The organism is Mesorhizobium sp. M7A.F.Ca.US.007.01.2.1, from assembly GCF_003998165.1.
GTDB classification, from domain to species: Bacteria; Pseudomonadota; Alphaproteobacteria; order Rhizobiales; family Rhizobiaceae; genus Mesorhizobium; species Mesorhizobium ciceri.
Genome location: NZ_RZQP01000012.1, coordinates 1 through 57036, shown reverse-complemented (window position 1 = coordinate 57036; position 57036 = coordinate 1). Strand labels below are relative to the sequence as shown.

Here is a 57036-nt window from a genome sequence, read left to right as displayed (position 1 = left end):
GCCGATCCTATCGCGCTATGTGCAAAGGGTGGCGGGAGAGTTGGGTGCGGCGCCAAGCTCCCCTCTTGTGGGGGAGAGCGATCGATTCCCCCGCCTGATGTTCATGATGTCGTCGGGCGGTCTCACCGCCGCCGACATGTTCCAGGGCAAGGACGCACTGCTGTCAGGACCAGCCGGCGGTGTCGTCGGCATGGTCGAGACGGCCAGGCTCGCCGGCTTCGACAAGGTCATCGGTTTCGACATGGGCGGCACCTCGACCGACGTCGCTCACTATGACGGCGAATATGAGCGCGCCTTCGACACCGAGGTCGCCGGCGTGCGCATCCGCGCGCCGATGATGCGCATCCATACCGTCGCCGCCGGCGGCGGCTCGATCCTGCATTACGAGGCCGGCCGCTTCCGGGCCGGGCCGGATTCGGCTGGCGCCAATCCCGGCCCGGCAGCCTACCGGCGCGGCGGCCCGCTCGCCGTCACCGACGCCAATGTGATGCTGGGCAAGCTGCAGCCCGATTTCTTCCCGGCCATTTTCGGACCCGGCCAGGACCAGACGCTCGACGTCGAGACGGTACGGGCAAAATTCGCCGCACTCGCCGCCGAAATCGGCGACGGCCGGTCGCCCGAGTCTGTCGCCGAGGGCTTCGTCACCATCGCCGTCGAAAACATGGCCAATGCCATCAAGAAGATCTCCGTGCAGCGCGGCTACGACGTCACCGAATATCTCTTGAACTGTTTTGGCGGCGCCGGCGGCCAGCACGCTTGCCTGGTCGCCGATGCGCTCGGCATGGAAGCGGTGCTGATCCATCCCTTCTCAGGTCTTCTGTCGGCCTATGGCATCGGCCTGTCCTCGGTCTTTGCCTCGCGCCAGCAGGCGCTGCTGAAACCGCTTGCCGAAGAGTCCAGAACGGAGATCGGCAACCTCATTGCCATCTTGAGGAAAGCCGTTGTCGCAGAACTCGCGGCGCAAGGCATCGGCGAGGATACGGTCGCCACGAAGCCGGTGCTGCACATTCGCTACGACGGCACCGACACGACACTGCCGGTGAATTTCGAGGCGGATTCGATTTTCCAGGCCAGGCGCGATTTTGAAATCGCCCACAAGGCGCAGTTCGGTTTCGTCTATGACGACAAGCCGATGATCGTCGAGACCGTCGGCGTCGAAGGCACCGACACCGGCGGCACTGGGCGCGACGAAACTGAATCGCGAACCGAAGACCTTGCCGTAAGCCCTTCACAGACCCGCGAAATCTTCACCGAGGGAGAGTGGCGCACTTCACCCATCTTCCGCCGCGAGGCGCTGAAGCCGGGAAACAGGGTTGCGGGACCTGCCTTGATTATCGAGCCGAACCAGACAATCGTCATCGAGCCGGGCTGGCTGGCCGAAATCACCGCCAGGAACCACGTGCTCCTGCACCGCGTCGAGAAAAAGCGCCGGCAGGCAGCGCTCGGCACCGAGGCCGATCCGGTCATGCTGGAGGTCTTCAACAACCTCTTCATGTCGATCGCCGAGCAGATGGGCGTCACGCTGCAGAACACCGCCTATTCCGTCAACATCAAGGAACGGCTGGATTTTTCCTGCGCCGTCTTCGACCGGACCGGCGCGCTGGTCGCCAATGCGCCGCACATGCCGGTGCATCTCGGCTCGATGGACCGCTCGGTCGAAACCATCATCCGGCTGAATTCCGGCGACATCCACCCCGGCGACGTCTTTGCCCTCAACGCACCCTACAATGGCGGCACGCATCTGCCGGACATCACTGTCGTGACGCCGGTCTTCGATGATGCCAAGGAAAGAATCCTGTTCTGGGCCGCCTCGCGCGGCCATCACGCCGATATCGGCGGCACGGCACCCGGCTCGATGACGCCGCTCGCCACCACGGTCGACGAGGAAGGCGTGCTGTTCGACAATTTCCGCATCGTCGACCGTGGCCGCTTCCGCGAGAAGGAGCTGGAAACGCTGCTCACCGATCACCGCTATCCGGCCCGCAATCCGCACCAGAACATCGCCGACCTCAAGGCGCAGATCGCCGCCAACGAAAAGGGCGTAGCCGAACTGCGCAAGATGGTCGCCCATTTCGGCCTCGATGTCGTCGAGGCCTATATGGGCCATGTCCAGGACAATGCCGCCGAAAGCGTGCGCCGCGTGCTGGAGCGGCTGCCGGATAGTTCTGAGTACGAATACCCGACCGACACCGGCCAGATCATCAAGGTGAAGATCACGGTCGACCGGCAAAAGCGCGAGGCGACGGTAGACTTCACCGGCACCTCGCCGGTGATGAAGAACAATTTCAACGCGCCCGAGCCGGTGGCCCGCGCCGCCGTGCTCTACGCCTTCCGCGTCATGGTCGAGGATATGATCCCGATGAATGCCGGGTGCCTGCGGCCCATCAACATCATCATTCCCGATGGCTGCATGCTGAAACCCGCCTACCCCGCCGCCGTCGTCGCCGGCAATGTCGAGACCTCGCAGCATGTCACCAACGCGCTGTTCGGCGCCATGGGCGCCATGGCCAACGCCCAAGGCACGATGAACAACCTGACCTTCGGCAACAAGACGTATCAATATTACGAGACGATCTGCTCCGGCTCGCCGGCCGGCCGGATGAACTCGGGCCGCGGCTTTGCCGGCACCTCCGGCGTCCACACCCACATGACCAATTCGCGCCTCACCGATCCCGAAGTGCTGGAGCTGCGCTTTCCCGTTCTGCTCGAGGATTTCCACATCCGGAAAGATTCCGGCGGCAAGGGCAGATGGAGCGCCGGCGACGGCACCAAACGCACCATCCGCTTCCTCGAAAAGATGGAATGCGCGATCCTGTCCTCGCACCGCAACCGGCCGCCGCAAGGGCTGGACGGAGGCGGCGACGGCGAGGTCGGCTCGACCAAGATCCGCCGCAAGGACGGCACGATCGACCTGCTGAAAGCCTGCGACCAGACCATGTTGCAGGCCGGCGACGCCGTCATCCTGACGACGCCGACGCCGGGGGGATTTGGCAAGGCCTGAAACCGCTTGACTGGCTCGCGCCTCCCGGCCGCATTTATCACCAGCTATTCGGCGGCGATGCTAGCCTAGTAGGCTATTGCGCAGATGATAGCGGCTGTGATCGCCACCTCCTACTTCCCCGCACCATCGGAGCATTCTGACATTCTAGGGCACGTGGGACCGCAACCATTCAGGATTCCGCTATACGCTACCATTCGACAATAGCGAGCCGTTCACACGGTAAGAAAAGGTTTCGAAAGGCATTTCTCTACAAGTCTCGCTTGCTTCAATGTTCACAGCGATGTTGTAATGGCTTCGACTCCGGGGGGTTGGATGCGGAAGATTTTTCATGGGTTTTACGAGCCCACCAAAAAGGAATTAGACAAGATCTGGAAGACGGGACTTCTGGTCCCGGATACAAATGTCTTATTACACCTATTCAGATTTATGCCCGCTAGACGGGCGGAAGTCCTTGCTGCATTTAGGTCATTTGGGGATAGACTGTGGTTGCCTCATCAGGCCGGTGCAGAGTTCCAGGCAGACGGGCGCGATGCTGATTCGACCAATAGAGCGGCATATCAGAAGCTAAAAGATGAGCTGCTAAAGAAACGCAATGAGGTCGAAGGGGCAATTGGCGCGTTCTCCAGATTCGATCCTTGGCCCCAAGGATCCTCTATGGACGAGATCGGCAAGTTCTTCGAGCGCCTGACCCTTGAAGTTGAAACTGCCGTAAAGCAGCTTCCTGAAGCTCTATCGGTTTTCAAGGACGTTACTGACATCTTCGATGGAAAGGTAGGGAAGCAACCAGTCGACATCGAACAGCGACGGAAAGAAGCGCTGCGACGTTTCGATGCGAAAATCCCCCCCGGTTATAAAGACAAAGGCCGTCCGGGCGATTATCTGATTTGGGCTGAAATGAAGGACAAGGCAAAGTCGGCTCAGCTTCCGGTCCTTTTTGTCACTGACGATAACAAAGAAGACTGGTGGGCACGACATGATGGCAAGACCCTGGGACCAAGGCCTGAACTCAGGCACGAGTTTTTCGAAGCGACTGGCCAGTTGTTCTACGCATATTCGCCATCGCGCTTTTTAGCCTTCGTATCCAGCGAGGACGAAGAACTGGTTTCCAAGGAAACAGTGAAAGAGATGGAGAGAGTTCAAGAAACAAGAGAAATTCCTAGACGTTCAATTTTGTTTAGACATAGCGAAATGCTGAATCTCGTGACCGTCCTTGCCCTTCATACGGCTAAAAGCGAAGATGAAATTATAAAAACTGCTATGAAAATCACTAAAGTGTCGGGGAGAATTTCGGAGGAACAATCTCTTAGAAGAACCGGTGATGGGAATTTAGATGACTGGGAATTCAATTCCCTGGAAGAGCATCTTGAAAAACTATCCATAGAAGCACAATCAATTTTCCAAAACAAAAATAAAGACGATCCGGAAAAAATAAACACGTGGTATGCGTTCAGTAAACTAATAGATTGCTTTTCTTACAGCGAATATTGGGACCAGATTCCAAAATTAATGGATGCAATCAAATCAAACCGTGGGATAAACGAAGTTTTTCGCAAAAAAGAGGGCTAGAAGGACGAACCATCTTCAGATAAAAAGATTGCCGATCTGGCGACAGACCTCTTCGTATATCGGCCCTCCGGCGGCATCGTCCCGCTGGCGGGGGTGAAATCGGGAAATGGCGACCCCCGGAATATTTCTGCCACGACAATGTCGCAGCCTGGATGCCGACTCGCCAAAAGACAAGCATGCGCGGCTTCCTGACTGTCGAGTATAGCTTGCTGCTGTCGTACATTCAGTTCACGGAATATAGCGTTGTGGCGACACAACTTCCAACCGGGCTTCGCAACTCTACCCCTTCATCGAGCGCACTGGTCCTGTTGGCCTGCTTGCCGAAGCCGGCCGACGTATGACTATTTGCAATCAGATTCGATGAAAAAGCGCGCGGTCCATGTCGAGACGCGCACCGCCGCACTTTCGAAGACATTATCGAGATCAGCAAGGATCGACCGGCGTCAACCGGCTGTCACCGGCCTGTCATGAGCCTGCGCTACCCGCTTGCGGCAAAGCAAATGGGGAATCATCTTGCCATGACGGACGTTTCCGCAGATCTGGTTTTTCGCCGCGGCAAGGAAGTTGGAAAGGCCGTCTATCAGAACCGCCCGCTGTCGAAGGCCGGCATTTCGGAGCGGCTGTTCGCCTTCCTGTTCTCCGGCCTCGTCTATCCGCAGATCTGGGAAGACCCCGATGTCGACATGGAGGCGATGCAGCTTGGCCAGGGCCACCGCGTCGTCACCATCGCCTCCGGCGGCTGCAACATCCTGGCCTACCTCACGCGCTCGCCGGCCCGGGTCGACGCCGTCGACCTCAACACCGCGCACATCGCGCTGAACCGCATGAAGCTGGAGGCGGTGCGCCATTTGCCATCGCAGGGCGATCTGTTCCGCTTCTTCGGCGCCGCCGACACCAGCCACAATTCGAAAGCGTATGACCGTTTCATCGCGCCGCATCTCGATCCTGTCAGCCGTCACTACTGGGAGCGCCGCAACTGGCGCGGGCGCCGTCGCATCACTGTGTTCGACCGCAATTTCTACCAGACCGGCCTGCTCGGCTTGTTCATCGCCATGGGCCATCGCACGGGAAAATTCTTCGGCGTCGACCCAGCCGGCATCATGCAGGCCAGGAACATCGGCGAGCAGCGCCGCTTCTTCAACGAGGAGTTGGCGCCGGTCTTCGACAACAAGCTTTTGAGATGGGCGACGTCGCGCAAGGCTTCGCTGTTCGGCCTCGGCATTCCACCGGCGCAGTACGATTCGCTGATCACTTCTGGCGACGGCACCATGGCCAGCGTGCTGAAAGCCCGGCTGGAAAAACTCGCTTGCGATTTTCCGCTGGAGAATAACTACTTCGCCTGGCAGGCCTTTGCCCGCCGCTATCCGAACCCCGGCGAGGCCGCCCTGCCCGCCTATCTCGAAAAGCAGAATTACGAGACCATCCGCGGCAATGTCGGCCGCGTCGCCATCCACCATGCCAATCTGATCGAGTTTCTCGCCGGCAAGGATGCAGGCGCGGTCGACCGCTTCGTCCTGCTCGACGCACAGGACTGGATGACCGACGATCAGCTCAACGCGCTGTGGGCGGAAATCACCCGCACGGCTTCGGCCGGCGCCCGCGTCATCTTCCGCACCGCCGCCGAGCCCAGCCTGCTGCCGGGTCGCGTCTCCAGTTCGCTGCTCGACCAATGGGACTATCAGGACCAGGCTTCGCGGGAATTTTCGGCCCGCGACCGCTCGGCCATCTATGGCAGCTTCCATCTCTACGTAAAGCGCGCGGCATGAGCAGCAGCGAGCTGCCGGCCAGCCCCGAATTCAAGGCCAATCATGCCGAACTGATGGACGGCGTCTACCGCTGGCAGCGCCACATCTACGACCTGACCCGCAAATACTACCTGCTCGGCCGCGACCCAATGATCTCGGGGCTCGACGTGCCTGCCGGTGGCACCGTGCTGGAACTCGGCTGCGGCACCGGCCGCAACGTCATCCTCGCCGCCCGTCACTATCCCGACGCGCGCTTTTTCGGCCTCGATATTTCGGCCGAAATGCTGGAGACGGCCGGAAAGGCGATCGACCGCGAGGGCCTGTCCGGTCGCGTCATATTGGCTAGGGGCGATGCCACCGATTTCGATGCCCGGGCACTCTTCGATGTCGAACGCTTCGACCGTGTCTTCGTGTCCTATTCGCTGTCGATGATCCCCGGCTGGGAAAAAACAGTATCGGCGGCACTTGCCGCCCTGTCGCCGAACGGTTCGCTGCACATCGTCGATTTCGGCCAGCAGGAAGGCCTGCCGCGCTGGTTTCGCACACTGCTGCGCGGCTGGCTGAAAAAATTCCACGTCGCGCCTCGTGAATCGCTGCGCGAAGTGCTGGAATCGGAATCTCGGCGAACCGGCGCAAGCTTCCGTTTCCGCACGCTTTATCGCGGCTACGCCTGGCTGGCGGTTATCGGGCCGCGCGGCTAGCCAAGGTGAAACTGCCATTTGCAGGCCGACCTCACCTGAATGTCAATGCACCTTAATGGAGTGCCTTCACCAACGCCCCCACCATCGTCTGCGGCCGATAGCCAAGCTTGGCAGGCGTCAGCCCCAGCCGCACCACCACCAACTGCTCCGAGGGAATGATGGCAACCGTCTGCCCGTCATGGCCTTCCATCCAGTACGTGTCCTTGGGCAGGCCTGCCGCGACACCGGCGCCGGGGTTTTCCTCATCGCCCGGGGCCTCGATCCACAATTGGCCCTTGCCGTAGACCTTCGAGGCGGATGCCGGCTCTCGCATCCAGTCGACGAAACCGGCCGGCAGGATCTGGTTGCCGTTCCACACCCCGCCTTGTAGCAGGAACTGGCCGAAGCGCGCCCAGTCATGCGCGGTTGCGTAGAGATAGGACGAGCCGACGAAGGTGCCCAGCTCGTCGGTCTCGAGCACCGCGCTGTGCATGCCGAGCGGCTCGAATAGCGCCGTGCGCGGCCACGTCAGCGCCCTGGCCTTGTCGCCGACCGCGTCCTGCCAGAGGCGCGACAGCATCACCGCCGTGCCGCTCGAATAGGAAAACTGTTCGCCGACCTCTGCAGCCAGCGGCTTGGATTCGGCAAAGCCCGCCATGTCAGGTTCGAGATAGAGCATGCGCGTGACGTCGGCGACGTCGCCATAATCCTCGTTGAACTCCAGCCCGCTCGACATCGCCATCATGTCGGCAAGGCTGATCGCGGCGCGGCCGTCCGCCTTCCACGGCGCGAACAGGTTTTTGTTGTCGAAAGCCATCTTGCCGTCCTTGACCAACGTACCGACGATGGCGGCATTCACCGTTTTGGTCATCGACCAGCCGAGCAGCGGCGTCCTGGCGGAAAAGCCATCGCCGTAGCGCTCGGCGACGACACGGCCATTCTTGACCACCACCACCGCGCGCATGCCGGTGCCGATCAGCGCCGCATCGTCCAGCAGCTTGGCAACAACCGGATCCTGTGATGCCTCGACCCGTTCGCCTTCCGGCCACAGGTCGCCCATGGTGACTGCGGACGGCTCCGCTTGGATCGCGGTCCGCCGCACCTTTCCTACGTCGCCGTCCGGAACCGAAGCGCAGCCAAGCCCGTCGCGGGCTACGGCGACGCTCTTGCCGAGGAAACCGAACAGGCCGGCAGACACCGTTCCCCTGTTCTTGTCCACCGAAACCCGCATTAACCGCAGCAGGGGATGCCCGGGTGCCTGCACGTCGACGGCCAGCACCTCATTGGGATCGCGGCCGGCGATAAAAACGTTCGAACAGACGATCTTGGCCGAGTAGCCCGAGCCAACCCTGATCAACTCCGGTGGCGCGATATAAAGCCAGGCAAAAAGTGCTGCGATCACCAGGACGATCAGGCCAAGCAGCCATTTGACGATCTTGACCACGATCCGCATTTATTTCCTCCGGGCCCTGCGCGACCCTTATGTCATCGATTTGCCGCCATTGCTTCCGCAAATCACAATGCTTGTCGAGCGTCATCAACGGATTATCAACCATGATCGGCGATCACAGGATATGCTGAGCGATGCTGTGGGGCGATCGTTCGGAGGGGGCCCGATCACAAAGCAGGCCATCAGTGTAGAGACCCATCAGCGACCGGCTGAATCCGGCTCGGGAATTGCGATGCGCCGTCTTGCGGGCCTGATCATGCTAGCGCTGCTTGGTGCTTGCTCGACCGTCGACGATCTCTCGCCGCTGTCGCCATCCGCTTCGAGCAGCCCGACGGTTGCCGTGCGCGCGCCGCGCTTTGCCGACTCCAAGCCGCATGAATGGGAGAGCGGCGCGCCGTGGAACTATGCCGTCCACGGCACCGATGTTTCCAAATACCAGACCTCGGTCGACTGGCCGGCTGCCAGGGCGAGCGGCATCTCCTTCGCCTTCATCAAGGCGACCGAGGGCGGCGACCGTTTCGACGAGTATTTCAGCGAGCATTGGGCGCGCACGAAGGCCAACGGGATTCCGCGAGCCGCCTATCATTTCTATTATTTCTGCACCCCGGCCGCCGTTCAGGCGCGCTGGTTCATCCGCAACGTCCCCGTCGATCGCTCGGCGATGCCGCCGGTCCTCGACATGGAATGGAACCCGCAATCGCCGACCTGCAGGCTGCGTCCCGACGCCGCCACGGTGCGCGCGGAGATGACCACCTTCCTCGAAATCGTCGAACGCCATTACGGCAAGAAGCCGATCATCTACACTTCCGTCGACTTCTTCGACGACAACGGGCTGTCGGGGTTCCGCGGCTATCCCTACTGGCTGCGTTCCGTCGCCGGCCATCCGCGTGAGAAATACGGCAGCCACCCCTTCACCTTCTGGCAGTACACCGGAACCGGCATCGTTCCCGGCATGACCGGCAAGTCCGACATCAACGTCTTCAACGGCAGCGAAGCCGCCTGGAACAAATGGCTGCGGCAGAACACCCGTTGACGTCAGGTTCAACGGCAGCACCGCCCTGGATCAAAAGCACTCCAGCAGAGCTTCCGTTGAACCGGTTTAACGGCAGCACCGCCCTGGATCAAATCACTCCAGCAGAGCTTCCGTTGAACCGGTGCAACGGCAGCACTGCCCTGCATCAAATCACTCCAGCAGAGAAGCTGCCGCAGAACACCGTTGACACCGGGCCTGCCGCCTGCTTTTCGACACAGCCAGCGGTAAAGAGTGCAACCGCCGGTAATTCAGGGCGTTGGGCTTCCCGGGGGGGAGCACAACAAATGACCCCCTGTTCGTTTCGAAAGGAAGCTGATGCGACTGCGTTCCAAAGTCCTCGCGGCTGCGCTGACCCTGTGCGCCACGGCCTTGCCGGCGATGGCGCAGGAATGCGGCGGCGACTTCGAATCCTGGAAGCAGGGCGTCGCCGCGGAAGCCAAGGCGGCCGGCGTAGGTACAGTGGGTCTCGACGCCCTTGAAGCGGCAACCTTAGATGACAAGGTGTTGGCGCGCGACCGCGCCCAAGGCGTCTTCACCCAAACCTTTGTCGAGTTTTCCAACCGGATGATCTCGGCCTATCGCCTGAAGCAAGGTGCGGCGAACATAAAGAAATACGCGGATGTCTTCGCCCGCGCCGACCAGCAGTTCGGCGTCCAGGCGCCGATCATCGCCGCCTTCTGGGCGCTGGAGACCGATTTCGGCGCCGTGCAGGGCGACTTCCACACGCTGAGCGCCCTGGTGACGCTTTCCCATGATTGCCGCCGGCCGCAGCTCTTCCGGCAACAGCTGGTGCCGCTTCTGGAACTGATCGATCGCGGCGTGCTGCCGGCTGATGTCAGGGGCGCCTGGGCCGGCGAGATCGGCCAGACGCAGATCCTGCCCTCCGACTATCTGGCACGCGGCGTCGACGGCGACGGCGACGGCAAGATCGACCTGCGCGGCAGCGTGCCTGATGTGATCATGACCACTGCCAACAAGGTGCTGTCGCGCGGCTGGAAACGCGACCAGCCCTGGATCCAGGAAGTCCGCGTGCCCGAAGACATGCCGTGGGATCAGACCGGTCGCACCAACAAGCTGCCGCTGTCGCAGTGGGCGCAATGGGGCGTCACCTACCCCAGCGGCGCGCCGCTGGTCGATAACGGCCTGAAAGCAGGCCTCGCGCTGCCGATGGGCCGCAAGGGGCCAGCCTTCCTCACCTACGACAATTTCGACGTTTATCTCGAATGGAATCAGTCCTTCACCTATGCGCTGACGGCAGCCAACCTTGCCGCACGGCTGGCAGGCGCGCCGCCGCTGGACCCGCGCAATCCCGAGACCGGTCTCAACAATGAGCAGATGAAGGCGTTGCAGACCAAGCTGGAAGCCAAGGGCTACGATGTCGGCACCGTCGACGGCATTTTGGGTACCAACACCCGCGAGGCGATCCGCAAGGAGCAGACGCGGCTAGGTTTGCCGGTGGATGGCTGGCCGACGCCGGAGCTTTTGGGAAAATTATAGGGCAGTAGGGCAAATTAGCCCGAAGCAGTGACTGCCGCCACCCCTATTCCCCTATTCCCCTACTGCCCTATTCCCCTCAATCCGCCATCGTCTCCAAACTGGCAAAACCCTGTGGCGCGTCGCCCTCGTCGAACGGCGTCGTCACCTCGACGAAGGTGTCGGGATAGAAGCCGTTGAAGCGGGTCCTCAGCGACAGCGAATACGCGCCGATATGGCCGATCTCGATCCAGTCGCCGGTATCGACCGTTTCCGGCAGCCAGAACGGCCGCGACAGGATGTCGACGGAATCGCAGGTCGCGCCGCAGACCTTGAACGGCACGATGTTCTTCTCCTCGCCATTGCGCGAGCGGATCGCCGGGTCGGGAATGAAGCGCGCCGGCAGCGTGATCTTGCCGGTCCATGAATCCGACAGCGATGCCCAGATGCCGTCATTGATGTAGAGCCGCTTGCCCTTGCGCAGCAGCACCCGCACGATCAACGACAGGCAGCGCGCCACGATCACCCGGCCGGGCTCAGCCACCAGCGGCATCTGGTCGAACTGATACTCCTTCAGATCGCCCGACAGCCGCGACATGATCTGGCCAAGCGACGGCATCTCGATCTGCTTGCGGTTAGGGTCGTGGCCGTATTCGGCGGGGAAACCGCCGCCGACATCGAGCCCGGCAATATCGAAGGTCAGCCGGTTGCGCACCCAGTCGGCGGAAGCCAGCGCCCGCTCATAGGTGTCGGGATCCTCGATCTGGCTGCCGACATGGAAGCACAGGCCGACCTTGTAGCCGGTGCGGTTCAGCCGCTCGGCGAGCTCGACGGCATAGGCCGGCCCGGCGCCGAACTTCTTCGACAGTTCGTAGGCGGCATGCCCCTTGGTCTGCACCCGCACGAACACGCTGATCGAGCCCGGATCGATGTCGAGAGCCCGCACCACACGCGTCAGCTTGGTGATCTCGTCCTCATGATCGAGCGAAATGACGCGGATGGCGTATTTCTCCAGCGCCAGCTTGATGTCCGACTGCGCCTTGACCGGGTGCATGTAGAGCATCTCGGCATCGGGGGAGACGGCACGCACGGCAGCGAATTCGCCCGGCGAAGCGACGTCGAAAGCCTTGACGCCGGCTTCGACCAGCGTCTTCAGCACGATCTGCTCGCCATTGGTCTTGACCGCATAGGCGGTCTTGCCGGGGAACATGCCCATGAACTGCCTGGCATCCGCCATCAGCACTTGCGGGCGGAAGCAATAGACCGGATCGTCCGGACGAAGCGCCAGTGCCGCCTCGCGGGCATTCTCGAATCGCTGCATGGACGAATCCTCACTTCGGCTGCGCACAATTAATCCAAGCTAGCGGCTAATGAAAACAATTCTGTGTCTCGTGCGGCTGACGCTGGGGCGCTGGGTCTTTGCCAGCAACGTTTGCCAGCGATCAGGTTTCGGGTGGCTCTTGTCACTGAGTCCGATATGGCTTCTGCCTGACTGACTGGCATTCAGGCCGTCTGGGAGGGCGACTCACATGGCAATAGCCGCGACATCAGCACCGCGCGGGCCGATGGTGCTCAAGGACTGGGGGCAGCTCCTGCTGCTCGGCGCGATCTGGGGCGGCTCGTTCTTTTTTGCCCGCATCGCGGTGGCGGAACTTCATCCGCTGGTGCTGGTGCTGTTTCGCGTCGCCATCGCGGCGATCGCGCTGCAGATCTATCTCGGTCTGCGTGGCCCGTCCTTCCGCCTCGCCCTTCCCCATGCCGGCCTGTTCTTCCTGCTGGCGCTCACCAACAATGTGGTGCCCTTTTCGCTGATCTTCGCCGGCCAGACGGAGCTTGGCGCCGGCGTCGCCTCGGTGCTCAACGCCACGACGCCGTTCTGGACATTGATTCTCGCCAATGCGCTGACATCGGACGAAAAGCTCTCCTGGAACAAGCTCGCCGGCATTGCGCTCGGCATCGCCGGTACGGCCGTCATGATCGGCCCCGGCCTGCTTGCCGGGCTCGGCGGCCCGGTCTGGGCCAAATTCGCGCTGATCGGCGCTTCACTGTCCTATGGCATTGCGCTGATGGTCGCCCGCCGCTTCAAGGGCGTGCCCTCGCCGGTCGTCGCCACCGGGCAGTTGACCGCATCGACCATCATCATGATCCCGATCGTGCTCTTCACCTACGGCCCATCCGGCCTGTTCTCGGCCTCGCCGCCGGTCTGGGCGGCGGTGCTGGCGCTGGCACTTCTGTCCACAGCCGTCGCCTACATCCTCTATTTCAACCTCGTCGCCTCGGCGGGCGCTACCAACGCCTCGCTGGTCACGCTTGTTGTGCCGGCCAGCGCCATGCTGCTCGGCTTCCTGTTCCTAGGCGAGCGGCTGGAGCTGTTCGAAATCGGCGGGGTGGTGCTGATCGCGCTCGGCCTCATCACCATCGACGGGCGCGTCCTTGGAAGACGTTAGCGCGTCCTTTGAACCCCCACATCGCCGCGAAAGTCGAATTCGACTTTCGCGGCGGTAGCGCTGCCATGACACGGCAGCGACACGAGCCGGCCACATTTTATTCACAGGTCTGAAGTCGGTATTTGCCTAGGAGTTTCAAAGCCTAACGGCAAAAGACATGTCGCGGATTTCACAATCACGTCGCAATGCAGCACATTTTCCGCTTGCCTGTGGCACAAATGAACCTAGACTCCATGACATAGCTCTTTAAGAGGAGGCTATGTCATGGGACTTACGAGGCCTATCAACGCATTGATGATCTGTGCTGCGTTCGCCTTTATCGGAGCCCTCATTATGGGCTTCCTTCCCTGACCGCCAAAGCGGGGAAGACCAGCACCCAAATAGTCCAACCAATTCAAAAGGCCGGGTTTTCCCGGCCTTTTGTTGTTGAGCCCGACCTCATGCCGCGGCTGATCCGGCGGCCGCCGCCTCGTGCGAGCGAATACCGATCATATGGCAGATGGCAAAGACCAGATCGGCGCGGTTCATGGTGTAGAAGTGGAAATCGCCGACACCGCGCTCGACCAGGTCCATGACCTGTTCGGCTGCCACCGCCGATGCCACCAGCGCATGCGTCTGCGGGTCCTTGTCGAGGCCTTCGAAACGCTCCGCCAGCCAGCCGGGCACATGCGCGCCCGCCCTCGCTGAAAAGTTCGCGACCTGCTTGAAACTGTGAACCGGCTGGATACCCGGCACGATCGGGATGTAGATGCCGGCGCGGCGGACGCGCTCGACATAGCGCTCGTAGAGATCGTTGTCGAAGAAGAACTGGGTGATCGCCCGCGTCGCGCCATTGTCGACCTTGCGCTTCAGCATCTCGATGTCGGTGGCGAAATCGGGGCTTTGCGGATGCTTTTCCGGGTAAGCCGCGACGGAGATGTCGAAATCCGCGATCGTCTTGAGCCCGGCGACCAGTTCCGCGCCATTCTCGTAGCCACCGGGATGCGGCCGGTAGGGCTCGCCGACGCCGGAGGCCGGGTCGCCGCGCAGCGCCACGAACCGGTTGATGCCGATCGATTTGTAATCCTGGATGACCGCATCGACCTCGTCGCGCGTTGCCCCGACGCAGGTCAGATGCGCCGCTGCAGGAATACCGGTTTCCGTCAGGATGCGCTTTACAGTGCGCGCGGTGCGCTCCCGTGTCGAGCCGCCGGCGCCGTAGGTCACCGAGACGAATTTCGGCTTCAGCGGCTCCAGCCTTGTGACCGTCTCCCACAGCCTCGCTTCCATCTCGTCCGTCTTCGGCGGGAAGAATTCGAAGGAAACCCTGACCTTGTCGCCGATGTCGGGGCGGCGGGAAAAGCGGAACTGGTTCATGCGATTTCCCCCATCGAGTTCGCTTTGGCCTGCCTTGTGTCGTTGGAAGGATCGGCAATCAGCAGGCGCCGATCGCGGCCGAGCCAGAGTTTCACGGTGAGCCTCGCCTCATTGCCACCGCGCGGCTCGAACTCCTGGGCATCTTCGAGATCGAGGCCGGCTTCCGAAAACCAGTCGGCGATCTGCCGGTCGGAAAAGCCGAGCCGCATATGCGCATGCTCCTCGCGCAGGAATTCCAGCGCATGCGGCGCGAAATCGACGATGACCAGGCGTCCTGCCGGACGCAAAAGCCGAGCCGCCTCGTGGATGGCGCGGGCGGGATCGTCGAGATAGTGCAGCACCTGATGGATGGTGACGAGATCGAAGGCATCGCGCTCGACCGGCGGCGCGAAGATGTCGCCCTGCCGAACCTGCGCGTTCGAAACGCCGGCCTTGTCGAGATTGGCGCGCGCCACGGTCAGCATCTCGCGCGACATGTCGATGCCGACACCGCGCCGATAGAGCGGCGAGAAGATTTCGAGCAGCCGCCCGGTGCCGGTGCCGAGATCGAGCATCGACTGAAACGGCCGCTTGCCGACCAGTTTCAGCATTGCGGCTTCGACGGCGCGGTCCGGCACATGAAGCGAGCGGATATGGTCCCAGCTTGCCGCATTCACGGAAAAATACTCGACCGCCCGGTCCTGCCGCTTGCGCTTGACCGAGGCCAGGCGCTCAAGATCGCGCTCGACCTGCGGATCGGCGCCGCGAATGCCGGAAACCAGGCCCATGACGAAGTCACGCGCGGAATCCGCATCCGACAGGCGGAAGAAGGCCCAGGACCCTTCCTGGTAGCGGCCGATCAGCCCTGCCTCCAGAAGCAGCTTCAGGTGCCGCGAAACGCGCGGCTGCGACTGGCCGAGAATTTCGGTAAGATCGGAAACGGTGAGGTCACCGCGCGACAGAAGTGCCAGTATGCGCAATCGGCTGGATTCGGCCGCCGCCTTTAACGTATCCACCATAGTGTCGAGCGAGACATGCATCAGCGTATTCTCTTTGAAAAGATATAAACATATGTTTATGTCAGTTTTCGAAACCTTGCAAGCGCTATGTCGCTTCCGGACAAGAAAATGCCGCTTGTGTGGCGTTTTAAGAGACATGGGCCATGACTGGACCGCGTGAGATGTTCGAGGCCCGCGAAGGCGAGCAGAGGCTGGAAAACGATCCCGCCCTGATGCCGCCGGATGACGGCATCGTCTTCATCGGCCGCATTGCCTCGCCGTGGACGACGCGCGAAACCTGCCCGAAGAACATGCGCGCCGCGCGCGAGACCGGGCAGAAGGCAGTGCTGACCATCGACGCGCCCTACCGAAATGGCTTACGGGGGCTGGAGCGCGCCAGCCACGTCATCATCCTGTCCTGGCTGCATCACGCGCCGCGGGACCTGATTGTGCAGAAACCACGCCATGCGGCCGAAGCAAAAGGCGTATTTTCGCTGCGCTCCCCTGCCCGCCCCAACCCAATCGGGCTGCATGTGGCCAGGCTCGTCGGGCTCGACCAGAACACCGGCCGCATCGATCTCGACGCCATCGACGTGCTCGACGGCACTCCGGTCATCGACATCAAACCTTATTTCGCCTCGACCGACGCCATTGCCGAGGCGACCATCGAAGGACGCGACGAGCCCAACGGGGTTCGGCGATGACGGCGCCCACCGGTCGCCGCCGCGCCATCGCCAAGGCGCTGACAGCACTTCTGCCGCTGGCACCCTATGCCGACATGGAGAAGATCCGCGGCGACGCCGGCGCGGTCCACATGAAGACCTTGCCACCAGGCATCGCCGTATGGCTGGCGACGATTGCCCATATCCGCCACATGCACACAGATTACGAGAAACTGCTGAGCGAAGGTTACGACCGCGACTCGGCGCGTTTCTTCGTCATCGAGCAGACCAACGTCGTGCTCACCCGCTGGCGCGCGACGCGCCTGCTCGACGCGGATGACGAGGAGGAATGACCACGGCTACTTCCGCTTAAGCACTGCGACCGCATTATAGGGCTGACCATCGGCCTGGCCGATCCAGGTCCAGGACAGATTTTCCTTGAAAAACCTGACGGTGATGTTGCCGCCGTCGATGCATTTGTCCTGACCGTAGGTGATGCTCTCGTGGTATTCCGCCGAAATGCCGTCCCTGGACGTCTGTGACAGCAATCCGCCGCAGCCGAGTGACGGATAGTCGATCGACGCGCTGCCATCGTTGATGGTCATGGCGATCGGCCAGTCGGCCCCGGCGTCACCCGCCGGGCTTTGATGGCCGCTGCCGACCCAGGTGCCGCTCAGCGACGGCACCGCGCAAGGCAGGTTCTGGAAGATCGGTGTCAATTCGCTGCCGGTTTTCTCGCAGCGATAGGTCTGCCCGCCCTGGCACAATTCATCGCCTTCGCGCGCGCACTGGGCGCTGGCTTCGCCCGCAGCGGCGAACATCGTCATGGCTGCTATGACGGCCCCAAGCCTGCCCATCTTCCCCCTCCCGTTCAGAGCGCGCAATCTAAGGCAATTCCGATCCAATGTATCGACGAGATCGTCATCGAGGCCGAACAGCACCGGGCGGGTGGCTCTATGCCTTCTGCCCAGCGCCGATAGCCTACTGATCTTGCCTTGCGTGACAGGAAGCCCCAATGAGCCACACGGCGACGACACAGGACGAGAAGCAACTGCCCGTGGTTGGCGACCGCCATGTCGACCCGCATTCCTACCCCGACGGCATCGCCTTTCTCGACGGCCAATACCTGCCGATGTCGCAGGCCAAGATCTCGGTGCTGGACTGGGGTTTTCTGCATTCCGACGCAACCTACGACACCGTGCATGTCTGGAACGGCCGCTTCTTCCGCCTCGATCTGCATCTCGACCGCTTCCTCGGCGGGCTGGAAAAGCTGCGCATGACCATTCCCTTCGACCGCGACGGCGTGACCGAAATCTTGCACAATTGCGTAGCGCTGTCCGGTCATCGCGCCGCCTATGTCGAAATGCTGTGCACGCGCGGCGCCTCTCCGACCTTCAGCCGCGACCCGCGCCAGGCGGTCAACCGCTTCATGGCCTTCGCCGTGCCGTTCGGCTCGGTCGCCAATGCCGAGCAGCTGCAGCGCGGCCTGCGCGTCGCCATCAGCGACAAGATGCGTATTCCGCCGGCCTCGATCGACCCGGCGATCAAGAATTACCACTGGCTCGATCTGGTGCGCGGCCTCTACGATGCCTATGACCGCGGTGCAGAGACCGCGTTGCTCCTCGACTTCAACGGCAATGTCGCCGAAGGCCCGGGCTTCAACGTCTTCTGCGTCAAGGACGGCAAACTGTCGACGCCGGCCACCGGCGTGCTGCCCGGCGTCACCCGCCGCACCGTCTTCGATCTCTGTGCAGAAGAAGGCCTTGCCGCCACGGCGACCGATCTCAGCGTCACCGCATTGCGCGAGGCCGACGAGGTATTCATCACCTCCACTGCGGGCGGCATCATGCCGGTGACGGAGATCGACGGCGCGGCGATCGCCAATGGCAAGGTCGGACCGATCACCAGCCGGCTGATGGCGCGCTACTGGCAAAAGCACGAGGACCCGGCCTGGTCGTCTCAGGTGAATTATCTCCGATAATTCAGGCGTCTTTGTCAAAAGATTCCCGTCGCCTCTGGAAAATCAGAGGATCGACCGTATATGCCCGAAAGCGGAGAAGCCTCCGCTTTCATCCAAAATCACGCCCGCAGGGGCAAGGACTCCAAGATCATGACAAACAAGGTTTGGTTCATCACCGGATCGTCGAAGGGCTTTGGCCGCGTCTGGGCCGAGGCTGCACTCGCCCGAGGCGACCGCGTCGCGGCAACCGCCCGCGATGCTGGCACCCTCGCCGATCTCGTCGAGAAATACGGCGACAGGATTGCCGCGATAAAGCTCGACGTCACCGACAAGAAAGCCGTCGATGCCGCTGTCGCCGAGGCGCACAAGCGTTTTGGCCGGCTCGACGTCGTCATCAACAATGCCGGCTACGGCCATTTCGGCGCCATCGAGGAGGTCAGCGAACAGGAAGCTCGCGACCAGATCGAAACCAATGTCTTCGGCGCTCTGTGGGTCACTCAGGCCGCACTGCCGATCATGCGGGCACAGCGTTCCGGCCACATCATCCAGATCTCGTCGATCGGCGGCGTCAATGCCTTTGCCTCGCTCGGCCTCTACCACGCCTCGAAATGGGCGCTGGAGGCCTTCAGCCAGTCGCTCAGCATCGAGGTCGCGGAATTCGGCATCCATGTGACGCTGGTCGAGCCGGGCGGTTTCTCCACCGACTGGGCCGGGCCGTCGGCCAAGGTATCCCAACCGATCGAGGCCTATGCGCCCGCCCGTGCCAAGATGGCCGAGCGCCGCGCCAATTCGGTCGCCGGCGATCCAGACGCCACCGGGCCGGCCATGCTGGCCATTGTCGACGCCGCCGAGCCGCCGCTGCGGGTATTCTTCGGCGATGGCGGCCTGCCGATGATCAAGCAGGAATACGCCAACCGCATTGCCACCTGGGAGAAGTGGGACGACGTTTCCATCATGGCGCAAGGCGTGAAGAAGAACCGCAAGGGCTGAAGTCCAGCGCTTTTGCTGCGCCGCTCCATGGGCGGCGTAGCCGGCCCTCAGGCTTGATAAATCCACTGCTCCGGCACGCGCAGCGATATCTCTTCGCCTGCCCTAACCGTGCCTGGCTTCTCTACCCAGGTGACAATGCCGCGCAGCCGCTTCGCCGCTTTCGGGAACAGCAGAGCGCCGGCTTCGACGTCGGCCATTCCGGCGTTCTCCGCGATCGACCGGCCGGCGATGCGGCACGGACCATTCTGCGCGTCGACCTTGACTGTCACGCCGCCCTTGAAGAACAGCAGCGTGCCGGCCGGCAGCATGGAGAGGTTCGGCACCCCTTCGATCACAAGATTGGCGCCGATCCACTCCGGCCTGATCTCGGCCAGGCGCATGCGCTCGGCGACGATGGCGAGTTCATCCGCTGCCACGATCGACAGCTGCCGTTCGTTGCGCATTTCAGTGCCGCGCGGATACCAGGGCTCGCGCCCGCCCGAGCGCCGTGTCGGCCCGGCATGGAAATCGCCTGAAATGCCGTCGAAACCCAGCCGCAATTCGTCCACCGGGCGCGTCTGAAAATGATCCGCCGGCGCCACGTAAAGCGCTGCCGCCCTGGCGGCAAGCTTTCGCGCGGCAATGATTTCAACCGGCTTTTCAGCCTCGGGGAAGAGATCCGGCATGGCGTTCTTTCTATTCGTCATCCAGCGAATTAGCCGGGCGCGCTTCGCGGCGTCCAGTCGAAAGTGCTGATCGTCCGATCAACAGCACCGATAGGATCGCGATCACGCTTTTCTTACCTGTCATCGATCTCGCACCGCATTGCCGGCGCGCGGTGCCGGTTTCATAGTGACGTCCAGACGGTTTGCGGAGGCTGATCATGCGACCTGTGACGGCAATCACGTTGCTTTGGTTGATCTGGGCAGGAAGCTGGGCCGTCGCCGCTTTGTGGTCCGACCCTGCCCAGAAGCGCGCCGGGTTCAAGGCGGAGGCCCGCTATCGGGGTCTCTGGATAGCCGGCGCGGTGCTGCTGTTCATTCCGGCGCACGGCTATGAAGGCCGGCTCAGGCTGTGGATGCCTGATCTCCCCGAAGCCTGGATCTGTGTCGCCCTGATCGCCATCGGCATCGCCTTTGCCTGGTGGGCGCGCCTGCATCTCGGCAGGCTGTGGTCGGGCACCATCACCGCCAAGGCCGGGCACCGTGTCGTCAACACCGGCCCGTATGGCCTTGTCCGGCATCCGATCTACACCGGATTGCTGCTGGCGATCCTCGCCACCATGGCAGCCAAGGGCACCATGTGGGGCATAGCCGGAACCGCGCTGCTCATCATCGGCATCGTGACGAAAGCCAGGCTGGAAGAAAATTTCCTGCGCGGCGAACTGGGCAGCGCCTATGACGACTATGCCGCGCGCGTTCCGATGCTGGTGCCGTTCGCACCAGCATGACGCGGCAGCCTCAAAGCATTCTCAGCAGCGCGCCGCCGATCGAATAGCCCGCGCCGAAGGCGCAGATCAGACCGAAATCGCCCGGCTTCATATCGGCGTGGTTCTCCGACAGCGCGACGATGGCCCCGGCGCCCGCCGTGTTGCCCAGCCGCTCCAGCACCATTGGCGCGCGGTCGTGATCGACCTCGTGGCCGAACGACAGCTTCAGGATCATCGCATTCATCCGCGCATTGGCCTGATGCAGCCAGAAGCGCCTGATCGCCTGCGGCGTCAGCCCGTGCTCGGCGAGGAATTCGACGATGAATTTCTGCCCGGCGACGGTGACTTCCTTGAACACCTTGTTGCCGACCTGCTTGATCAGGTTGCCTTCCAGATTGATCATGTAGGGATCATCCTGGGCGGTGCGGGTATGGTAGCCCAGATTGGTGCGGATGTTGTTCGACATCTGCGTCCAGATGCGCGTGTCGAGCACCTCGAAGCGCCCCGGCCGCTTGTCGCCCTTGGCCAGGCCTTCGACCACCATCGACACCGAAGCGTCGCCGAAAATGAAATGCGTCTGCCGGTCGCGGAAATTGAGATGGCCGGTGATGATCTCGGGCGTCGTCACCAGAATGCGCTTGTGCGCGCCCGACCGCACCAAATTGACGGCGATGTGCAAGGCCGCCGCCGCCGAAGAACAGCCGAGCCCCATGTCGAAGCCTGCGCCCTTCGTGCCCAGCGCCTCCTGCATTTCGATGGCGATCGCCGGATAGGGCCGCTGGTGATGCGAGGCCGAGCAGATCACCAGGTCTATATCCGACGGCTGTAGCCCCGCATGCTCGAGAGCCTTCTTCGCCGAGGCGATGCCGAACTCGGCTTCGAGCGACAGCGCATCGTCGGGCCGAGCCGGAATGCGCGGCGACATGCGGGTCGGGTCGAGAATGCCTTCGCGCTCGATGACATGACGGGTGCGCACGCCCGAAGCGTGGACGATGAAGTCGCTATCCGATTTCGCCAGCGGCGGCTCGTCGGTGCCCAGGCGGCGCGCATTCTCCGCGTCGACCCAGGCATTGAAGCTGGCCACCAGCTCTTCATTGGTGATTGTGGGTTCGGGAATTTCAACGCCGATGCCGCTGATGATGACGCGATGCATATATCCAGTCCGTCCCATCCGCAGGCGTTGCGGGCTTCATGTGGGCGCCGGAATGCTCCGGCGCAACAGTTTTCTCACCGCGTCGGTTTACGCCGGCTTAAACCAAAGGTTTAGGCCGGACTGGTCCTCGTGCAACATGGATAATCAGGCCCGCTTGGCAACGATGAAGATGCGTGGAAAGCGCAAAAGCACCTTACCGCTAGCCGTTTTCGGATAGGCCTTGGCGATCTTGGCCGTGTAGCTTTCGAGGAACATCGCCCGTTCGTCGGAATCCAGCGGATCGAGGAACGGTTTCAGGCCCGTCGACTTCACCCATTCGACGATCGCTTCGGCGTCGGCAAGCGGGTGGTTGTAGATGGTATGCCAGATATCCAGCCGATCACTGTGCGGCGACAGGAGGTCATAGTAGGACGACACCGGCGGCAACGGCCCGCGTGCCGCGCCCTTGAACTTTTCGGCAAACGGCATTTCGGCGGCGGTCTCGCGCATCAGGCGGTGCGAGTCTTCGCCCATATTGTCGGGCATCTGGACGGCCAGCGCGCCGCCTGGCGCGAGGAAACCCATCAGCCGCTGGAAGACTGCGGGATGCTCGGGCAGCCACTGGAACACCGCATTGGCAAAAATCACGTCGACCGGCTCCGCCGGCTGCCATTTGGAGGCATCGGCCAGATCAAAGGTGACCTCGGGCAAGCGAGCCCGCGCCTTCTCGATCATGTCGGGCGAAGTGTCGAAGCCGCTCACCCCGGCATCCGGCCAGCGCCCGACAAGCAGTTCGGTCGAGTTGCCAGGCCCGCAGCCGATGTCGACGACCCGGCGTGGAAAGTCGACGGGCACCTGCGCCACAAGATCCCGCGCGGGCCGCGTGCGCTCGTCTTCAAATTTCAGATATTGGGCGGCGGACCAATCAGCCATTTGAGCTCCTCATGCCGGTTGAGATCGCCGCCCGGAAAACCCCCTACCGCGTCAGCCTCTTGTAGGTCATGCGGTGCGGGTTGACGGCATCCGGCCCGAGGCGGCGGATCTTGTCCTGCTCGTAATCCTCGAAATTGCCCTCGAACCATTCGACATGGCTGTCGCCCTCGAAGGCGAGGATGTGCGTCGCCAGGCGGTCGAGGAACATGCGATCGTGCGAGATGATGACCGCGCAGCCACCGAAATTTTCCAGCGCGTCTTCGAGCGCGGCCAGCGTTTCGGTGTCGAGATCGTTGGTCGGTTCGTCGAGCAGCAGCACATTGCCGCCGGTCTTCAACATCTTGGCCAGATGCACGCGGTTGCGCTGGCCGCCGGAGAGGTTGCCGACCTTCTGCTGCTGGTCGCCGCCACGGAAGTTGAACGACGCGCAATAGGCGCGCGTGTTGGCCTCGAACTTGCCGAGCTTGACCACTTCTGCGCCGCCGGAAATCTCTTCCCACACCGTCTTCGACGGATCGAGAGCATCGCGGCTCTGGTCGACATAGCCGAGCTTCACCGTTTCGCCGACGCGCACAGAACCCGCATCCGGCTTTTCCTGGCCGGTGATCATGCGAAACAGCGTCGTCTTGCCGGCGCCGTTCGGGCCGATGACGCCGACGATGCCGCCCGGCGGCAGCTTGAATTCCAGGCCATCGATGAGCAGCGTATCGCCAAAGCCCTTCGACAGGCCTTCCGCCTCGATGACCACATTGCCGAGCCGCTCGCCATGCGGAATGACGATCTGCGTGTCGCTCGGACGCCGCTTGTCGGCTGCATCCAAAAGATCCTGGAAGGCCTGGATACGCGCCTTGGATTTGGTCTGGCGGGCCTTCGGGCTCGACTGGATCCACTCGCGCTCGCGGCCGATGGCGCGCTGGCGTGCATCGTCCTCGCGGCCTTCCTGCTTGAGCCGCTTGGCCTTGGCTTCGAGGTACTTGGTGTAGTTGCCCTCATAGGGAATGCCGCGGCCGCGATCGAGTTCGAGGATCCAGCCGGTGACGTTGTCGAGGAAGTAGCGATCGTGGGTGATGATCATCACGGCGCCCGGATAGGCACGCAGATGCTTTTCCAGCCATGCCGTGGTTTCGGCGTCGAGATGGTTGGTCGGTTCGTCGAGCAGCAGAAGGTCGGGCTGGCGCAGCAGAAGCTGGCAAAGCGCGACGCGGCGGCGCTCGCCGCCCGAAAGCTTGGTGACTTCCGAATCCTTGGGCGGGCAGCCCAGCGCTTCCATCGCCATCTCGACCTGCTGTTCGAGGTCCCACAGGTTGAGCCGATCCATCTCGTCCTGGAGCTTGGCCGACTCGTCGGCCGTCTCGTCGGAATAGTTCATCATCAATTCGTTGTAGCGCTCGATGATGGCGGTCTTGGCGGCGACGCCTTCCATGATGTTTTCGAACACGGTCTTGTCCGGATCGAGCGCCGGCTCCTGCGCCAGGTAGCCGACAGTGGCGCCTTCGGCGAGCCACGCTTCGCCGTTCCACTCCTTGTCGAGCCCGGCCATGATCTTGAGGATCGTCGACTTGCCCGAACCGTTGGGGCCGAGGATGCCGATCTTGGCGTCCGGATAGAAGGAGAGATGGACATTCTCGAGCACCTTCTTGGTGCCATAGGCCTTGTTGAGGCCGGCCATGTGATAGATGAACTGGCGTGCCACGCGCGCTTTCCCTGAAAAACCGACTGGATTTGTCGAATTGAATGGAGGTTGGCCGCTATGTAGGCGATGCGGCGGCGAACGGCAATCGCTTTTGCCAGATCAGGCCAATCACACGGACAAGTGTGGACCGCTGCTCGTGCAGTCTGGGGGCCGTTCAGCCGCCCTTACTGGAACCCGATAGCGTCGACGGTGCCGGTCGGGCAGCCTGCCTTGTTGGTCGGCACCGAAGCCAGCAGCAGGTCCTTGAGCGCGCTGTTCGGGCCGATCGGGCCGGCGAGGCCGAGGGTCAGTTCGCCGATCAGCCGCCTGCCGCTCGACGGATCGATGACGCAGGAAACGCGCACGCGGTCCCCTGCTCCCGCCCCGAAGGCAGTGTCGAAAGCGCCGCGGATCTGGTCGGCCGTCAGCTTGCCGCCGATGTTCTTGGCAAAGAGATCGCGCACCGGCGAACTGTTCACCGCGCGCATCAAATTCAGCGCGTCGGAGAAATAGTCCTGCTGGCTCTTGCCGTAGCAGGTGCCGTGCTTGATCCATTCATGCCGTTCGAGGTGGGAGGCCGTTCCAGGCATCACCTGATCGAGTTCCGTGCGGGTGTTGGCGTCAAGATTGACCGGCGGCAGGTCTTTCCAGTGGGCCGGATTGTCGTTGGCCTTGTCACTCGCCGTCGCCTGGCAATAGAAATTGCCATTCGGCTGCGGCCACAGGCCGTGCAAGGTGAAATGCGTGGCGTCGAAATCGCCGGCACTTTGTGCCCTGCATTCGGTCTTGTTCGACTTTGTCTCGCAAAACGCCGGCTGCCAGCTCAGCGCGAAGACGTATTCGGGCTTCCCCGATGCCGCCGGCTTGCCTTGCCCGTCAGGCGCGGCCGGCACGGTCGCCGCGCTGCTGCCGGAAACATGGCCGCAGCTGACCTTCACCCAGCGGCGCTCCGGATCGGCGCCCGGCACCAGGATGAGATAATGCGTCGGCGTATCCTTGTTGCCGGCAAGCAGCTGATAGCTCTGCCCGGCATCGGTCGAGACATTGCCGGGGTTCTTGCCGTTCTTGATCGCCTGCGTCGCCGGACAGGCGGCGTCGGCGACGAAGCTGCCGCTCATCTTCACGTCGGCATGCGCGGCCCCGGCCAGCGACGCCGCCAACATGGCCAATCCGAAAACGACACCGATGCGCATGGAGAATCCCCGGCTGAAGAAGTGGGCGACAGACTGAAGCTGTCTCCATGTCAGAATTGCGATATTTTGCTGACCGAACGCAAGAAACATCGTCGCGAAAAGCGGGTTTGCCGGATTGACGCATAATGTGGGCCGGCGCAAACAAAGCCAACGACGACAAAAGCAGGGGCGGGACCAGGCGGCATGTCATTCAGCCAGCAGCGCGTGGTTGCCTCGCCGACCGGTGCCGAGCTCAATCTTTTCGTCAGGCAGGCCGATGGCCGGGCACGCGCCGTCGTCCAGATCAATCACGGGCTAGCCGAGCACGCAGCGCGCTATGCCCGCTTTGCCGATTTTCTTGGCTCGCGCGGTTTCGACGTCTATGTCCACGATCATCGCGGCCACGGCGCGACCAAGGCGTCCGACGCTCCGCTCGGCAGGTTCGCCGACAGGGACGGTGCCGCCAAGGTGATCGCCGACGTCGACGTCATCCATGATCTCATCGCCCGCGAACGGCCAAACAGACCGGTCATCCTGTTTGGCCATTCGATGGGTGCGTCGGTGGCGCTGAACTACCTGTTGCGCCACTCGCCACGCGTTCACGCGGCAGCAATCTGGAATGGCAATTTCTCCCAAGGCCCGCTTGGGCAGCTTGCGCTCGGCATCCTTGCCTGGGAACGGATGCGGCTCGGCTCCGACGTGCCATCGCGCCTGCTGCCGAAACTCACCTTCCAGGCCTGGGGCAAGGCGGTGCCCAATCACCGCACAGTGTTCGACTGGCTGTCGCGCGACGAAGCGGAAGTGGCGAAATACATTGCCGATCCCTTGTGCGGCTGGGACGCTTCGGTGTCGATGTGGCGCGACGTCGTCGGTATGGCGCTGAACGGCGGCAAGGATGCCGGCTTTGCCGGTATCCGGCGCGACCTGCCCGTCAGCATCGTCGGCGGCGAGAAGGATCCGGCTTCCGACTATGGCAAAGGGATCACCCATCTTGCCAATCGCATGCGCAAGATGGGCTTTTCGAATCTGGTTTCAAAGGTTTACGCCGACACCCGCCACGAAAGCCTGAACGAGGTGAATCGCGACATTATCATGGATGATTTCGCCGCCTGGGCCGACGAAGTCCTCAAAGCGTGACGGATTGGCCCATTGCAAGAGCCGTGACAGCCGTTGCAGGGCTTGATAGAGGCTCTGCTTTCGCAGCAATCGCAGTGATTGCGGCAACCACGGTGATCCATGGCTGAGCCCCCGCTGAAAGGCGTCCGCGTCGTCGAACTCGCCCGCATCCTTGCCGGGCCATGGGCCGGGCAGTTGCTTGCCGATCTCGGCGCCGATGTCATCAAGGTCGAGAGCCCCGATGGCGGCGACGACACCCGCAAATGGGGCCCGCCCTTCGTCATCGGCAAGGACGGCGAGAACCTGTCGGCCGCCTATTACCATTCCTGCAATCGCGGCAAGCGCTCCATCGCCATCGATTTCTCGACCCCGGAAGGCGCCGAGACGGTGCGCCGGCTGGTCGCCACTTCGGACGTGCTGATCGAGAACTTCAAGCTCGGCGGCCTGAAGAAATACGGCCTCGACTATGACAGCCTGCGCAAGATCAACCCGCGCCTCGTCTACTGCTCGATCACCGGTTTCGGCCAGGACGGACCCTATGCGCCGCGCGCCGGCTACGACTTTATCATCCAGGCCATGGCCGGCATGATGTCGATCACCGGCGAGGTCGGCCGCGAGCCGCAAAAGGCGGGCGTCGCCATCTCCGACATCTTCACCGGCCTTTATTCGGTCATCGCCATCCAGGCAGCACTGCGCCATGCCGAGCAGACCGGGGAAGGTCAGCATGTCGACATGGCGCTTTTCGACACCCAGATCTCGGCGCTCGGCAACCAGAATTTGAACTATCTCGTCTCCGGCAGATCGCCGGTGCAGATGGGCAATGCGCATATGAACATCGCCCCCTACGAGGTGGTGCCGGTCCGGGATGGGCACATCATCCTGGCGGTGGGCAATGACGGCCAGTTCGCCAAATTCTGCGCTGCCGTCGGGCTGGACGATCTGCCTGCCAATCCCGACTTCGCCACCAATCCTGCCCGGGTCGCTAACCGGGTCAAGTTGCGCGAACGCATGGTCGAGGCGCTGAAGGTTTTTGATCGCGATCCGCTGCTGGCAAAGCTCGAAGCGGCCAGCGTGCCGGCGAGCCCGATCAACACGATCGGCCAGATGTTCGCCGACCCGCAGACGATCGCGCGCGGCATGCGGCTCGACCTGGACGACGGCCATGGCAATCTTCTGCCTTCGGTGCGCGCGCCGATGGTGATGTCGGGCACGCCGCTGGTCTATGAGCGCCCCTCGCCGCGCCTGGGCGAGCACACGCAAGAAATCCTTGCCGAACTGGAGAAGTCTGGACAATGAAGACCGGCGGACAACTCATCGTCGACGCGCTCGAAGCCAACGGCACCGACCGCATCTACTGCGTGCCCGGTGAATCCTATCTGGCGGTGCTCGACGCGCTGCACGATTCAGCGATCCGCACCATCGTCTGCCGCCAGGAAGGCGGTGCCGCCATGATGGCCGATTGCCACGGCCGCCTGACCGGCAAGCCCGGCATCTGCTTCGTCACCCGCGGCCCCGGCGCCACCAATGCCTCGGCCGGCATCCACATCGCCATGCAGGATTCGATACCCGTCATCCTGTTCATCGGCCAGGTCGCCGGCCACGCCAAAGAGCGCGAGGCTTTCCAGGAGGTGGATTACAAGAGGTTCTTCGGCGACATCGCCAAATGGGTAGTCGAGATCGACGACGCCTCGCGCATCCCAGAATTCGTCACCCGCGCCTTCGCCGTGGCGACATCGGGCCGTCCCGGCCCGGTGGTGATCTCGCTGCCCGAAGACATGCTGACCAGTGTCGTCGAGGCGCCCGTCGCCTTGCCGCACACACAGGTGGAAACACGGGCCGGCGAAGCGGAACTCGATGCGCTGGAAAAGCTGCTGGCCAAGTCCAAGCGGCCTTTCGTCATCCTTGGCGGCACGCGCTGGGACGCCGAGGCGGTTGCACAAATGCGCACGATCGCCGAGGCCTGGTCGCTGCCGGTCGGCTGTTCCTTCCGCCGCCAGATGCTGTTCGATCATCTGCATCCGAACTATGCCGGCGATGTCGGCATAGGCATCAACCCGAAGCTGGCCACAGCGATCAAGCAGGCCGACCTCGTGCTGCTGATCGGCGGCCGCATGGGCGAAATGCCCTCCTCGGACTACACGCTGCTGAAAAGCCCCTACCCGGCCCAGACACTGGTCCATGTCCATGCCGATTCCGGCGAGCTCGGCCGCGTTTACAGGCCGGCATTGGCGATCAACGCCTCGCCGTCCGCCTTCGTCGACGCTTTCGCCAAACGCAAGCCGGCCTCCGCACCCGTCTGGGCAGCCGAGACGCCAAAGCTGCATGCCGCCTATCTCGACTGGTCGACACCACCCGAAAGCGGCCCCGGCCCGGTCCAGATGGGCCCGATCATGAACTATCTCGAAAAGATGCTGCCCGACGACGCCATCCTCACCAACGGCGCCGGCAACTATGCCACCTGGGTGCATCGTTTCCACCGCTTCCGCCGCTTCGCCACTCAAGGTGCACCGACGTCAGGCTCGATGGGCTATGGCACGCCTGCGGCAGTCGCCGCCAAAGAGCTGTTTCCAGAGCGCACCGTGGTCGCTTTCGCCGGCGACGGCTGCTTCCTGATGAACGGGCAGGAATTCGCCACTGCCGTGCAATACGACCTGCCGATCATCGTCGTCGTCGTCAACAACGGTATCTACGGCACCATCCGCATGCATCAGGAGCGCGAATATCCCGGCCGCGTGGTGGCCACCGACCTCAAGAACCCCGATTTCGCGGCTCTCGCCCGCGCCTATGGCGGCCATGGCGAAACGGTCGAGAAGACGGCGGACTTCGCCCCGGCCTTCGAACGCGCCCGCGCCAGCGGCAAGCCGGCGATCGTCGAGATCCGGCTCGACCCCGAAGCGATCACCCCGACCCGGACGATGACCCAGATCCGCGACAAGGTTTGAGAGCCGACCGGGGCAAGTCGAGTTCCTTCACGCCCCCTCTGCCCTGCCGGGCATCTCCCCCTCAAGGGGGGAGATTGGCAGTTTCGTCGTCTCGCCCTTCTTCCAACACTGGCGATTGGCGAAACCCGAAGTACATTCGATCTCCCCCCTTGAGGGGGAGATGTCCGGCAGGACAGAGGGGGGCGCTGTCCCGCCAACCTTCAACGGTCAGCTACTTCGCCTTCTCGATCTGGCCGCGGACCTCCCCATTCGGGTTCGCTTTGGTGTGGACGTTGACGTAATACTTGCCGGCCTCAAGGTCAGCCGCCTGGGCATCAGTGAGCGTCTCCGACCCCTTGATCGGGCTCTTGAGTTTTTTGAACGGGATGACAGGGTCGGCGTTTTCACCCATCGCCGCAGGGCCATGGATATGCGCGGCCGTCGCCGGTCCGCTGAGGCCGGAATATTTGACGTTCCAGTTGAGCTTCTTCTTGGTCGTGTCGAAGGTGAAAGTGGCCGTGCCCTTACCCTTCGTGGTGACGGGCGGGCTCTGCTGGCTGCCGTCTAGTGTCGCCTTGAACTTTTCCATGGCTGCCAGGGCCGGCGATGCGAACAGGAAAGCGGTCGAAATGGCCAGCGCCGACAGCGCCGGTAAGAAGGATTGGGTGCGCATGAAGAACCTCCGATTGACTGTGCACGCGTCGCGGCTCCCCGGCGCGCGCATGCGCCAACGGAACGGCCTGGCGGCACAATGTATCCAACCACACGTTTTTGTGATGACGTATAGAGATCCTAGGGGCCGTCCTGTCCGGCTTTAGCGATAGCGGTCAGACCGCCGCCAGCGCCTGCGTCAGGTCGGCGATCAGATCGTCCGGATGCTCGACGCCGATCGACAGCCTGACCGTGGTCTCCAGCACGCCGATGCGCTGGCGCACCTCGAAGGGAATGCCCGAATGGGTCATGGCCGCGGGGTGACTGGCCAGCGATTCCGTTCCGCCGAGGCTCACCGCCAGCTTGAAGATCTGCAATCCGTTGAGGAAGGCGAAAGCCGCCTTCTCCCCGCCCTTGATGTCGAAGGAGAAGGTTGATCCGGCGCCGCTGCATTGCGCCCTGTAGGCGCGGCCGGCCGGCGTATTCTCGCCCAGAAACGGCAGGTAGTGCACCTTGTCGACCTTGGCGTGGTCGCGCAGGAATTCGGCAACCAGGCGAGCATTGTCGTTGGCCCGCTCCATGCGGATCGACAGCGTCTCCAGCGAGCGGCCGAGCATCCAGCAGGAATGCGGGTCGAGCTGCGTGCCGATCGCGCCGCGCAGCGCCTTGATCGGCTTGGTGATAGCCTTGCTGCCCATGGCGGCACCTGCGATCAGGTCGGAATGGCCGCCGACATATTTGGTCAGCGAATAAACCGACACGTCGGCACCATGTTCGATCGGCCGCTGGAACACCGGACCCAGCAATGTGTTGTCGCACACGATGATCGGCGTAGACCCTTGGCTCGCGCCGATCTCGTCGGCGATCTTGCGCATCAGCGCGAGGTCGACCAGGCTGTTGGTCGGGTTTGACGGCGTCTCGATCAGGATGATCGACACGCGGCCTTTCGCGACGGCCGCGTCGGCGGCCGTGCGCACTGCCGGCTCGTCCACGCCATCCGCGAAACCGACAGCACCGATGCCGAAACCGGAGAGCGTGCGCGTCAAAAGCGTCTCCGTGCCGCCGTAGAGTGGCTGCGAATGCAGGATGACGTCGCCCGGACGGGCATAGGCGAGCAGCGTCGTGGCGATCGCCGACATGCCCGATGAAAACAGGATGCAGGCATCCGTCCCCTCATAGATCGCCAGCCGGTCCTCGACGATCTCGCTGTTGGGATGATTGAAGCGCGAATAGACCAGGCCGGAGGCGGTGCCGCTCGGCGGCTCCTTCCTGCCGGAGGTGTAGTCGAAGAAGTCGCGTCCCTCCTCCGCCGACTTGAACACGAAGGTCGAGGTCAGGAACACCGGCGGCTTGACGGCGCCCTCCGAAAGCTGCGGATCGAAGCCATAGCTCAGCATCAGCGTCTCCGGGTGGAGCTTGTGGTTGCCGATATGGCTTTTCGACGGGCGTGGCGCGGTCATGGCTTTTCCTGCCTGTTCGAGTGAAATAGTGAACGGCAATTTATGCGATCTCGTTCCATCAATCCTTGCTATTTTTGGGCTCACATGGCTGCATCCCCGCAACAAATTGCCTGGAGAGACCGAAAATGCAGCAGAAGATAGCCGACGATTTCGACCTGAAAATCCTGCGTGAGCTGCGGGCCGACGCCCGCATCACCAACAACGAGCTTGCCGAGCGCATCGGCCTGTCGCCGTCGCCCTGCCTGAGGCGTGTGCGGCGGCTGGAGGAGACCGGGGTCATCAGAGGCTACACCACGCTGGTCGATCCCTCAGCCTTCGGCTGGAGCATGGTCGCCATCGCCACCATCCGGCTCAGCCGCCAGAACGAAGACGAGATCGTGATGTTCGAGGACGCGATCCGCGGCTGGGAAGAGGTGCTGGAATGCCACCTCGTCACCGGTTCGCGCGACTATGTGCTGAAAGTGGTGACGGGAAGCCTCGAACAATACGAGCGCTTCATCAAGGAAAAGATCGCGCGGCTGAAATGCGTCGCCTCGATCGAGACCAGCTTCGTCATGAACACCATAAAGGAACGGCGCCTCTGACATTTCTGCCGGAGGCGCCGCTTTCTGGATAGATGTGTTGCCGGCTAGGCTTACTTGACCGCTTTGTCGGTGATGGCGGTGGTGTAGGCGCCGGTCGGCTCCTTGGTGATGATCTTCTGGTCGAGCAGCGCCTTGGCGGTGCGCTCGTAGGTCGCCGGGTCAAGCTTGCCGTCGGCATTGTCGATCAGCTTGGCGACTTCGCTCATCATGCGCTTCTGGTGGTTCTCGTCCTGACCGCCGCCGTCCATGACGATGCCTGCGGCTTCGTCATTGTTGTCGATGGCGTATTTCCAGCCCTTCATCGAGGCGCGCACGAAACGCACCATCTTGTCTTCGAAGGCCGGATCCTTGAGCTTGTCTTCGGACGCATAGAGCCCGTCCTCGAGCAGGTCGTTGCCCATGGCCGAGTAGTTGAACACGGTCAGCTGTTCCGGCTTGTAGCCGGCGTCGATCAGTTGCCAGTATTCGTTGTAGGTCATGACCGAGATGCAGTCCGCCTGCTTCTGGATCAGCGGCTGCACGTCAAAACTCTGCTTGAGCACCGTGACGCCGTCCGGGCCGCCCTCGGTCTTCAGGCCGAGCTTGTTCATCCAGGCGTAGAACGGATACTCGTTGCCGAAGAACCAGACGCCGAGCGTGTGGCCCTTGAAGTCGGCTTCGGTCTTGATCGGGCCGTCCTTCGGGCAGACCAGTTCCATGCCGGCCTTCTTGAACGGCTGGGCGATGTTGACCAGCGGCACGCCCTTTTCGCGGGCAGCCAGCGCACCGCCCATCCAGTCGACGATAACGTCGGCACCACCGCCGGCGATCACCTGCTCGGGCGCGATATCGGGACCGCCCGGCTTGATGTCGACGTCGAGACCCTCGGCCTCATAGAAACCCTTGGCCTTGGCGACATAGTAGCCGGCAAACTGGGCCTGCGTGACCCATTTCAGCTGCAACGTCACCTTGTCGGCGGCCATTGCCTGGAAAGCGGCAAGCGACATCGCGCCAGCCAGAACGGGAATAATCAGTCTTTTCATTTTGTTACCCTCTGAAGTTAGTGCCCTAAACCCACCGCCCCTATCCACCACGGACAGAGGGATGCCAAAACGTGACGGCTCTTTCGACAAGAGCGACCACGCCATAAAAGACCGAACCCGCAAGTGCTGCAACTGCGATTTCGGCCCAGACCATGTCGATGTTCATCCGCCCGACCTCGGTCGAGATGCGGAAGCCCATGCCGACGACAGGCGTGCCGAAGAACTCGGCAACGATGGCGCCGATCAGCGCCAGCGTCGAGTTGATCTTCAGCGCGTTGAAGATGAAGGGAGCTGCTGCCGGCAGCCGAAGCTTCAAGAGCGTCGGCCAGTAGCCCGACGCGTAGGTGCGCATCAGGTCGCGCTCCATATGGCCGGAGGCGGCCAGACCGGCGACCGTGTTCACCAGCATCGGGAAGAAGGTCATGATGATGACCACCGCCGCCTTGGACTGCCAGTCGAAGCCGAACCACATCACCATGATCGGCGCGACGCCGATGATCGGCAGCGCCGAGACCATGTTGCCGATCGGCAGCAGGCCGCGCCGCAGGAAAGGCACACGGTCAGCGAGCACCGCGGTGATGAAGCCGGCGCCGCTGCCCACGACATAACCGAAGATGACCGCCTTGAAGATGGTCTGGCGGACATCGGCGCCGAGCACCGGCAGCGAACCGGCGATGCGCGCGCCGATGGCACTTGGCGGCGGCAGCAGGATGAAGGGTATGCCGGCCCCACGCGTCACCGCTTCCCAGATGATCAGGATCCAGGCGCCGAAGATGGCCGGGATGATCAGGCGCAGCGCGGTGCGAGCCCATTTGGCGAAGGGACGCAATGATGACAGCACCGCCACGCAGCGCCAGCCAAGCAGCCATGCGGCGGTGAGAAGCAGGAAGTACGGCGTCCGCGCCAGGCCTTCGAAACCGGTGATGCCTCCAATCAGCAGCCACGCGAGCAAATGCGCGCCGATGAAAAGCACAACGGCTTCGACGATGGACGGTATTCTGGCCGTCGAGATCAAAGCAGCGACAAGCAGAACGCCGAAGATCAGCCAGGTCGTCGCCACATAGGGATATATCAACGTCCCTGCAGGCTGCGCCAGTGGATCGACTTTCGGCGCGGCGATCGGGCCGAGCGCCACTGCGATCAGGCACAGCACGATCGCCAGCACTGCCTGCCAGGAGGGTTTCAGCCAGTTCATGCCGGCCTCCCGCCCATGGCGCGGTCGACGAGGCGCCCGGCAATGCCGACCACCATGACCAGAAGGGCGGCCACCACCGAACCGGCGACCAGCGCCGACCAGATGTCGATGGACTGGCTGTAATAGGCGCCGGCGAGCAGCTTGGCGCCGATGCCGGCGACAGCGCCAGTCGGCAGTTCGCCGACGATGGCGCCGACCAGGCTTGCCGCCACCGCCACTTTCATCGAGGTGAACAGGAACGGCACCGAAGCAGGCACGCGCAACTTCCAGAAGGTCTGCGCGCGACTGGCATTGTAGGTGTGCATCAGGTCGAGATGCATGATCTCGGGCGAGCGCAGCCCCTTCACCATGCCGACAGTCACCGGGAAGAACGACAGATAGGTCGAAATCATCGCCTTCGGGACGAGCCCGCTGATGCCGATCGCCCCCAGCACGACGATGATCATCGGCGCCACAGCCAGGATGGGAATGGTCTGCGAGGCGATGATCCACGGCATCAGGCTGCGGTCGAGCGTCGCCACATGGACAATGCCGACGGCGATGATGATGCCGAGCGCCGTGCCGAAAGCGAAGCCGAGCAGCGTCGACGAAAGCGTCACCCAGGCATTGTAGACCAGGCTGCGGTTGGAGGTGATGGGCCGCAGGAAGGTGTTCTCGAAGAAATTCACCGCCACCTGGTGCGGCGCCGGCAATGTCGGCTTCGGCTGCGACAGCGTCTTGCCGATGAGTTCGCTGAACGTGGATGTTTCACCGGCGCGACGATCGAGATCGCGCTGGAACGGCGTGTTGAGGATGACGGCGAAGACATACCAGAGCGCGATCACGCCAACGAGGATGGAGGTGACGGGAACGAGCTTATCGCGGAAGGTGTCCATCAGGGTCGCTCCCCTCCTCTCGCCAACAGGAGAGGGCGGCAATCCCAGGTCTTCGTCATCCTGGGGCGAAGCAAGGAGCGAAGCGACGCGGCGCAGACCCTAGGATCCATGCCGTTACCTCTATGCTCCGCAACGGTGCTGAACATGGCTCCCTGTGCCTCGCCCTGCTTGGCGGGTATTCTCAGCCGCTTGCGCCCTTCGGCGGACGTCGCGGCATGGATCCTAGGGTCTGCGCAGGCCGCTTCGTGCCTGCTCCGCCCTAGGATGACAAAAGCGTGGTTGGCCGCTCCCTTTACGCGCGCCGCTTCGCGGCGCCCTAGGATGGCGCGGTTGGCCGCCCCCTCACCCGACCTCCGCTTCGCTCCGGCCACCCTCTCCCCGTTGGGGAGAGGAGGAAGCTCATCCTGCCCCTCAATCATCATAGCTGTGCCCCGCGCGCAGCCCGTCCCGCACCCGCGCTGCGATCGCCAGAAACTCCGGCGTCTCGCGGATGTCGAGCGGCCGCTCTCTCGGCAGCGTCGATTCGATGATGTCGCTGACACGGCCCGGGCGCGGCGACATGACGACGATGCGCGTCGACAGATAGACGGCCTCCGGAATGGAGTGGGTGACGAAGCAGATGGTCTTGTTGGTGCGTCCCCACAATTCCAGCAGCTGCTCGTTGAGATGGTCGCGCACGATCTCGTCCAGCGCGCCGAACGGCTCGTCCATCAGCAGCAGGTCGGCGTCGAATGCCAGCGCACGGGCAATCGAGGCGCGCTGCTGCATGCCGCCCGAGAGCTGCCAGGGATATTTCTTCTCGAATCCAGAGAGGTTGACGAGGCCGAGCGTGCGCTTGATCCGCTCGCCTTGCTCCGCCCTGGATAGGCCCATGATCTCCAGCGGCAGCCCCACATTGCGCTCGATGGTCCGCCACGGAAACAGCGCCGCCGCCTGAAAGACATAGCCATAGGCGCGTTTCTCGCGCGCCTGCTCTGCTGTCATGCCATTGACGGAAATCGCCCCCGAGGTCGGCTTCTCCAGATCGGCGATGACGCGCAGCAGCGTGGTCTTGCCGCAGCCCGAAGGCCCGATGAAGGAGACGAACTCGCCCTTGCCGATGGTGAGATCGACATTGGACAGCGCCTGCACCGGCCCGTCATTGGTCTGGAAAGTCAGCCCGAGTTTGCTTGCCGCGACGACGGCTGGCGAATTCCCCGTCATCGGCTGCCGCCTGCCTGTTTCCGTTCCTGCGGCTGGAATCCGATTGCTTTTATCGCGATGTTGTTTTCCACTTGCCCTGTCCCATTTGGCCCTGTCCCTCTGACCTTGTCCCACGCGATCGACGCCCGGAGTTTCCCCGATGTCGCCCAAACCCACTTGTCATCTTATCCGCCCTGAAAGCACTTATGAAGGCAAGCAGGGGCTGACCTATTTCGCCGGCATTGCCGCCGAGACCGTCGGTGCCTCCGGCATCTGCATGCACATGCTCACCATGCCGCCCGGCGCCCGCGCCAAGGCGCATATGCACGAGAGCCACGAGACGGCGATCTATGTGCTCTCCGGCGAAGTTCACACCTGGTATGGCGACCGGCTCGAGCATCATATCGTCGTCAAGGCCGGTGATCTCTTCTACATCCCCGCCGGCGTGCCGCATCTGCCGGCCAACCTGAGCGGCGCCCCGTCCTCTGCCGTCATTGCGCGCACCGATCCCAACGAACAGGAGAGCGTCGTCCTGCTGCCGGAACTGGATGCGCTGGTCGCCGGAAGCTGACTTCGCCGGGCTAGGCGCCCGTCGGCCAATTGCTTGAGGTTTGCGCCCGCCAGCTTCGGCAATCATCGGCACCGAGACACTTCCCCATAGACGGTGCCGTCCGCATCCGCGATCAACAGTTTCTTGGCGTTCTTGGTGCTGTGCTTGATGATGAAGGTGGCGGGCGACTTGCCCTCTTCGCCTTCGGCCTCGCACTCCGCCTTCACCACAAGCGAGCCGTCGGCCTGGACCCTCTTGCCGGTGAAGGTGCAAGCGCTCGTCGCCGTGATGAAGTCGGTGTTGGTTAGAAGCAGCATGTCCTCGGCGTAGACTTCCTGGCCGTTCTTGTTGATGCAGCCGGACTTGTTGCCATAAGGTTTGGCTAGGTCGATGCCGGCCGCCGACACTTGGCTGGCCACCAGAAGCAAAACTGCCGCGAAAAGAAGTCCCCCGCGCCGCACCTCAAACCCCGGTCGCCGGGATGCCGGTGCGTTCCACCTTGCGCGGCGCGGAGATTTCCTTCCACGTCGACAGCGCCCGGTTGACGGCCGCATTCGGCTCGCGGCCGACGAATTCACCATGGCCGGGCTTGGTCTTGACCTCGGACTCCTGGATCGACAGTTCGCCACGCGAGAACACGAACCGCGGCAGGCCGGTCACCTCGAAACCCTCGAAGACATTGTAGTCGATCACCGATTGCTGCTTCTTGGACGAAATTGTCTTCTTGCGCTTGGGATCCCAGACGACGATGTCGGCGTCGGCACCCTCTACGATGGCGCCCTTCTTCGGATACATGTTGAGGATCTTGGCGATGTTGGTCGAGGTCACCGCGACGAACTCGTTCATCGTCAGCCGGCCGGTGTTGACGCCTGTGGTCCACAGCACCGGCATGCGGTCTTCAAGCCCGCCGGTGCCGTTCGGGATCTTGGTGAAATCGCCGACGCCGTTGCGCTTCTGTTTGGTGGTGAAAGCGCAATGATCGGTCGCCACCACCTGCAGCGAACCCGCCTGCAGGCCGGCCCACAGCGAGTCCTGGTGCGATTTGTTGCGGAAGGGCGGGCTCATCACGCGGCGCGCCGCATGGTCCCAGTCCTTGTCGAAATACTCGCTCTCGTCCAGCGTCAAATGCTGGATCAGCGGCTCGCCGAACACCCGCATGCCCTTCTGGCGCGCCCGGCGGATCGCTTCGTGGCTCTGCTCGCAGGAGACATGCACGACATAGAGCGGCACGCCGGCCATGTCGGCGATCATGATGGCGCGGTTGGTCGCCTCGCCTTCCACTTCGGGCGGCCGCGAATAGGCGTGGCCCTCGGGGCCGTTGTTGCCGGCAGCCAGCAGCTTCTGCGACAGTGCCGCCACCACGTCGCCATTCTCGGCATGAACGAGCGGCAGCGCGCCGAGATCGGCGCAGCGCTGGAACGACGCATACATCTCGTCGTCGTCGACCATCAGCGCGCCCTTGTAGGCCATGAAATGCTTGAACGAGGTGATGCCCTTGTCGACGACCGTGGCCATCTCGTCGAACACCTGCTTGCCCCACCAGGTGATCGCCATGTGGAAGGAGTAGTCGCACGACGCCTTCGAGGTCTTGTTGTCCCACATCTGCAAGGCTTCGAGCAGCGACTGCTGCGGCGCCGGCAGGCAGAAATCGACCACCATGGTCGTGCCGCCGGAGAGCGCCGCGCGCGTGCCGGATTCGAAATCATCGGCCGAATAGGTGCCCATGAACGGCATTTCGAGATGGGTGTGCGGGTCGATGCCGCCCGGCATGACGTAGCAGCCGGTGGCGTCGAACTCATGGTCGCCATGCAGGCCCGAACCGATGGCGACGATCTTGCCGTGCTGCATCAGCACATCGGCCTTCCAGGTGCGGTCGGCGGTGACGATGGTGCCGTTTCGGATGACTTTGGTCATTGACTGTTCCCTTGTTCTCTTCGCGCTTCTTTACGAGCGTCGTTTGGAAGGTGGATTCTAAGCTCACTCCACGATGACAGCCGTCTCCACCACCGCGTGGAACAAGACATCGGCACCCGCCGAAGCCCATTCCTTGGTGATCTCCTCGGCCTCGTTGTGGCTGAGGCCATCGACGCAAGGGCACATCACCATCGCGGTGGGCGCGACACGGTTGATCCAGCAGGCGTCGTGGCCGGCACCGGAAACGATGTTGCGATGGGAATAGCCAAGGCGGTCGGCGGCATCGCGGATCGCCTTGACGCAGCCGGCATCGAAAGTCACCGGATCGAAAGCGCCGACCTGTTCGATCTCGTAGCGGATGTCGAGTGCATCGCAGATCGTGTCGATGCCTTCGCGGATGCGGCCATCCATCGCGTCCAGCACTTCCTTTTCCGGCGAGCGGATATCGACGGTGAAGACGGTGCGCCCGGCGATGATGTTGCGCGAATTGGGATAGACCTCCATGTGGCCGACCGCGCCGACGGCATCGGGCTGGTAGTCCATGGCGATCTCATGCACCAGTTCGATCACCCGCGCCATGCCGAGCCCGGCATTGCGGCGCTTGGGCATCGGCGTCGAGCCGGTATGGGCTTCCTTGCCGGTCAGCGTCACCTGCAGCCATTTCAGGCCCTGGCCATGGGTGACGACCCCGATGTCGATATCTTCATCCTCGAGGATCGGTCCCTGTTCGATATGCAGTTCGAAGAAGGCATGGATCTTGCGGTCACCGACCTTCTCGGGGCCTTTCCAGCCGATACGCTCCAGTTCCTCGCCGAATTTCTTGCCCTGCTTGTCGACATGCCCGTACACATCGGCCTGGTCGAGCACGCCGGCGAACACGCCGGACGCCATCATAGCCGGCGCGAAGCGCGAGCCCTCCTCGTTCGTCCAGTTGGTGACGACGATCGGATGTTTGGTCTTGATGCCGAGATCGTTGAGCGAGCGCACCACTTCAAGCCCGCCCAGTACGCCGAGCACGCCGTCATACTTGCCGCCGGTCGGCTGCGTATCGAGATGGCTGCCGACATAGACCGGCGGCAGGCTGGGATCGGTGCCTTCGCGGCGGGCAAACATCGTGCCCATTTCATCGACGCCCATTTCGAGCCCGGCCGCATCGCACCAGCGCTTGAACAGATGCCGCCCTTCGCCGTCTTCGTCGGTCACGGTCTGGCGATTGTTGCCGCCGGCAATGCCGGGGCCAATCTTCGCCATCTCCATGATGGAATCCCACAAACGGTCTGAATTGATTCGCAGATTCTCGCCGGGTGCGGCCATCTCGAGTTCCCATCTACACCGGGGGTCTTGTCGCCCCTTGAGTGATTTACAGCTTGACCGTATGGTCAGCTTTTAAACTACACAACCTGACCAAGCGGTCAACTAGAATCTTGGGGTAGACATGGCAGAACCCACCCGCCCCATGCGGCGACAGGAGATCCGCCGAGAGAATGAAAAAACCATTCTCGTCGCTGCAGAGAAGGTGTTTGCGGAGGCAGGGTTTGGCGGCGCCACGATGCAGTTGATTGCGGATCTGGCCGGACTGCCGAAGGCAAATCTCCACTACTATTTCGCCACCAAGGAAGAGCTTTACCGGTCGGTCGTTCAAAACATCTTTGAAATCTGGCTACAGGCGGCCAATTGCTTCGACGCGGCGCGCGGGCCCATAGACGGCATCAGTGCCTATATCGACGCCAAGATGGAAATATCACGCCGCCATCCCGACGGCTCGAAGGTCTGGGCCTCCGAAGTGATGCACGGGGCGCCGGTGCTTCAGGACTATATGGAATCGACGCTGCGCGAATGGACCGACGGCCGCGTCGAGATCATCAGGCGCTGGATCGAGGAAGCCAAGATGGACCCGGTGGATCCGCGCCATCTGCTCTATATGCTTTGGGCCACGACCCAGCACTACGCCGATTTCGGCCATCAGATCGAGACACTCAATGGCGGAAAACCTCTGTCCGACCGGCAATGGCGGGAAGCCAAGGAAAATATCAAGCGGGTGATCCTGACCGGGATCGGTGCGTTGCCCGCCTGACTGTAATGGTTCGTTGCAAGCAAAAGGTCAGGTCGGCGCGCTGCCGCGCCGACCTCAACCGACCGCGTCAGTCCGTCAATCGATTGACCTCAGCACATCGCGAACATGGTCGATCAATTCGTTGATCTGGCCCTTGGTGATGATCAGCGGCGGCGACAGCGCGATGATGTCGCCGGTGGTGCGGATCAGCGCGCCGCGCTCGAACGCCTTGACGAAGGCCGAGAAGGCCCGCTTGGTCGGCTGGCCGGCGATCGGCGCCAACTCGATCGCACCGATCAGGCCGATGTTCCTGATATCGATGACGTTCGGCTCGCCCTTCAGCGAATGCAGCGCGTCTTCCCAGTACGGCGCCAGCTCCTCGCCACGGGTCAGCAAGCCCTCTTCCTTGTAGGTGTCAAGCGTGCCGAGTGCGGCCGCGCAGGCGATCGGGTTGCCCGAATAGGTGTAGCCGTGGAAGAACTCGATCATGTGCTCGGGGCCGGTCATGAAGGCGTCGTGGATCTCCTTCTTCACAAACACCGCGCCCATCGGGATGACGCCGTTGGAGACGCCCTTGGCGGTGGTCATGATGTCGGGCGTGACACCGAAATAGTCGGCGGCGAACGGTGTGCCGAGACGGCCGAAACCGGTGATGACCTCATCGAAGATCAACAGGATGCCGTGCTTGGTGCAGATCTCGCGCAGCTTCTCCAGATAACCCTTCGGCGGCAGGATGACGCCGGTGGAGCCGGCGACCGGCTCGACGATGACGGCGGCGATGGTCGAAGCGTCGTGCAGGGCGACGATACGCTCCAGCTCGTTGGCGAGTTCCGCGCCATACTCCGGCACACCCTTGGTGAAGGCGTTCTTTTCCGGCAGATGCGTGTGCGGCATATGGTCGACGCCGCCGAGCAGCGTGCCGAACATCTTGCGGTTGGTGACGATGCCGCCGACCGAAATGCCGCCGAAATTGACGCCGTGATAGCCGCGCTCGCGGCCGATCAACCGGGTGCGCGAGCCCTCGCCCTTCACACGATGATAGGCGATCGCCATCTTGAGCGCCGTCTCGACCGATTCCGAGCCGGAATTGGTGAAGAAGACATGGTCCATGCCCTTGGGCGCCAGGTCGACCAGGCGGTTGGCCAGTTCGAACACGATCGGATGGCCCATCTGGAAGGCCGGCGCATAATCGAGTTCGGCAGCCTGGTGCTGGATCGCCTCGGTGATCTTCGGACGGCAGTGGCCGGCATTGACGCACCACAGGCCGGCGGTGCCGTCGAGCACCTTGCGGCCGTCGCTGGTTGTGTAATGCATGTCCTTGGCGGACACCATCATGCGCGGCGCCTGCTTGAACTGCCGGTTTGCCGTGAACGGCATCCAGAATGCACTGAGATCGTTCGGCGTGACTTTCAGCCGGTTGGACATGACCAGGACTTCCCCTTGTAAACTGTTTCGCTGCGCCCAACGCTTGGTCTTTGCCGCGTTTTCATGCTACGCAAATTTTTGACCGATTGGACAAACGTTAGCACCGCCCTGTAGGCGGTCAAGGATTACTAGCGGAAATGCGGCACCTGAAGTGCGTTCCACAGGCTAGGGAAAAACTGGTCCAGAGAATTGGTCCAGATGAGCCTCAACACGAGGGCTTGCAACGGTGACCATCGGCACGGATGCCCCTCGCCGCACCCGCATCCAGCAGGAAAAGCGCGAACTCATCCTGGAGGCGGCGCTTGAGGTCTTCTCCACCAACGGCTTTCGCGGCTCGACCATCGACCAGATCGCCGAAGCTGCCGGCATGTCGAAGCCGAACCTGCTCTATTATTTCCGGCGCAAGGAAGACATCCACGAAACGCTGATGCAGCGCCTGCTCGACACCTGGCTGGCGCCACTGCGCGAACTCGACGACATTGGCGATCCCCTAACCGAACTGCGCAGCTACATCAGGCGCAAGCTGGAGATGGCGCGCGATTTTCCGCGCGAGAGCCGGCTGTTCGCCAACGAGATCCTGCAAGGCGCGCCACGCATCATGCCGCTGCTGGCGGGCGAACTGAAAAAGCTGGTCGACGAGAAGGCCGCCGTCATCAAGGGCTGGATGCGCGCCGGCAAGATCGCCAAGACCGACCCGTGGCACCTGATCTTCTCGATCTGGGCGACGACGCAGCATTATGCCGATTTCGACGTCCAGGTCCGCGCCGTGCTCGGACCGAACCGTGGCGGCGACGGCCGCTTCGAGGATGCGGCAAGATTTCTCGAGCAGTTGTTCCTCGATGGGCTGAAGCCGAAGGGCTAAATGGTTTCGTCATTCTAGGGCGAAGCAAGGAGCGAAGCGACGCGGCGCAGACCCTACAATCCATGCCGCGACTTCAACGCGCCGCAAAGGTCCAAATTCTGCTCCGTAGTACTCTTCGGCAAACGTCCCGGCATGGATCCTCGGGTCTCCGCGTCCGCTTCGCCCGTGGATGACGAAGCCGAGGGGGACGCCAGCCAACCTCAGGCGCTGCGCCGCTCGGCCGGCAGCGCGTCCAGCAATGCCTGCAGCTTGGCGATCGAATTCTGCTCGGCTAACGGCGTGTAGACGATCAGCTTCATGTCCGAGCCGTCGCCGATCGACAGGCTCATATGCTCGAAGGTCATGGCGCCCGCGCTCGGGTGCCGGACATGTTTCACCCCCGACAACCGATGCGCGACGTCGCGCTGCGGCCACCAGGCACGAAATTCGGGGCTCGAACGCGTCATCAACTCGATCAGCCGCTCGAAATCCGGATCGCCGACATAGCGGGCGCTCGCGGCCCGGAACGAGGCCAGCACGGTGTGCGCCAGTTGCTCCCAGTCGACCAGCAGGTGCCGGTGATGCGGGCTCGTGAACACCATGTGGACGATGTTGCGGGCGTCACCCTCCAGCAGGCCATAATCGCCGAACACCGCCACCGCCGCCGGGTTCCAGGCCAGCACGTCCCAGCGCCGCCCGACGACATAGGCCGGCTGCAGCACCAGGCTCTGCAGCATGTGCAGCAACGGGCCATCGACCTTTTCCGGCGCTACGGCACGGCGCTCCGGCTGCTGGCGGTCGGCGAGGATGAACAGATGCTGTTTTTCGGCGGCGTCGAGGCGCAGTGCTTCGGCGAGCGCCGTCAGCACCTCGACCGAGGGCCTGACCTCCCGCCCCTGCTCCAGCCATGTGTACCAGGTCGTGCCGACACCGGCGATCATCGCCACCTCCTCGCGGCGCAAGCCCGGCGTACGTCGCCTGAGACCGATGGCGATGCCTGCGGCCGAGGGCGTCAGCCTTTCGCGGCGCGAGCGCAGGAAGGCGCCGAGTTCGCGCCGGCGGCTGTCTTCAGCCGAACGTGTGGGGGCCGCGTGAGGTTGGGACTCCATGCGCGTATTATAGCAGTATTGATACCAGGATAAAGTTTGAACTGTTTGGCCAGCGCCAACTGCCCCATCTTCCGTTCAGAGCAACAGAACGGAGGCTCTGAACATGGAACTCAAAGACAAGACGATCCTCATCACCGGCTCGACAGACGGCGTCGGCCGCGTTGTCGCGCAACGGCTCGGCGCCGCGGGCGCCCGTGTGCTGGTGCACGGCCGCGATGCAACGCGCGGCAAGGCTGTTGTCACCGAGATCGAAGCCGCCGGCGGCAAGGCCGAGCTTCTGGTCGCCGACCTCTCTTCGCTGGCCGAGGTGCGCCACCTCGCCGAGGCGGTGCGCGCCCGGACGAACCGGCTGGACATCCTCATCAACAATGCCGGCATCGGCACAGCGGGCCAAGGTGCCAAAAGGCAGGTGAGTGCCGACGGCTATGAACTGCGCTTCGCGGTCAACTATCTCGCCGGTTTCCTGCTGACATCGGAGCTCCTGCCATTGCTGAAGGCCAGTGCGCCGGCGCGCATCGTCAATGTCGCCTCTGCGGGGCAGCAGGCGATCGACTTCAGCGATGTCATGCTGACCCGCTCCTATGACGGGGTGCGCGCTTATTGCCAGAGCAAGCTGGCGCAGATCCTGTTCACCGTCGATTTGGCCGAACAGTTGAAAGGCACCGGCGTCACCGTCAACGCATTGCATCCGGCGAGCTACATGAACACAACCATGGTCCGGCAGGCCGGGGTGACGCCGTGGAGCTCGGTCGAGACCGGCGCCGATGCCATCCTCAATCTCGCCACCTCACCCACGCTCAACGGGAAAAGCGGCCTCTATTTCGACGGCCTGCGGGAATCCCGCGCCGATGCTCAGGCCTACGACGCCAAGGCAAGGCAACAGCTGAGAAGCTTGAGCCTCGACCTCATCGGCCCGGCCTCCCCCACATCGAAGGAACAGCATTGATGACCAAGGCAATCCAACACACCGTCATCATCGGCGGCTCGTCCGGCATCGGGCTGGCGACGGCGCGCAAACTGCTTGGCCCGGACATGAAGGTAACCATCACCGGCCGCAACGAGGACAAGCTGAAGAGCGCTTGGAAGAGCCTTGGCGGTGCTGCCGGGAAGGCTGCATTCGACGCCTCGAAGCCGGATGAAGTCACCCGGTTCTTCGAGCGCCTTGGTCCATTCGACCATCTGGTGCTCGCGGCCAGCGGCGGCAAGGGCCTCGGCCCGTTCCCGGCGCTTGACCTGAGTGACATCGGCAGTGGCGTGGAGGAAAAGGTCCGCCCGCAGCTGTCCTGCCTGCAGGCCGCCTTGCCGACACTCAACAAGGCCGGATCGGTCACCTTCATCTCGGCGGTGTCGGCGCAGCTCGCAACGCCCGGCGTCGCCGGTATCGCCGCCATCAACGGCATGCTGTTGACCGTGGTGCCGATCCTGGCGATGGAGTTGAAACCGCTGCGCGTCAATGTCGTGGCGCCAGGCGTCATCGACACGCCCTGGTGGGACTTTCTGGCCGAGGAGCAGAGGCAGGCGCTGTTTGCCGACTATGCCGGCAGGACCCCGGTCGGCCGCATCGGTCGCGCCGAAGACGTTGCCGCGGCAATAGCTTTCCTCGTCTCCAACGGCTTCATGACCGGTCAGGTGCTGACCTGCGACGGCGGACTGCGATTTGCGGCGTAGCGTTCCTCGGGCGCCGACAGGCTTTTCACCCTCAATTGGCTCTTTTTGGACCGCCCCGCACGCTCTTTTCGCCGGGGCTGTCACCGCCCGGTCTCACCGCATCTGAAGCGGTCTTTTCCGGAACATAGGAATAATCAGGCGTATCAGCCCCATACATCTTGTTGTCGATCGCCTCTTGCCAGCTGAAATCCGCGTCGGACGGTGAAACGTCGGCAATGTCATGGCGGGAGGAGCGAGAGTGCAGCCAGTTCGGGGTGATCTCTCGGACCAATTGTGCGAAGCGTCCCATCGAAACCGTTCCTTTCCTTGCCCCTTTCCAGGAGGCGCGATCGCGGTTGCGTCGGCTGGATCTAAAGTTGACCTCTCAGCCAGGCCAGCGTCTCGACAACGTCGGCAAGCCCGTACCGCGCTGCGGTGTGCGCTGGTGGTTTGACGCGTATCGATATGCCGCCGGCATCATTGACGGCCTCAAAACCGTTTTCATCCGACGTGTCGTCGCCCAGGAAGACCGGGCGACGGCCCGTGAATGGCGCAATTTCCATGAAACGCCGGATCGCGGCGCCCTTGGCGGCCTCGAGCGGCAGCAGTTCAACACCGGCATTGCCGGGTACCACCCGGTAGCCCTTTGGCAGCGTGGCCAGCGCCTGCTCGACAAGCTGCGTCGCGCGCGGAAGCAGATGCGGGGCGGCGCGCGTGTGGATGGCCAGCACCCGTCCTTTGCGCTCGATATAGGCGCCACGACCGAGCTCGGCCTCGATCTCGTCGGCAAGCGCAGAAATATCCGGCGGCTCATCCGCGACTTCGACGTCGTCGTTCGGCAGGAGCCGATGTTCCAGGCCATAGAGCCCGGCGGCGCGCAGCTTCAAAGGCTGAAACAGATGATCGACAGCCGCGACGGAACGACCTGTTATGAAGGCCAATGCCCCGTTCAGCTTGCGATCCAGGCCTTGCAGCAAGGAGCGGAGCTCGTCGCTGACCGAGACGGCGTCCGGGTGTTCGGCATGTTCCAGCAGGGTGCCGTCGATGTCGAGGAACAACGCCCATTCGCCGGTCAGCACAGTGTGCGGTTTCTCCATGACGGCCTGCGGCTTGTGCAGGGTCTCGCCAACAATATTTTGCAGCGCATCGCTCATGACATCGCCACCCGTCTGCGCTCAAAAATGGAGACGACATTGTCGACGCTGGGCGGCGGGTCGCTGACGGCACCGGTCACCCGATCGAGGTCCCCGCGCTTGCGCAAACGCGCCGCATCCAGAAGCATGCTGCCGGCCCAGCGATAGACATTGTTGTTGCGGATTGTCTCGCGCATGGGGCGCATGCGCTCGCGCTGTTCTTCGGGCGACATGGTCAGTGCCTGCAACAGCGCTCCGCTCATCATGGCGGCATCGTAAGGGTTGACGATCAGCGCCTCCAGCAATTCACGCGAGGCGCCGGCGAATGTGCTGAGCATCAAAACGCCCTGCTCGTCGTCGCGCGCGGCGACGAATTCCTTTGCGACGAGGTTCATGCCGTCATGCAGGCTGGTGACCATGCATATGTCGGCGGCCCGATAGATTTCGTAGACCTGTTCTTGCGAGTGATGTTCGGCCACCATGATCACCGGCCTGTAGCCCTCGCTGCCATAACGCCGGTTGAGCTCTTCGGCATAACGGTGGCACTCGTCATGGAGCAGCTTGTAGGCAGGCAGCGTGCCGCGGCTGGGCGCCGCGATCTGCAGGAAGACCAGTTTTCCGATCCACTCAGGCTGTCGCTTGAACAATTCGTTCAAAGCGTGAAACCGATCGAGAATGCCCTTGGTATAATCGAGGCGCTCGACCCCGACGGCCAGCTTCACATCCGCTTTAAGGCCGAACCTCTCGCGCATGCGAGCGCGGCAATCGTCGACAGCGGGAAGTTTCGCCAGCAGGTCCGCCGGCCATTCTATCGAGATCGGATAGGCGTGCACCAATGTGGTCCGTCCGCCGTAGGAGATGGCCGCATCGGCCCGCTCGATGCGGCTTTCCAGGAAGCGATCGACGCTTTCGGTGAAATTGTTGGCATGGAACTGGGTGTGGAAGCCGATGATCGAGCTGCCGAGCAGGCCTTCGAGGATGCGTTCACGCCATGGGCAGATGCTGTACACTTCCGAATTTGGCCACGGGATGTGCCAGAAAGTGATGACGATCGCCTCCGGCAAGCGCTCGCGGATCATGCGCGGCAGCAGCGCGAAATGGTAATCCTGGACCAGCACGATCGGCCGCTCGTTGCGCGCCTCGGCAACCACCGTATCGGCAAACTTCCGGTTGACGGCTTCATAGGCAGCCCAGTCGGAGGCGCGAAAAATCGGCCGGGTGAAGGCGATATGGCAAAGCGGCCAAAGGCCCTCATTGGCGAAACCGAGATAATAACCCTGATGCTCTTCCTCCGTCAGCCAGACCCGGCGCAGCGTGTAGGACGGATTGCCAGGCGGCACCTGCACGCGATCGTGGTCGTCGACGGTAAGGCGGTCCGCCGTTCCGCCGCCATAGGCGATCCAGGTGCCCGCACAGGCGCGGGTAATGGGCTCGAGCGCCGACACCAGCCCGCTGGCCGGGACGAGCAACTCGACGCCGTCGTCCTTCACATTGTGGATGTACGGCTCGCGATTGGACACCACGATAACCTGCGCATCGGGCAGATCGTCGGCCAGGATCTTGCGCAATGTTTCTGGCGACCAGGTCACCAGCGCGGCATCGGCCGATTGGCCGTTCTTTTCGAACTCCCGTATCACCTTGCGCGCGGCCTCCGCCGCCACATCTTCGCCTGCCGTATGTGGGACGGCAGGAGGATGACGGCGACGGTGCCGCGATATGGAGAGGAATACGGCAAGAGCGGAAAAACCGAGGCTCGCGAAAATCAGAACCCAGAGCAGGTCCGCACCGTAGTTTGTCATTGAACGTCAACTCACCCCGGCCGTCGGCGACCGTTTGTTCGTGTTTCCCGTTTGAAACGGTCCGCCGGCCACGTGGTCGGCGTTCGGACCAGTGTTTTTGCAACGCACAAGGCCTGGATCGGTTCCGCCAATTTTGTTCGGATCATGTTCTTACTATGAGCGGCACCAGCCCTTCATGGCGGTCGGCCAGGAAAGCGACGACCCGGTCGCCGACGCGCTGGAAGGTGAGATCGACGACCCGGTCGCCGACGCCCAGGTGCCGCAGTGTCAGCGTGTCGATGCCGATCGGCAGCCTGGGGCGGCCAACGCGAATCTCACCCTCCCAGCCGTCGATCTCCAGGCCAAGACAGGCCTGCATCAACATGAAAGCGGAGCCCGCCGACCACGCTTGCGGCAGGCAGGCGACGGGATAGGCGATGGGTGCTTCGCCCGGCGCACGTGTAAAACCGCAGAACAGTTCGGGCAGCCGCATGTTGAAATGGACCGCGGATTCGAACGTGCCGCTCATCAGGCGAACCACGCTTTCGCGCTCGCCATAGCGCGCCAGCCCGGCACCGCAAAGGGCGGTATCGTGCGGCCAGATCGAGCCATTGTGGTACGACATCGGATTGAAGAACACGGCATCGTCGGCGAGCGTCCGCAGTCCCCAGCCCGAATGGAAGGAGGCGGAAAGCAGCTGGTCAGCCACCATCTGGGCCCGCGCCGGCTCAGGCAATCCGACAAAGAGCAGATGCCCCGCATTCGAGGTCCGCACCTTGCAGGGCTCGCCGGCACCGTCGATTGCCAGCGCATAGAAGCCGAGATCGTCAAGCCAGAAATCCCGTTCCACGGCAACCCGCATCGCTTCGGCGCGATCATCCCAGTGGTCGGCCCTGTCGTTCTCGCCCCGGCGACGGGCAAGTGCCGCCAGCCCCCGGAAGGCGGCAAAGACGTAGCCCTGCACTTCGACAAGGGCGATCGGGCCCTTGGGAATGCGGCCATCGGCATGGAAGACCGAATCGAAACTGTCCTTCCATCCCTGGTTGGCGAGGCCGGACTCGGCCGCTCGCTGGTAAGTCACGAATCCGGTTTCCCGGCCCGCCTCCTCCGTCCATTCGGCCGCGGCGCACAGCGACGGCCACAGGCCGTCGATGAACGCCATGTCACCGGTACGATCGGCGTAGGCACAGGCAAGGTAGATGTAGAGCGGTGTCGTATCGACGCCACCGTAGTAGCGGCCAAAGGGAAGCTCCCGCAGCGCCACCATTTCGCCCTTGCGGGTCTCGTGCATGATCTTGCCCGGCTGCGAATCGCTGAACGGCGATGTCTCGGTCGCCTGATGCTGGGCCAGAAAGGCCAGCACGCCCCGCGCCAGGCCCGGATTGAGCCACAGCATCTGCAGCGCCGAGATGACGCCGTCGCGGCCGAACGCCGTCGAGAACCAGGGGATGCCGGCATAGGGATAGGGGCCGGTCGCCAGCTCGGTGGTCAGCAGCGCGACATCGGCGCGAGCGCGCTCGACCCAGTCGTTGAAGACACGGCCCGAGCTGCGCACCGTCGCGCCATGGCGACGTTTGGCCCGCATGCCAAAGCGGGCGCGGGCGGCAGCGGCGCGGAACCGGTCGCGGTCGGGCTTGTCGGCCACCTCGGGACCGACCTCGACATAAAGCACCTTCCTGCTGCGCTTGGTCACGGCGATCAGGAAATCGGCACGGTTGGCACTCAGTTGGTCCGGCGCCTGCGAGAACGATATCGCCGAGAGGCGGGCCAGGCCATCGAGCCCATCATAGCGCAGCAGGACCGACGTCGCGTTTGTTTCGGCGGCATGGGCCAGCCCGCGCTTCGGCCGTGTCGAGCCACGCACTTCGAACATGTCGCGGAAATCGGCGGAATAGTGCAGGGAAACGCTGATCGTCGAGTGTTCCCGGCTGTAATTGGAAAGGGTGATGCGTTCAAACAGCCTGTCCTGCCAAAGCAGTCTGACGCGTTCGATGTGAATGGCTCCCTGCGGGATGTCGCGTCCACCGGCGCTCTGTATCGGCAGATTGGTCAAATTGGTGGTGAACAGCACATTGTCCTGGCTGAGCGAGGCGCCGAGCAGAGATGTCTGCCTGCCGCCGACGGTCAGCCGGAACTCGGAAAGAACCCGCGTGTCGTCGCGAAAGAAACCGTCGCCGGCGCCACGTATGTCGCCATAGGCGTCGGCAACGGCGAAGCAATCGCCCTGCTTGAGCGCAAACAACCGATGCGGCTCGCGAGGGGCGGTGGCGTCGAGCGATGCAAGCGCAACCGCAGGATCGAGCTGGCGCTCATCGAGTTGGGCCATTCGTCAAAGATCCCTGTTGTTTCGTTGCCGTGGCTCGAGCACGTCGCTGCTCAAGACGCCTTCGCCGTGCTCGGGACGCCGATCAGGCCCGCATAGGCGGCCAGATAGTCGCCGGCCATTCTTCGGGCGGAGAACCGCTTTTCGAAAACGGCCCTCACCTTTCGCCTGTCGAGTTGCAGCAAGTCCGGCACCGCAGCGACCGCGCTATCCATTGTGTCAGCGATAAAACCGGTGACGCCTTGATCGATGATCTCCGGCAGCGCACCGCAACTCCAGCCGATGACCGGTGTGCCGCAGGCCATTGCCTCGATAGCGGCAAGGCCGAACGGCTCCGGCCAGTCGATCGGGAACAGCAGGCCTGCCGCCTTGCCGAGAAATTCCGCCTTCTGGTTTTCCTCGATCTCACCGACATAGACAACGCGATCGCCATCGATCAAAGGCTCGACCACCTCACGGAAATAGGCGCGATCGTCGTCGCCGATCTTTGCCGCGAGCTTGAGCTTGAGCCCCGAACGCAAGGCGATCTCGATGGCGCGATCCGGGCGCTTGTCGCGTGAGAACCGGCCGAGGAAGGCAAGGTAGGGTTCTTCGGCGGCCGTCTCGAACGTCGGCTCGTAGAGAGCAGTCGGCAATCCGTGATGGATCGTCGCCAACCAGTTGGCGTTGGCAAGGCCCGCCTTCTGGCTGTGCGAAATGGAAATCAGGGGAAAGCGCGGGAACCGTTCATAGGCCGGCGCCAGGTCGACATAATCCAGCCTGCCATGCGGCGTCGTCACCGTCCGCTCCGCAATATCCTCAAAGAAGGAAAAATGCAGGAAGTGGCTGAGGTGGAAGTGGATGACGTCGAACTCCGACGCCCGTTCCCTCACCTGCGCAAGCATCGAAAGATGCGCCGCGATCTCGGATTTGAGCGGACGCGGATCGAGGCGCAACGCGCGTTCCCGGCTGGGTACCAGCTTCGCGGAGGTCTGGCTGTCGCCACTGGCAAACAGCGTCACCTCATGACCCAGATCGACCAGCGCTTCGGTCAGATACGAGACGATGCGCTCGGTGCCGCCATAGAGCCTTGGCGGCACCGATTCATAAAGCGGCGCGACATGGGCGATTTTCATATTTCATCCTGGATGCTGGGCATGCAGGTGTGAAATGCGTCAACGGCTCGATTGGTTCCGATTTTATGGTCGAGCCGTCGGCACCAGAGGCCGCAGTCGGCATGGAACTGTGCGTCAAACGGATTGCGCGATCAGGGTCAGAAAGCCACCGCTCAGGGCAACATTCCCGACGAAGCCATTGATGCGGGACGCACGGTCCGGACCCTGATGGTCCCAGAAATTGTGGAACATCGGCGTGGCGACGATGAGGAACAGCAGCAGCACCGTGGCCGCGAGTGCCGTCCACAATCCTGCGATGACCAGCACACCGGCGGCGACCTGAAGCACGATACCAGTCCACAGTGCCAACCGCGCCTGCGGCACACCGCGCGCGGCCATCAGCTGGGTCAGGAAGGCCGCGTTCTGGATGTTGCGCAGGCCGGCGAAAACGAAGGCGCCGCCGAGCAGCAGGCGAGCGAGAAACAACAAGGTCGAAGGCAAATCCGCAGGCATCAAACTCTCCCCTTTAAAGGTTTAAGGCAGTGGGAGCGCGCTCTCCACGGCGCTCCCAACATGATTGGACAATCAGGCAGCCTTGGCCGCCGGCATCGGATGTATGGCTTGGAACGGGATGCACAGCCGGTTCCAGGTGTTGATCATGCCGAGCGCAACGGACAGCTTGACCAGCTCCTCTTCTGAGAAATGCTCCAGCGTACGTGCATAAAGTTCGTCCGGCACGCCGTTGTTGGCGATCAGGGTGACGGCTTCGGTCCAGGCCAAAGCCGCGCGTTCACGCTCCGAGAACAGCGGCGATTCCTTCCAGGCTGAAACCAGATAGAGCCGCTGCTCGGTCTCGCCGTCGCGCCTGGCCTCGCGGCTGTGCATCTCGACGCAGAACGAGCAGCCATTGATCTGCGAAGCCCTGAGCTTGATCAGGTGCAGCAGGCTCACCTCGAGCCCGCATTCGTCCACCGCCTTGTTGAGCGCCGACACCGCCTTCATGATCTCCGGCGCCTTGGCGAAAAATTGCAGCCTCTGTTTCATCGTCTCGTCCTTTCACGTCTGCTTGGGTTTTGAGGTTTTGGAGTTAACTGGATTTCTGCGGCCGCTGGTGGCGCTCGACAAAGGCGCAGCTCGCAGCAAGCGACCTGGGATCGCCTTCTGCCGCGTAGGTGGCCACGATATCGGACAGCTTGGTCTCGGCGAGCGCGGCGCGATAGGCGCGTTCGGCCTTCAGCATCGCGGCGTTGATGCCGCAGGGTTTCACATAGGCCGACGCATCGAGCTTCACCGGACCGCGCTGGCGGATCTCGCCGCAGCGGAAGGCCGGCTCGCGGCCCTCGACGGCCAGCACGATGTCGAGCAGCGTGATGCGCTCGGCTGGCCGCGCCAGCCGATAGCCACCGGCAGGCCCGGGCACCGATTCCAGGACGCGCGCCGCGCTCAGCATGTTGAGATGCTTGAGCAGATAGCTCGGCGAAAGGCCAAAGGCCTCGGCGAGAGCGGCGCCCGGCATGGTGCTATTGCCTTCCACACTGGCCAGCGTGGCGGCGCAATGGATGGCTGCTTCAACACCCTCGCCCAGCTTCATCGAACAGGTTCCTTATTCATGGATACATACTATCGTGGATAATTCATATCTGCAATAGGAAAATGAAAAACGGCGCTCGAAAGCGCCGTTTTTCTCTTGGGGGAGTTCCTACTCCGCAGCCACCTTGGCCATCGGGTTGTTCGGGTGCGTGGTCCAGTTGGCGTAGACCGGCGATACCGGCCTGCCGGTGCGCTGGTCCATCACACCGGCTGCCAGCGGCTCCATGGTAATGCAGTTCTCGACCGGGCAGACATTGACGCAGAGATTGCAGCCGACACACTCGGCCTCGATGACCTCGAAGTGCCTGACGCCGTCGACCATGCTGGTGATCGCCTGGTGCGAAGTGTCCTCGCAGGCGATGTGGCAGCGGCCGCACTTGATGCAGGCATCCTGGTCGATATGCGCCTTGGCGACGTAGTTCAGGTTGAGATACTGCCAATCGGTGACATTGGGCGTGGCGCGGCCGACGATGTCGTCGAGCGAGGCGTGCCCCTTCTCGTCCATCCAGTTTTCCAGGCCCGCGATCATCTCCTGCACGATCTTGAAGCCGTAGGTCATCGCCGCCGTGCAGACCTGCACATTGCCGGCGCCAAGCGCCATGAATTCGGCCGCGTCACGCCAGGTGGTGATGCCGCCGATGCCGGAGATCGGCAGGCCCTGCGTTTCCGGATCGCGCGCGATCTCGGCCACCATGTTCATGGCGATCGGCTTTACCGCCGGCCCGCAATAGCCGCCATGCGAGCCCTTGCCGTCGATGGTCGGCTGCGGCGCGAAGCTGTCGAGATCGACACCAGTGATCGAATTGATGGTGTTGATCAGCGACACCGCGTCGGTGCCGCCGGCATGTGCTGCGCGCGCGGGCTTGCGCACATCGGTGATGTTGGGCGTCAGCTTGGTGATGACGGGCATACGGGTGTTCTGCTTGCACCAGCGCACCACCATTTCGATATATTCCGGCACCTGGCCGACGGCGGCGCCCATGCCGCGTTCCGACATGCCGTGCGGACAGCCGAAATTGAGCTCGATGCCGTCGGCCTCCGTCTCCTCGACCACAGGCAGGATCGCCTTCCAGGCCTCCTCGACGCAAGGCACCATGAGCGAGACGACGATGGCGCGGTCGGGCCAGTCCTTCTTGACCTGCTTGATCTCGCGCAAATTGACCTGCAGGTCGCGGTCGGTGATCAGTTCGATGTTGTTGAGGCCGAGCAGGCGGCGGTCGGCGCCCCAGATCGCGCCGTAGCGCGGACCGTTGACGTTGACCACCGGTGGGCCCTCCTCGCCCAGCGTCTTCCACACCACGCCGCCCCAGCCGGCCTTGAAGGCGCGGATGACGTTGTAGGCCTTGTCGGTCGGTGGCGCCGAGGCCAGCCAGAACGGATTGGGCGACTTGATGCCGACGAAATTGTTTCTGATATCCGCCATGCTCATGCCCTCCCGTTCGAGGTCAGTGCCCGATTGATGCTCTCCGCAGCGTCGCGTCCCTGCGCGACCGCCGAGACGGTCAGGTCGTCGCCACCGAAGATGCAGTCGCCACCAGCCCAGACCTTGGCAAGCGACGTGCGCCCTTCCGAATCCACCTTGATGCGGCCGGCTTCGAGGCCGATCGATGCACCGCTGCCGTTGAGGGCGGCCGGGACAAAGCTCTGTCCAATCGCCTTGAACACCTGATCGGCAACGAGCGTCAGCGTCTCGCCGGTGCCGGCAAGCCTGTCGCCGTTGAGGGCGGTGTATTCGAGTTCGACGGCAGTGACCTTGCCGCTCTCGGCGATCACCCGCTTCGGCTGCAGCCAGTGACGGATGCTGACGCCATTGGCAGCGGCCAGATCCTGCTCGAACTCAGACGCATTCATGTGCTCCTGGCCGCGCCGGTAGCAGATCGTCACCTCCTCGGCGCCGAGCAGCTTCGACTGTACCGCGGCGTCGATGGCCGTCATGCCGCCACCGATGACGACGACGCGGCGACCAACCGGCAGGCCGGAAAGGTCGCTGGCCTGGCGCAGCTCGGCAATGAACTCGACCGCGTTGATGACGCCGTCAGCGTCCTCGCCATCGGCACGCAGCGCATTGACACCGCCAAGGCCCATGCCGAGAAACACCGCGTCGTAATTGCGGATCAGATCCGACAGCTGATAGTCGCGGCCGAGCGCCTTGCCGTTCTGGATGTCGATACCGCCGATCGCGGTCACGTAGTCGACTTCGGCCTGGGCGAAATCGTCGACGCTCTTGTAGGCGGCGATGCCGTATTCGTTGAGGCCGCCGGCCTTCGCGCGCGCCTCCAGGATGGTCACGTCATGGCCGTGGCGGGCGAGCCGGTGCGCGGCGGCAAGGCCGGCCGGCCCGGCGCCGACCACGGCGACCGTCTTGCCGGTCGGCTCGGCGCGCGGATAAAACTGCTTGTTCTCGCCCATGGCGACGTCGGTGGCGTAGCGCTGCAGGCGGCCGATCTGCACCGGCTTGCCTTCCGCCACCTCGCGCACGCAGACTTCCTCGCACAGCGTCTCGGTCGGGCAGACGCGGGCGCACATGCCGCCCAATATGTTCTGGTCGAAGATGGTCTTGGCCGAACCGATCGGATTACCGGTCGAGATCTGGCGGATGAACAGCGGAATGTCGATCGAAGTCGGGCATGCATTCATGCACGGTGCATCGTAGCAGAAATAGCAGCGGTCGGATTCGACCAGCGCCTCGTGGTGGTCGAGCGGCGGGTGCAGGTCGGAAAAATTATCCGCATACTGGTCGGCCGAGAGCCTGCCGCCCGCAATGCCTTCCCTGAATTGGCCTTCTGGCATCGTCAGTTCCCCATGTTTTCTTTTGGAGAAGGCTAGCACGTTTTATTTTTTTATCAATTGGTCAATTTTCGACGCAAGTCACTGAAAAGGCTCGGCAATAACATGATTTTTTTACTCATATTATTG

52 protein-coding genes (1 of these 52 only partly in view) are annotated in these 57036 nt (G+C 62.8%); 21 read left to right on the top strand and 31 right to left on the bottom strand.

Annotated elements, in window-relative coordinates:
• The 4 genes from EN949_RS04235 to EN949_RS04220 all read left to right on the top strand — a co-directional run.
• Window positions 1-3001: the 3' portion of a hydantoinase B/oxoprolinase family protein gene (locus tag EN949_RS04235; RefSeq protein ID WP_063168484.1), read on the top strand. It extends 647 nt beyond the left edge of the window; the window shows 3001 of its 3648 coding nt (coding positions 648-3648); its start codon lies off the left edge, out of view; its stop codon occupies window positions 2999-3001.
• Between the two features lie 288 nt (window positions 3002-3289).
• Window positions 3290-4567, top strand: a complete 1278-nt coding sequence (locus EN949_RS04230; protein ID WP_063168485.1) for a PIN-like domain-containing protein — start codon at window positions 3290-3292, stop codon at window positions 4565-4567.
• Between the two features lie 467 nt (window positions 4568-5034).
• On the top strand, window positions 5035-6333 hold the full coding sequence (locus EN949_RS04225) for a DUF3419 family protein (protein WP_127370816.1): 1299 nt from the start codon (window positions 5035-5037) through the stop codon (window positions 6331-6333).
• Window positions 6330-7013 (top strand): class I SAM-dependent methyltransferase, encoded by a 684-nt coding sequence (locus EN949_RS04220; RefSeq protein WP_127366188.1) that lies wholly within the window; start codon window positions 6330-6332, stop codon window positions 7011-7013. Before EN949_RS04225 ends, EN949_RS04220 begins: the two co-directional genes overlap by 4 nt.
• A 52-nt stretch (window positions 7014-7065) precedes the next feature.
• Here the strand turns inward: EN949_RS04220 and EN949_RS04215 are convergent, their stop codons facing one another.
• Window positions 7066-8445 carry a serine hydrolase gene (locus tag EN949_RS04215; RefSeq protein WP_127366189.1) on the bottom strand — a complete coding sequence of 460 codons (1380 nt, stop codon included), beginning with the start codon at window positions 8443-8445 and terminating at the stop codon, window positions 7066-7068.
• Window positions 8446-8674: 229 nt separating this feature from the next.
• Here EN949_RS04215 and EN949_RS04210 point away from each other — a divergent pair, with 229 nt between their 5' ends.
• Together EN949_RS04210 and EN949_RS04205 are read left to right on the top strand one after the other, a co-directional pair.
• Window positions 8675-9475, top strand: coding sequence for a GH25 family lysozyme (locus EN949_RS04210; protein ID WP_013530938.1), 801 nt, complete (start codon window positions 8675-8677; stop codon window positions 9473-9475).
• Window positions 9476-9790: 315 nt separating this feature from the next.
• The gene (locus tag EN949_RS04205) at window positions 9791-10972 is read left to right on the top strand and encodes a lytic murein transglycosylase (protein ID WP_127366190.1); all 1182 of its coding nucleotides are present in this window, start codon (window positions 9791-9793) and stop codon (window positions 10970-10972) included.
• Between the two features lie 76 nt (window positions 10973-11048).
• Here EN949_RS04205 and EN949_RS04200 read toward each other — a convergent pair whose 3' ends face one another.
• Window positions 11049-12269, bottom strand: coding sequence for an alanine racemase (locus tag EN949_RS04200; protein ID WP_013530936.1), 1221 nt, complete (start codon window positions 12267-12269; stop codon window positions 11049-11051).
• 208 nt (window positions 12270-12477) lie between these two features.
• Here EN949_RS04200 and EN949_RS04195 point away from each other — a divergent pair, with 208 nt between their 5' ends.
• The gene (locus EN949_RS04195) at window positions 12478-13395 is read left to right on the top strand and encodes a DMT family transporter (RefSeq protein WP_127367776.1); all 918 of its coding nucleotides are present in this window, start codon (window positions 12478-12480) and stop codon (window positions 13393-13395) included.
• A gap of 438 nt (window positions 13396-13833) precedes the next feature.
• On the opposite strand, the gene metF is transcribed toward EN949_RS04195, so the two are convergent.
• Window positions 13834-14751, bottom strand: a complete 918-nt coding sequence (metF, locus tag EN949_RS04190) for a methylenetetrahydrofolate reductase [NAD(P)H] (RefSeq protein WP_013530934.1) — start codon at window positions 14749-14751, stop codon at window positions 13834-13836.
• Window positions 14748-15770 (bottom strand): metalloregulator ArsR/SmtB family transcription factor, encoded by a 1023-nt coding sequence (locus EN949_RS04185; protein ID WP_013530933.1) that lies wholly within the window; start codon window positions 15768-15770, stop codon window positions 14748-14750. Before EN949_RS04185 ends, metF begins: the two co-directional genes overlap by 4 nt.
• Before the next feature lie 122 nt (window positions 15771-15892).
• Between EN949_RS04185 and tsaA the strand changes: the two genes are divergently transcribed.
• Both tsaA and EN949_RS04175 read left to right on the top strand, forming a co-directional pair.
• A complete protein-coding gene (tsaA, locus tag EN949_RS04180; protein WP_063168491.1) occupies window positions 15893-16432 on the top strand; it encodes a tRNA (N6-threonylcarbamoyladenosine(37)-N6)-methyltransferase TrmO in 540 nt (179 codons plus the stop codon).
• Window positions 16429-16743, top strand: coding sequence for a DUF2293 domain-containing protein (locus tag EN949_RS04175; RefSeq protein WP_013530931.1), 315 nt, complete (start codon window positions 16429-16431; stop codon window positions 16741-16743). Before tsaA ends, EN949_RS04175 begins: the two co-directional genes overlap by 4 nt.
• 6 nt (window positions 16744-16749) lie before the next feature.
• Here EN949_RS04175 and EN949_RS04170 read toward each other — a convergent pair whose 3' ends face one another.
• On the bottom strand, window positions 16750-17247 hold the full coding sequence (locus tag EN949_RS04170) for a hypothetical protein (protein ID WP_127366652.1): 498 nt from the start codon (window positions 17245-17247) through the stop codon (window positions 16750-16752).
• Between the two features lie 158 nt (window positions 17248-17405).
• On the opposite strand from EN949_RS04170, the gene EN949_RS04165 reads away from it, so the two are divergent.
• The gene (locus tag EN949_RS04165) at window positions 17406-18371 is read left to right on the top strand and encodes a D-amino acid aminotransferase (protein WP_063168493.1); all 966 of its coding nucleotides are present in this window, start codon (window positions 17406-17408) and stop codon (window positions 18369-18371) included.
• A 129-nt stretch (window positions 18372-18500) separates the two neighbouring features.
• A complete protein-coding gene (locus tag EN949_RS04160; RefSeq protein ID WP_063170269.1) occupies window positions 18501-19340 on the top strand; it encodes an SDR family oxidoreductase in 840 nt (279 codons plus the stop codon).
• Window positions 19341-19387: 47 nt separating this feature from the next.
• Here the strand turns inward: EN949_RS04160 and EN949_RS04155 are convergent, their stop codons facing one another.
• The gene (locus tag EN949_RS04155) at window positions 19388-20005 is read right to left on the bottom strand and encodes an MOSC domain-containing protein (RefSeq protein ID WP_063168494.1); all 618 of its coding nucleotides are present in this window, start codon (window positions 20003-20005) and stop codon (window positions 19388-19390) included.
• Window positions 20006-20202: 197 nt separating this feature from the next.
• Between EN949_RS04155 and EN949_RS04150 the strand changes: the two genes are divergently transcribed.
• Window positions 20203-20769, top strand: coding sequence for an isoprenylcysteine carboxylmethyltransferase family protein (locus EN949_RS04150; RefSeq protein ID WP_063168495.1), 567 nt, complete (start codon window positions 20203-20205; stop codon window positions 20767-20769).
• Window positions 20770-20779: 10 nt separating this feature from the next.
• On the opposite strand, the gene EN949_RS04145 is transcribed toward EN949_RS04150, so the two are convergent.
• The 4 genes from EN949_RS04145 to EN949_RS04130 all read right to left on the bottom strand — a co-directional run bounded on the left by EN949_RS04145 (window position 20780) and on the right by EN949_RS04130 (window position 25678).
• Entirely contained in the window at window positions 20780-21901 is a 1122-nt protein-coding gene (locus tag EN949_RS04145; protein ID WP_013530925.1) for a beta-ketoacyl-ACP synthase III, read from the bottom strand.
• A gap of 144 nt (window positions 21902-22045) precedes the next feature.
• Window positions 22046-22813: a trans-aconitate 2-methyltransferase gene (gene tam / locus EN949_RS04140; protein WP_127366651.1), complete on the bottom strand. Its 768-nt coding sequence runs from the start codon at window positions 22811-22813 to the stop codon at window positions 22046-22048.
• Window positions 22814-22856: 43 nt separating this feature from the next.
• Complete coding sequence (ettA, locus tag EN949_RS04135) at window positions 22857-24506, bottom strand: energy-dependent translational throttle protein EttA (RefSeq protein ID WP_013530923.1); 1650 nt, start codon at window positions 24504-24506, stop codon at window positions 22857-22859.
• A gap of 164 nt (window positions 24507-24670) precedes the next feature.
• Window positions 24671-25678 (bottom strand): ribonuclease T(2), encoded by a 1008-nt coding sequence (locus EN949_RS04130; RefSeq protein WP_013530922.1) that lies wholly within the window; start codon window positions 25676-25678, stop codon window positions 24671-24673.
• A 183-nt stretch (window positions 25679-25861) separates the two neighbouring features.
• Between EN949_RS04130 and EN949_RS04125 the strand changes: the two genes are divergently transcribed.
• The 3 genes from EN949_RS04125 (at window position 25862) to EN949_RS04115 (ending at window position 29715) form a co-directional block, all read left to right on the top strand.
• Window positions 25862-26794, top strand: a complete 933-nt coding sequence (locus EN949_RS04125; protein ID WP_013530921.1) for an alpha/beta hydrolase — start codon at window positions 25862-25864, stop codon at window positions 26792-26794.
• A gap of 99 nt (window positions 26795-26893) precedes the next feature.
• A complete protein-coding gene (locus tag EN949_RS04120; protein ID WP_127371152.1) occupies window positions 26894-28069 on the top strand; it encodes a CaiB/BaiF CoA-transferase family protein in 1176 nt (391 codons plus the stop codon).
• Window positions 28066-29715 (top strand): thiamine pyrophosphate-binding protein, encoded by a 1650-nt coding sequence (locus EN949_RS04115; protein WP_127366258.1) that lies wholly within the window; start codon window positions 28066-28068, stop codon window positions 29713-29715. Before EN949_RS04120 ends, EN949_RS04115 begins: the two co-directional genes overlap by 4 nt.
• 211 nt (window positions 29716-29926) lie before the next feature.
• Here EN949_RS04115 and EN949_RS04105 read toward each other — a convergent pair whose 3' ends face one another.
• Together EN949_RS04105 and EN949_RS04100 are read right to left on the bottom strand one after the other, a co-directional pair.
• Complete coding sequence (locus tag EN949_RS04105; RefSeq protein WP_013530918.1) at window positions 29927-30367, bottom strand: CHRD domain-containing protein; 441 nt, start codon at window positions 30365-30367, stop codon at window positions 29927-29929.
• 154 nt (window positions 30368-30521) lie between these two features.
• Window positions 30522-31805 carry a cystathionine gamma-synthase family protein gene (locus tag EN949_RS04100; RefSeq protein ID WP_127366260.1) on the bottom strand — a complete coding sequence of 428 codons (1284 nt, stop codon included), beginning with the start codon at window positions 31803-31805 and terminating at the stop codon, window positions 30522-30524.
• Window positions 31806-31930: 125 nt separating this feature from the next.
• Here EN949_RS04100 and EN949_RS04095 point away from each other — a divergent pair, with 125 nt between their 5' ends.
• Complete coding sequence (locus tag EN949_RS04095) at window positions 31931-32389, top strand: Lrp/AsnC family transcriptional regulator (protein ID WP_024501498.1); 459 nt, start codon at window positions 31931-31933, stop codon at window positions 32387-32389.
• Window positions 32390-32439: 50 nt separating this feature from the next.
• Here the strand turns inward: EN949_RS04095 and EN949_RS04090 are convergent, their stop codons facing one another.
• From EN949_RS04090 to EN949_RS04070, 4 genes are all read right to left on the bottom strand, one after another.
• Window positions 32440-33411: an ABC transporter substrate-binding protein gene (locus EN949_RS04090; RefSeq protein ID WP_013530916.1), complete on the bottom strand. Its 972-nt coding sequence runs from the start codon at window positions 33409-33411 to the stop codon at window positions 32440-32442.
• 40 nt (window positions 33412-33451) lie between these two features.
• The gene (locus EN949_RS04085; RefSeq protein WP_013530915.1) at window positions 33452-34606 is read right to left on the bottom strand and encodes an ABC transporter permease; all 1155 of its coding nucleotides are present in this window, start codon (window positions 34604-34606) and stop codon (window positions 33452-33454) included.
• A complete protein-coding gene (locus EN949_RS04080; RefSeq protein WP_013530914.1) occupies window positions 34603-35481 on the bottom strand; it encodes an ABC transporter permease in 879 nt (292 codons plus the stop codon). The genes EN949_RS04085 and EN949_RS04080 overlap by 4 nt, the downstream gene beginning before the upstream one ends.
• Before the next feature lie 411 nt (window positions 35482-35892).
• Window positions 35893-36684 (bottom strand): ABC transporter ATP-binding protein, encoded by a 792-nt coding sequence (locus EN949_RS04070; protein ID WP_013530913.1) that lies wholly within the window; start codon window positions 36682-36684, stop codon window positions 35893-35895.
• Between the two features lie 139 nt (window positions 36685-36823).
• On the opposite strand from EN949_RS04070, the gene EN949_RS04065 reads away from it, so the two are divergent.
• Window positions 36824-37234, top strand: coding sequence for a cupin domain-containing protein (locus EN949_RS04065; protein WP_013530912.1), 411 nt, complete (start codon window positions 36824-36826; stop codon window positions 37232-37234).
• A gap of 62 nt (window positions 37235-37296) precedes the next feature.
• On the opposite strand, the gene EN949_RS04060 is transcribed toward EN949_RS04065, so the two are convergent.
• From EN949_RS04060 to EN949_RS04050, 3 genes are all read right to left on the bottom strand, one after another.
• Window positions 37297-37632: a hypothetical protein gene (locus EN949_RS04060; protein WP_245268535.1), complete on the bottom strand. Its 336-nt coding sequence runs from the start codon at window positions 37630-37632 to the stop codon at window positions 37297-37299.
• A 43-nt stretch (window positions 37633-37675) separates the two neighbouring features.
• Window positions 37676-39127, bottom strand: a complete 1452-nt coding sequence (gene hydA, locus EN949_RS04055; protein ID WP_013530910.1) for a dihydropyrimidinase — start codon at window positions 39125-39127, stop codon at window positions 37676-37678.
• 63 nt (window positions 39128-39190) lie between these two features.
• Window positions 39191-40441: a Zn-dependent hydrolase gene (locus EN949_RS04050; protein WP_013530909.1), complete on the bottom strand. Its 1251-nt coding sequence runs from the start codon at window positions 40439-40441 to the stop codon at window positions 39191-39193.
• 121 nt (window positions 40442-40562) lie between these two features.
• On the opposite strand from EN949_RS04050, the gene EN949_RS04045 reads away from it, so the two are divergent.
• Window positions 40563-41201: a TetR/AcrR family transcriptional regulator gene (locus tag EN949_RS04045; protein WP_013530908.1), complete on the top strand. Its 639-nt coding sequence runs from the start codon at window positions 40563-40565 to the stop codon at window positions 41199-41201.
• A 75-nt stretch (window positions 41202-41276) separates the two neighbouring features.
• Here EN949_RS04045 and EN949_RS04040 read toward each other — a convergent pair whose 3' ends face one another.
• Window positions 41277-42605, bottom strand: coding sequence for an aspartate aminotransferase family protein (locus EN949_RS04040; protein ID WP_013530907.1), 1329 nt, complete (start codon window positions 42603-42605; stop codon window positions 41277-41279).
• Between the two features lie 226 nt (window positions 42606-42831).
• Here EN949_RS04040 and EN949_RS04035 point away from each other — a divergent pair, with 226 nt between their 5' ends.
• Window positions 42832-43467 carry a TetR family transcriptional regulator C-terminal domain-containing protein gene (locus EN949_RS04035; protein ID WP_127371640.1) on the top strand — a complete coding sequence of 212 codons (636 nt, stop codon included), beginning with the start codon at window positions 42832-42834 and terminating at the stop codon, window positions 43465-43467.
• Window positions 43468-43667: 200 nt separating this feature from the next.
• On the opposite strand, the gene EN949_RS04030 is transcribed toward EN949_RS04035, so the two are convergent.
• Entirely contained in the window at window positions 43668-44555 is an 888-nt protein-coding gene (locus EN949_RS04030; protein ID WP_127365432.1) for a helix-turn-helix transcriptional regulator, read from the bottom strand.
• A gap of 103 nt (window positions 44556-44658) precedes the next feature.
• Between EN949_RS04030 and EN949_RS04025 the strand changes: the two genes are divergently transcribed.
• Both EN949_RS04025 and EN949_RS04020 read left to right on the top strand, forming a co-directional pair.
• Window positions 44659-45501, top strand: coding sequence for an SDR family oxidoreductase (locus EN949_RS04025; protein ID WP_027160669.1), 843 nt, complete (start codon window positions 44659-44661; stop codon window positions 45499-45501).
• Window positions 45501-46223 carry an SDR family oxidoreductase gene (locus EN949_RS04020; protein ID WP_024501506.1) on the top strand — a complete coding sequence of 241 codons (723 nt, stop codon included), beginning with the start codon at window positions 45501-45503 and terminating at the stop codon, window positions 46221-46223. The genes EN949_RS04025 and EN949_RS04020 overlap by 1 nt, the downstream gene beginning before the upstream one ends.
• Before the next feature lie 31 nt (window positions 46224-46254).
• Here the strand turns inward: EN949_RS04020 and EN949_RS04015 are convergent, their stop codons facing one another.
• The 10 genes from EN949_RS04015 to EN949_RS03970 form a co-directional block, all read right to left on the bottom strand.
• On the bottom strand, window positions 46255-46512 hold the full coding sequence (locus EN949_RS04015; protein WP_024501507.1) for a hypothetical protein: 258 nt from the start codon (window positions 46510-46512) through the stop codon (window positions 46255-46257).
• Window positions 46513-46573: 61 nt separating this feature from the next.
• Window positions 46574-47356: a trehalose-phosphatase gene (gene otsB / locus EN949_RS04010; RefSeq protein ID WP_127365433.1), complete on the bottom strand. Its 783-nt coding sequence runs from the start codon at window positions 47354-47356 to the stop codon at window positions 46574-46576.
• A complete protein-coding gene (locus EN949_RS04005) occupies window positions 47353-49134 on the bottom strand; it encodes a trehalose-6-phosphate synthase (protein ID WP_013530900.1) in 1782 nt (593 codons plus the stop codon). Before EN949_RS04005 ends, otsB begins: the two co-directional genes overlap by 4 nt.
• A 142-nt stretch (window positions 49135-49276) precedes the next feature.
• Entirely contained in the window at window positions 49277-51439 is a 2163-nt protein-coding gene (locus EN949_RS04000) for an amylo-alpha-1,6-glucosidase (protein ID WP_027160673.1), read from the bottom strand.
• Window positions 51440-51489: 50 nt separating this feature from the next.
• Entirely contained in the window at window positions 51490-52551 is a 1062-nt protein-coding gene (locus EN949_RS03995) for a glycosyltransferase family 4 protein (RefSeq protein WP_013530898.1), read from the bottom strand.
• A 114-nt stretch (window positions 52552-52665) separates the two neighbouring features.
• On the bottom strand, window positions 52666-53043 hold the full coding sequence (locus EN949_RS03990) for a DoxX family protein (protein WP_013530897.1): 378 nt from the start codon (window positions 53041-53043) through the stop codon (window positions 52666-52668).
• Window positions 53044-53115: 72 nt separating this feature from the next.
• Entirely contained in the window at window positions 53116-53574 is a 459-nt protein-coding gene (locus tag EN949_RS03985) for a carboxymuconolactone decarboxylase family protein (RefSeq protein WP_024501510.1), read from the bottom strand.
• 43 nt (window positions 53575-53617) lie between these two features.
• The gene (locus EN949_RS03980; RefSeq protein ID WP_013530895.1) at window positions 53618-54121 is read right to left on the bottom strand and encodes an Rrf2 family transcriptional regulator; all 504 of its coding nucleotides are present in this window, start codon (window positions 54119-54121) and stop codon (window positions 53618-53620) included.
• Between the two features lie 108 nt (window positions 54122-54229).
• On the bottom strand, window positions 54230-55543 hold the full coding sequence (gene preA, locus EN949_RS03975; RefSeq protein WP_013530894.1) for an NAD-dependent dihydropyrimidine dehydrogenase subunit PreA: 1314 nt from the start codon (window positions 55541-55543) through the stop codon (window positions 54230-54232).
• Between the two features lie 2 nt (window positions 55544-55545).
• The gene (locus tag EN949_RS03970) at window positions 55546-56910 is read right to left on the bottom strand and encodes an NAD(P)-dependent oxidoreductase (RefSeq protein WP_063168508.1); all 1365 of its coding nucleotides are present in this window, start codon (window positions 56908-56910) and stop codon (window positions 55546-55548) included.
• Window positions 56911-57036: the final 126 nt, after the last annotated feature.

Coding starts and splice junctions, on each gene's coding strand:
- EN949_RS04150 (WP_063168495.1), top strand. CDS start 20,203: ATGCGACCTGTGACGGCAATCACGTTGCTTTGGTTGATCTGGGCAGGA.
- EN949_RS04015 (WP_024501507.1), bottom strand. CDS start 46,512: ATGGGACGCTTCGCACAATTGGTCCGAGAGATCACCCCGAACTGGCTG.
- EN949_RS04050 (WP_013530909.1), bottom strand. CDS start 40,441: ATGGCCGCACCCGGCGAGAATCTGCGAATCAATTCAGACCGTTTGTGG.
- EN949_RS04080 (WP_013530914.1), bottom strand. CDS start 35,481: ATGGACACCTTCCGCGATAAGCTCGTTCCCGTCACCTCCATCCTCGTT.
- EN949_RS03995 (WP_013530898.1), bottom strand. CDS start 52,551: ATGAAAATCGCCCATGTCGCGCCGCTTTATGAATCGGTGCCGCCAAGG.
- tsaA (WP_063168491.1), top strand. CDS start 15,893: ATGACTGGACCGCGTGAGATGTTCGAGGCCCGCGAAGGCGAGCAGAGG.
- EN949_RS04120 (WP_127371152.1), top strand. CDS start 26,894: ATGGCTGAGCCCCCGCTGAAAGGCGTCCGCGTCGTCGAACTCGCCCGC.
- EN949_RS04100 (WP_127366260.1), bottom strand. CDS start 31,805: ATGACCGCGCCACGCCCGTCGAAAAGCCATATCGGCAACCACAAGCTC.
- EN949_RS04230 (WP_063168485.1), top strand. CDS start 3,290: ATGGCTTCGACTCCGGGGGGTTGGATGCGGAAGATTTTTCATGGGTTT.
- EN949_RS04225 (WP_127370816.1), top strand. CDS start 5,035: ATGAGCCTGCGCTACCCGCTTGCGGCAAAGCAAATGGGGAATCATCTT.
- EN949_RS04040 (WP_013530907.1), bottom strand. CDS start 42,605: ATGTCCAACCGGCTGAAAGTCACGCCGAACGATCTCAGTGCATTCTGG.
- EN949_RS04170 (WP_127366652.1), bottom strand. CDS start 17,247: ATGGGCAGGCTTGGGGCCGTCATAGCAGCCATGACGATGTTCGCCGCT.
- EN949_RS04125 (WP_013530921.1), top strand. CDS start 25,862: ATGTCATTCAGCCAGCAGCGCGTGGTTGCCTCGCCGACCGGTGCCGAG.
- EN949_RS04210 (WP_013530938.1), top strand. CDS start 8,675: ATGCGCCGTCTTGCGGGCCTGATCATGCTAGCGCTGCTTGGTGCTTGC.
- EN949_RS04025 (WP_027160669.1), top strand. CDS start 44,659: ATGGAACTCAAAGACAAGACGATCCTCATCACCGGCTCGACAGACGGC.
- otsB (WP_127365433.1), bottom strand. CDS start 47,356: ATGAGCGATGCGCTGCAAAATATTGTTGGCGAGACCCTGCACAAGCCG.
- EN949_RS04000 (WP_027160673.1), bottom strand. CDS start 51,439: ATGGCCCAACTCGATGAGCGCCAGCTCGATCCTGCGGTTGCGCTTGCA.
- EN949_RS04020 (WP_024501506.1), top strand. CDS start 45,501: ATGACCAAGGCAATCCAACACACCGTCATCATCGGCGGCTCGTCCGGC.
- EN949_RS03980 (WP_013530895.1), bottom strand. CDS start 54,121: ATGAAGCTGGGCGAGGGTGTTGAAGCAGCCATCCATTGCGCCGCCACG.
- preA (WP_013530894.1), bottom strand. CDS start 55,543: ATGGCGGATATCAGAAACAATTTCGTCGGCATCAAGTCGCCCAATCCG.
- metF (WP_013530934.1), bottom strand. CDS start 14,751: ATGAACCAGTTCCGCTTTTCCCGCCGCCCCGACATCGGCGACAAGGTC.
- EN949_RS03970 (WP_063168508.1), bottom strand. CDS start 56,910: ATGCCAGAAGGCCAATTCAGGGAAGGCATTGCGGGCGGCAGGCTCTCG.
- tam (WP_127366651.1), bottom strand. CDS start 22,813: ATGGCTGATTGGTCCGCCGCCCAATATCTGAAATTTGAAGACGAGCGC.
- EN949_RS04220 (WP_127366188.1), top strand. CDS start 6,330: ATGAGCAGCAGCGAGCTGCCGGCCAGCCCCGAATTCAAGGCCAATCAT.
- EN949_RS04145 (WP_013530925.1), bottom strand. CDS start 21,901: ATGCATCGCGTCATCATCAGCGGCATCGGCGTTGAAATTCCCGAACCC.
- EN949_RS04105 (WP_013530918.1), bottom strand. CDS start 30,367: ATGCGCACCCAATCCTTCTTACCGGCGCTGTCGGCGCTGGCCATTTCG.
- EN949_RS04195 (WP_127367776.1), top strand. CDS start 12,478: ATGGCAATAGCCGCGACATCAGCACCGCGCGGGCCGATGGTGCTCAAG.
- EN949_RS04115 (WP_127366258.1), top strand. CDS start 28,066: ATGAAGACCGGCGGACAACTCATCGTCGACGCGCTCGAAGCCAACGGC.
- EN949_RS04095 (WP_024501498.1), top strand. CDS start 31,931: ATGCAGCAGAAGATAGCCGACGATTTCGACCTGAAAATCCTGCGTGAG.
- EN949_RS04175 (WP_013530931.1), top strand. CDS start 16,429: ATGACGGCGCCCACCGGTCGCCGCCGCGCCATCGCCAAGGCGCTGACA.
- EN949_RS04085 (WP_013530915.1), bottom strand. CDS start 34,606: ATGAACTGGCTGAAACCCTCCTGGCAGGCAGTGCTGGCGATCGTGCTG.
- EN949_RS04090 (WP_013530916.1), bottom strand. CDS start 33,411: ATGAAAAGACTGATTATTCCCGTTCTGGCTGGCGCGATGTCGCTTGCC.
- EN949_RS04205 (WP_127366190.1), top strand. CDS start 9,791: ATGCGACTGCGTTCCAAAGTCCTCGCGGCTGCGCTGACCCTGTGCGCC.
- EN949_RS04005 (WP_013530900.1), bottom strand. CDS start 49,134: ATGACAAACTACGGTGCGGACCTGCTCTGGGTTCTGATTTTCGCGAGC.
- EN949_RS04185 (WP_013530933.1), bottom strand. CDS start 15,770: ATGCATGTCTCGCTCGACACTATGGTGGATACGTTAAAGGCGGCGGCC.
- EN949_RS04160 (WP_063170269.1), top strand. CDS start 18,501: ATGACAAACAAGGTTTGGTTCATCACCGGATCGTCGAAGGGCTTTGGC.
- EN949_RS03985 (WP_024501510.1), bottom strand. CDS start 53,574: ATGAAACAGAGGCTGCAATTTTTCGCCAAGGCGCCGGAGATCATGAAG.
- EN949_RS04065 (WP_013530912.1), top strand. CDS start 36,824: ATGTCGCCCAAACCCACTTGTCATCTTATCCGCCCTGAAAGCACTTAT.
- EN949_RS04215 (WP_127366189.1), bottom strand. CDS start 8,445: ATGCGGATCGTGGTCAAGATCGTCAAATGGCTGCTTGGCCTGATCGTC.
- EN949_RS04130 (WP_013530922.1), bottom strand. CDS start 25,678: ATGCGCATCGGTGTCGTTTTCGGATTGGCCATGTTGGCGGCGTCGCTG.
- EN949_RS04070 (WP_013530913.1), bottom strand. CDS start 36,684: ATGACGGGGAATTCGCCAGCCGTCGTCGCGGCAAGCAAACTCGGGCTG.
- EN949_RS04200 (WP_013530936.1), bottom strand. CDS start 12,269: ATGCAGCGATTCGAGAATGCCCGCGAGGCGGCACTGGCGCTTCGTCCG.
- EN949_RS04155 (WP_063168494.1), bottom strand. CDS start 20,005: ATGCCGGATCTCTTCCCCGAGGCTGAAAAGCCGGTTGAAATCATTGCC.
- EN949_RS03990 (WP_013530897.1), bottom strand. CDS start 53,043: ATGCCTGCGGATTTGCCTTCGACCTTGTTGTTTCTCGCTCGCCTGCTG.
- EN949_RS04045 (WP_013530908.1), top strand. CDS start 40,563: ATGGCAGAACCCACCCGCCCCATGCGGCGACAGGAGATCCGCCGAGAG.
- hydA (WP_013530910.1), bottom strand. CDS start 39,127: ATGACCAAAGTCATCCGAAACGGCACCATCGTCACCGCCGACCGCACC.
- EN949_RS04030 (WP_127365432.1), bottom strand. CDS start 44,555: ATGGAGTCCCAACCTCACGCGGCCCCCACACGTTCGGCTGAAGACAGC.
- EN949_RS04165 (WP_063168493.1), top strand. CDS start 17,406: ATGAGCCACACGGCGACGACACAGGACGAGAAGCAACTGCCCGTGGTT.